This is a genomic window from Streptomyces olindensis, from assembly GCF_040645895.1.
Lineage (GTDB): Bacteria > Actinomycetota > Actinomycetes > Streptomycetales > Streptomycetaceae > Streptomyces > Streptomyces olindensis.
In genome coordinates this window covers 1-56,089 of the sequence record NZ_JBEYZD010000026.1, presented here as the reverse complement: position 1 = coordinate 56,089, position 56,089 = coordinate 1, and the positions used below count along the sequence as shown (strand labels likewise).

The window sequence follows — 56,089 nt, the reverse complement described above, 5'->3', positions numbered from 1 at the left end:
CCGTGCTCGCCGGGAACCGGGACGTGCGTGTTTCGACGAAGGTCGGCTTCTTCACCCCCGACACCGCGACAGCAGCCGGCGAAGCCGGAGTCCTCACACCGGCCGAAGCCGCTTCAGGCCACTGCCTCACTCACCGCTACGTCGCCTGGCAGAGTCGCCGCAACGCCACGGAGCTGGGCCGTGCGCCGGACCTTGTCTTCGTCCACAACCCCTAACGTGCCGTCCGCCCTCACGACGCCATCGCCAGCGCCTTCACCGCTCTCGAAGTCGAGGTCCGCGCCGGACGAATCGGTAGCTACGGTGTCGCGACCTGGACCGGCTTCGAAAGCGTCTTCAGCGTCGCTGATCTTCTCGACATCGCCGCCCGCTGCGGAGGTCCCGGGCATCACCTGGCCGCGGTCCAACTCCCCGTCTCACTGGTCACGCTCAAGCCGGTCGCGCATGCCCTGGGCGGCACGGGCCCTCTCGCCGAGGCAAGAGCGGCCGACCTGGACACGTTCATTTCCGCGCCTCTGCATGGTGGAGAACTCGCCGCCATGGTCACCGACGAACTCGCCCAACTCATCGCCCGAGGCGCCTCCCCAGCCGAAGCCGCACTGCGTGTCACCGCGTCCGCCCCAGGGGTGAACCACGTCATCCTGGGCTCCGGGCGCGCGCAACGCTGGGAAGCCGCCCAGCACGTCCTTACTCTGCCTCCACTCCCAGACAAGACCCTGCGCGAGGTGATCGATGTTCTCGGCGCCTGATGACGCCACTGCCCAGCGCATGCGTACCGCCAGGGCCTTCGCGTGCACCACGCTCGCTCTGACCGACCTCGCCGAGAAACCTGTCTGGGGCTACGCCGGCCGGACCCTTTCCGGCGCCGTAGCCACCAGTGCGCAGGGCACCGGCTGGCTCCGCGTCGTCGCCGAGCACCCCGACAAGGCGCACGGGAAACTCTGGGATGGGCCGAAGACGGCCCAGAGGCTGCTTCCCCCCGAGATCCCCCGTCCGGTACTCCACTACGTCCACGACTGGCAGGCCGCCGGCTGGGCGTACCGGGCGGAGCTGTACCAGCACATGGATGCGACAGTCATCTCCCGCTCACCGGTCCTCGCACGCGATCCGGCGCTCCCGGAGGCATGGTGGGGGAAGCTGCGGACCGCACTCGACTCCCTTGCCGAGACCCCCACCGAACGCACCGCCGTACGCGAGGAGTACATCCGCCGAGCCGTTCCCGAATACACAGGCTGCGATGTCGGCGAAATCGAATGGGCCACCGCCCATGGAGATTTTCACTGGTCGAATCTCGGCGGCCCCGACCTCACCGTCCTGGACTGGGAAGGCTGGGGACGAGCCCCGGTCGCTTTCGATGCTGCCCAGCTCTACCTCTATTCCCTCCACGTCCCCACCACGGCTGCCCGTGTCCGTCAGGCCCTCACTCACATCCTCGACACCCCAGCCGCACGCGTGGCAGAACTGACCATCTGCGCCCAGGTACTCCAGGCCGCCGATCGCACGCCGTTCTACAAGGAGTTGGCGGGTCCTGTCGAGGAGTACCTGCATGTGAAGTACGGGAGGACGGCGCCTGCGCCATTTCGACCTCGCTCGGATCTGATGATGCGTCAGATATGGCGCTAGGATGCTGGCCTCCAACGATGCGGAGGGGGCTGCCATGGGCAAGCTCGACGGACGGGTCGTCATCGTCACCGGCGCCGCCCGCGGCCAGGGCGAGCAGGAGGCCCGGCTGTTCACGGCCGAGGGGGCCCGGGTGGTCGTCGCCGACGTCCTCGACGAGCAGGGCGAGGCCCTCGCCAAGGAGATCGGCGCGACGTACGTCCACCTCGACGTCGGCCGGGAGGACGACTGGCAGGCCGCCGTCGCCGCGACCAAGGACGCCCACGGCCATGTCGACGGGCTCGTCAACAACGCCGGCATCCTGCGCTTCAACTCCCTCCTCGACACTCCCCTCGACGAGTTCATGCAGGTCGTCCGGGTCAACCAGGTGGGCTGCTTCCTGGGCATCCGCGCGGTCGCCCCGGAGATGGCCGACGGGGGCACGATCGTCAACACGGCCTCCTACACCGGCCTGACCGGGATGGCCGCCGTCGGTTCCTACGCGGCGACCAAGCACGCCGTGATCGGCCTGACCCGGGTCGCCGCCCTGGAGCTGGCCGGCCGGGGGATCCGCGTCAACGCCGTCTGCCCCGGGGCCGTCGACACGGCGATGTCCAACCCGGCGCGGCTCGACCCGGACGCCGACCTCCGGGAGACCGCGAAGGGCCTCGACCGGCTGTACCGCAAGCTCGTGCCGCTGGGGCGGGTCGGGCAGCCGGAGGAAGTGGCCAGGCTCGCGCTGTTCCTCACCTCGGACGACTCGTCGTACATCACGGGGCAGCCGTTCGTGATCGACGGGGGGTGGCTGGCGGGTGTCAGCGTCGTCTGAGCCCGCGCGACTGGCCGGCCTTCGCCGGCGAGCTGTAGCTGACGGACCGTCAGCTATTGACGCTCCCGGGAGCCGGTGGAACAGTCGGAGCCAGGAATCTGACGGGTCGTCAGAACTGACCGTGGGGCGGTGAACCTCCTTGGAATTCGGCATCTTCGTACAGGGATACGTCGGCAAACGGGCCGAGACCGACCCGCTCGCCGAGCACAAGGCGCTGATGGAGGAGACCGAGTACGTCATCCAGGCGGACAAGTCCGGCTTCAAGTACGCCTGGGCCTCCGAGCACCACTTCCTGGACGAGTACTCGCACCTCTCCGCCAACGACGTCTTCCTCGGCTACCTGGCGCACGCCACCGAGCGGATCCACCTCGGCTCGGGCATCTTCAACCCGCTGGCCCAGGTCAACCACCCCGTGAAGGTCGCCGAGAAGGTGGCCATGCTCGACCACCTCAGCGGCAACCGGTTCGAGTTCGGCAGCGGCCGGGGCGCCGGCTCGCACGAGATCCTCGGGTTCCTGCCGGGGATCACCGACATGAACCACACCAAGGAGATCTGGGAAGAGACCATCGCCGAGTTCCCCAGGATGTGGCTCCAGGACGAGTACGAGGGCTTCCAGGGCAAGCACTGGTCGCTGCCGCCGCGCAAGGTCCTGCCGAAGCCGTACGGTCCGGCGCACCCGGCCATGTGGTACGCGGCCGGGTCGCCGCCCTCGTACGCCATGGCCGCGCGCAAAGGGCTCGGGGTGCTGGGCTTCAGCGTGCAGAAGGTCTCCGACATGGAGTGGGTGCTGGAGCAGTACAAGACGGCGATCGTGGACGCGGAGCCGGTCGGGGCGTTCGTCAACGACAACGTCATGGTGACGACCACGGCGATCTGCGCGCCGACGCACGCGGAGGCCGTGCGGATCGCGGCCGACGGGGGGCTGCACTACCTGCCCTCGCTGGTGTTCCGCTACCACGACACGTTCCCGCGGCCCGAGGGGTTCCCGGTGTGGCCGCAGACGCTGCCGGAGTACACGGAGGAGCTCGTCGAGGCGCTGATCGAGGAGGAGTTGCTGATCTGCGGGGATCCGGACGAGGTGCTCCGGCAGTGCAAGCGGTGGGAGCAGGCCGGGGCGGACCAGCTGAGTTTCGGGCTGCCGGTGGGGGTGCCGAAGGAGGAGACGCTGCAGACGATCCGGCTGGTCGGGGAGTACGTGATTCCCAGGATCGATACGGATCCCGTGCATCGGACTTCGCGGTTCCGGGGGATCGGCTGAGCGTCGTCGGCGGGTCCGGGCGCGTCGTGGCCGATCGCGCAGTTCCCCGCGCCCCTTAGGTAGGACACCTCACCGGAGTTGAGAGGAAGCCCCATGCTCGATCACGTCATCATGGGCGCGACCGTCGTGGACGGGACGGGCGCACCGGCATACACCGCCGACGTCGGCGTACGAGACGGCCGGATCGCCGCCATCGGTCAGGTCACCCAGGAAGCCCGCACCACCGAGGACGCCACCGGGCTCGTCCTCACCCCCGGCTTCGTCGACCCCCACACCCACTACGACGCCCAGCTCTTCTGGGATCCCTACGCCACGCCCTCGCTCAACCACGGGGTCACCACCGTCGCCGGCGGGAACTGCGGGTTCACGCTCGCGCCGCTCAACCCGGAGCGGCCCGAGGACGCCGACTACACACGGCGGATGATGTCGAAGGTCGAGGGCATGGCGCTGGTGGCGCTGGAGGAGGGGGCGCCCTGGAACTGGCACTCCTTCGGGGAGTACCTGGACGCCCTGGAGGGGCGGATCGCCGTCAACGCCGGGTTCATGGTGGGGCACTGCGCGCTGCGGCGGTACGTGATGGGCCCGGAGGCCGTGGGCGGGCAGCCGGGTCGGGAGCAGCTCGCGGCGATGGTGCGGCTGCTGCGGGAGGCCATGGAGGCCGGGGCCTGGGGCCTGTCCACCACCCAGTCGAGGAGCCACTCGGACGGCGACGGGCAGCCCGTCGCCTCGCGGCACGCCCGGCCCGCCGAGCTGCTCGCGCTGTCGCGGGCCGTCGGGGAGCACGAGGGCACGCAGATCGAGGCGATCGTCGCCGGCTGCCTCGACCAGTTCAGCGACGCGGAGATCGACCTGTTCGCCGAGATGAGCGCGGCGGCGGGGCGCCCGCTGAACTGGAACGTGCTGACCATCGACGCGGCGGTGCCCGAGCGCGTGCCCCGGCAACTCCTGGCGAGCGAGCGGGCGAGGAAGGCGGGCGGCAGGGTCGTCGCCCTCACCATGCCGATCCTCACGCCCATGAACATGTCGCTGGGCACCTTCTGCGCGCTCAACCTCATCCCCGGCTGGGGGCCGGTCCTCGGGCTGCCCGTCCCCGAGCGGATCGAGAAGCTGCGCGACGCGGACGTACGGGCCGAGATGCTGCGGCGCGCGAACTCCAAGGAGGCGGGCGTCTTCCGGCGGCTCGCCGACTTCGGGCGGTACGTCATCGGCGACACCTACAGCGAGGCGAACGCCGGACTGACCGGGCGCGTGGTGCGGGACATCGCCGAGGAGCGCGGCCAGGAGCCGTTCGCGTGCCTGGTGGAGATCTGCGCCCACGACGGGCTGCGCACGGTGCTGTGGCCGATGCCGCCCGACAACGACCCGGCGTCCTGGGCGCTGCGGGCCCAGACCTGGCAGCACGAGGACGTGCTGCTCGGCGGGTCCGACGCGGGCGCCCATCTGGACCGCATGTGCGGGGCGCCGTACACCACGCGGTTCCTCGGGGACTGCCTGCGCGGGCGGAAGCTGGTCCGGCTGGAGCAGGCCGTGAAGATGCTGACCGACGACCCGGCCCGGCTCTTCGGGCTGCGGGAGCGGGGGCGGATCCGGGAGGGCTGGCACGCCGACCTCGTCCTGTTCGACCCGGAGCGGATCGACGCGGGCCCGGCCACCCTGGTGCACGACCTGCCGGGCGACAGCCCACGGCTGGACTCCCGGGCACTCGGCGTGCGGGCCGTGTGGGTCAACGGGGTCGAGACGATCCGGGACGACGTGGTGACGGGTGCGGTGCCGGGCCGGGTGCTGCGGTCCGGCCGGGACACGGAGACGGTGAGCACCAGGTGAACCAGGTGAACGGGGCGGCTGCTCGGCAGTCGCTGTTCGTCGGCGGTTCCTGGGTGGAGCCGGAGGGCGGGCACTACGAGGTGGTCGACCCGGCGACGGAACGGACCGTCGGGTGGGCGCCGGAGGCCTCGCGGGACCAGGTGCTCGCGGCGTGTGCCGCGGCCCGCGAGGCCTTCGGGCCGTGGTCGCGGACGTCTCCCGAGGAGCGGGCGACCCTCCTGGGCCGGGCGGCGGGCGTCATCCGGGAGAACCTGGTGGGGTACGCGGACCTGGCCCGGGCCGAGACCGGCGCGACCACGGGCACCGCACGCGGCCTGCAGGTCGGCGTCGCCGCCGCCCGCTTCCGGCGCTACGCGCGCGTGGAACCCGCCGAGTGGCCGATCCCGCCGCAGATCAACGAGGCCGGGCCCATGGGCAGGGCGGGCGTGATGGGCGCCCTGGCCGTCCGGCAGCCCGTCGGGGTCGTCACCTGCATCACCTCGTACAACAACCCCTGGGCCAACCCGGCCGGCAAGATCGCCCCCGCCCTGGCGATGGGCAACACGGTGGTCGTGAAACCCGCCCCGCAGGACCCGCTGTCGGTCTACCGGATGGCCGAGGCGCTGGAGGCCGCCGGGGTGCCGCCGGGCGTGGTGAACGTGGTGTCCGGCCGGTCGACCGGGGTCGGCGAGGCGGCCGTCGCGTCCCCGGACGTCGACATGGTCAGCTTCACCGGCTCCACGGCGGTCGGGCAGCGCATCGCCGAGGTGTGCGGGCGGGACATGAAACGGCAGCTGATGGAGCTGGGCGGCAAGGGCGCGGCGCTCGTCTTCGACGACGCGGACCTCGCCTCGGCCGTGGCCGGCATCGGCACCACGTTCTCCTTCTACAGCGGACAGATCTGCACGGCACCGACGCGGGTGCTGGCCCAGCGCGGGATCTACGACCGGCTGGTGGAACAACTGGCCGCCTACGCAAGCCGGTTGAAGGTGGGTGACCCGCGGGAGCCGGACACGGTGGTCGGGCCGGTGATCTCGGCGGCGCACCGGGACCGGGTGGAGTCGTACGTCGAACTGGCCCGCAGGGAAGGCGCGGCGGTGGTCACCGGCGGCGACCGCCCCGGCCTGCCGACCGGCTTCTACGTCGCCCCGGCTCTCCTCGCCGACTGCACCAACGACATGCGCGTCGCCCGCGAGGAGATCTTCGGGCCGGTGGTGGTCGTCATCCCCTTCGACGACGAGGAGGAGGGCGTCGCGCTCGCCAACGACACGGACTACGGCCTGATCGACTACGTCTGGTCGGGCGACGTGGCCCGCGCGTTCCGCGTGGCGCGGCGGCTGCGGGCCGGGGGCGTCGGCATCAACACCGTGGGACGCAACATGGAGGCACCCTTCGGCGGCTTCAAACAGAGCGGCGTCGGCCGCGACGTCGGCTCGTACGCGCTGCACGCGTACAGCGAGGTGCAGGCGATCGTCTGGCCGGGGTGACGAGCGGCTCGCGCTGCGGATCGGCATCGCCCTGTGTCAGCTCAGCAGCCCGGCCACCGTGGTGACCAGGACCGCGATCAAGGTGAGGGTGGCTCCGAAGGCGACGCCCGCGCGGATGAGAGCGCCGGCCGCCGTCGCGCCGTCCGCACGCGCGAGAAAGGCGGTCACCGCGCCGGTGAGTGCGGCGATGATCACGGCCGTCATCACGGCCAGGATCGTCAGGGTGGCCAGGAACGCGAGAGGCATCAGGATCTCCTTGGTCAGCTTGCTTCTGCCTGTGCCGCAGACTCTGGCGATTCCTGTGTTCGCCATGGTTCACCTGGACGAGAATGAACAACGCTGAACGGTGGGCGGACTGTCCGAGGCGGGGGAGCAGGGGTGGAAGGCGATCCGGCGCACTCCGGGAACATGGCGAAGGTGCGGGAGCGACTGAGGGACCTACGCGGGCGGGCCGGGTTCACGATCGACCAGCTGCGGGCACGTACCGGGCTGGGACGCACCACGATCAGCCAGGCCTTCAACGACGGCCCGAAAGACCCCACCTGGACCACGGTTGCCGTGCTCGCCCGAGACTTGGGAGCCGATCCCGCCGGTCTGGACGAGCTTCGCGCACTCTGGACAGGGGCCAAGCCTCCGGCGGCCTCCGGCGGACGGCGCGTGGATCAGGCGCGCGTGAGGACCGATGAGCCGTGCGTCGCCGACGTGGACCCGCAAGCTCTCGAAGTGCACCGTGCCGTGCTGGCGGCTCCCGACCCCGGCGGTTACCCCTTCCTCACTCCCTACATGCCCAGGGCTCACGATGCCGAACTGCGCACGTACCTCGCGCCGGCGCTGGCGGGCAGGGAGTCGGTGTTGCTGATGCTCACGGGCGATTCGGCCACCGGTAAGACACGTGCGTTGTTCGAGGCGCTCGGTGAGCTCGCTCCCCAGCACCGGCTCCTGCGCCCGTCAACCTCCGGTGAACTGCTGCGCCTTCTGCTGGCCGGGAACTTCGAGCCCAGGACGGTCCTCTGGCTCAACGAGGCCCAGCGATTCTTCTACGGTCACGATGCGGAGCAGGCGGCGGCCGAGCTGCGCCGGTTACTGGTCTCGACTCGCGGACTCACAGCCGTGGGCACCCTGTGGACCGATCCGTACTGGGAGGAACTGACGCGCCCCGGCCGTGCCGGAGATCCGCACGGCCAGGTCCGGGGACTGCTCGACTGCGCCGCATGCCGCCGGGTCATGGTGCCCGACCACTTCTCGGATGCCGAACTGCGGGAATGGCGCACCGTGGCACAAGCCGCCGAAGCCGGTGGGGACCGTCGGCCCGCCGACGCGCTGCGGGCGGGGGTGGAGGACGGACGAGTCGTGCAACACCTCAGCGGAGGCCCTGCCCTTCTCGCCGCTTACCGATGCGGACCCGGGAGCCACTTCAGCCACGTGGAACACGCCGTGCTGACAGCCGCCCTCGACGCACGGCACCTCGGTCACCGACGTCCCCTTCCTGCCGGACTCCTCGCGGACGCCGCCGACGGCGCGTTGCACCCGCGGCGCCGACCCAGTGGCGCGGCCTGGGCCGACGCGGTCCTGAAGGCCCTGAGCACGGGTGAACGGGATGACGGGCGGCGCACCGACATACGACACACCTTGACCGCGATGCACACACCCCTCACCCGGTCCGGCAGCGACGCCGTGTACGAACCGGCCGACTACCTCGTCCAGCACGTCCGCATCGAGCCCGCCGACCGGCCCGGGACGCCGTCCCTGTGGCGCGCCATGCTGGACCACACCACGGACGCGGACGATCTCCTGAGTCTCGGCTGGTCCGCCTTCCAGCGCGGGTACCTGACGCAGGCGGCCCGCCTGTGGCACAGGGCCGTTGTGGTCGGTCACCCGACGTGTGCCAGTTTCCTGGCCGACCTGCTGGACGACGACAACGACCCGCGAGGCACGGGCCGCCTGTGGGTCGCCCACCATGCCCCTTTGTACGACCCGGACGGTGTGCGGCTCCTCCTCGGCGCGCTCCATGAGGCACAGCAGTGTGCGGCGGTCGACGCGCTGATGCAGCGGGAGCCCGAGATCCACGTCGACTGCGATGACGCCGAGGCGGTCGCCTACTTGCTGGAGAGGCTGCGCGCAGCAGGACTGCAGGGTGCCGCCGTGCTGCTGGCCGCACGCGCCGTGGAGACGTCGGAGGCCACCGATACCGGTCCCTGCGCCGACCTGTTGGCGTCTCTGCGCACTCTGGGGCTCGACGATGCCTACCGCGTGCTCGCCGCTCGCGCCGCTCACGAAGCCGATGCGGCGGACATGGCCCTCCTGCCGGCTCTGCTGTGGGAACTGAGCACCCACAGCCCGGCACACGCCGCTGTTCTGGCCGCGCGGGTGGTGGCCGAGATCGACATCAGCGACACCCACAATGTCGCGACGCTTCTCGACACGTTGCGCGAGCAGGGCCTGCGCGACGCGATCACCGCACTGCTCGGCCGGGCTCCACAGAGGCATGCAGACCTCGACGACCCGGAAGCCGTGTGCTGGCTCATTCAGGCCCTTGAGCAACTCGGGCAGACGGAAGCCGTGCACGCTCTCCTCGCCCGAGACCCAGGCGCCTCCGCGGATTGCTCCGACCCGGATGCCGTCCCCTGGCTGGTGCATACCCTGCTGACCTACGACCGGTCCGAGGAGGCCGTCGCGGTGGCCGCTCGCGCGGCCGGTGAGACCGACATCCTCCACCCCTCGTCTGTCGCGGAGCTGCTGGAGTTGCTCCATGAACTCGGCATGCGGGCCGAGGTTGCCACGTTGCTGGACCGCGGGGTGGTGACGCATGCGGACGTCGACGACCCCGAGGGCATCGGGGAACTCCTCGTCGCCCTCGACCGTCTGGACGAGGGCGAGGCCTTGGCGTCGCTCGCGTGCCGGGCCGCCTCTGACATCGACGTCTCGGACCCGGAGGCGGTCGACGTGCTGCTGGAGTGTTTGGAGGAGGTCGGGCAGAAGGAGGCAGTCAGTAAATTGCTCAGCCGTGCCCCGGACCTCGAAGAGGACGACGAAGTGCCGCCGCCCGAGGAGCCGGCGCTTCCCTGGGGCATCGCTCTCGACGGCCGACCCGCCGGCCGCTGGACCTGGGACGACCTGGACCTGGCCTGAGGAAGAGGTTTCAGACGTCCGTCAGATCCACCCGCACCGTCAGCAGATCCGTCCCCAACGCCCGCACCCCCAGGCTGTTGACGCGGGGCAGCCGCCGCAGCCGTGCCACCGGGTCGTCGTCCGGCATCAGCCGCGCCGTTCCCTCGTGCCACCGGCCCCGGATGCGCACCCGGACGCGCGGGTCCGCCTTGATGTTGCGCACGTACTGGGAGCGTTCGCCGAACTCGGACACCAGCCAGAAGGAGTCGCCGACGCGGCGGCCGCCCACCGGTGTCCGGCGGGGCAGCCCGGAGACGCGGCCCCTGGTCTCCAGGACCGTCTGGAACGGCAGGCGCCGCAGCAGCGGGTTGACCCGGCGCTGGAAGGCCGTGGTGGCACGGAACCTCAGGTCGGTGCGGCGGGGCATCGGCGGGGGCACTCCTTCACACGGGGCTTCACACGGGGCTCTCACGGTTTCTGCAATGGTTCCTGCTTCAATGATGCTCGCCGATGCGGCGGGACGGGAGCGGGTGACCGGTGATGCGGATCGTGACCTGGAACCTGTGGTGGCGCTTCGGGCCCTGGCAGGCCCGGCAGAAGGCCATCCTCACGGCCCTGCGGGAGCTGCGCCCCGACGTCGTGGGACTGCAGGAGGTGTGGGCCGCCGACGGCGAGAACCTCGCCGAGTGGCTGGCCGGGGAGCTGGGCCTGCACTGCGCCTGGGCCGCCTCGCACGCCCCGGAGCGCTGGCGGCGGCGGATCGGGGACCCCACGGTCGACATAGGCAACGCCGTGCTCAGCCGGTGGCCGGTGGTCGACCGGGACGTGCTGCCGCTGCCCGCCCCGGCGGACACGGACGACGGCCGGCTGGCCCTCTACGCCCGCCTGGCCGCCCCCGGCCACGACATCCCCTTCTTCACCGCCCACTTGACCTCCGCGGTGCACGCCTCGGCGGTCCGCCGCGGCCAGGTCGCCGCACTCGCCGCGTTCATCGCCCGGCACCGGGGCGACACCCCGTTCCCTACCGTCGTCACCGGCGACCTCAACGCCTGGCCCGACTCCGACGAGGTCCGCCTCCTCGGCGGCTACAAGACCGCCCCCGCCGTGCCCGGCCAAGTGCTCCTGGACGCCTGGGAGTACGCCGACCCGGCCGCCCCCTCCGCCACCTGGGACGCGGCCAACCCGTACGTCGCGCCGGCCCACGAGCCCAGCGTGCGCATCGACTACATCCACGTGGGCCCACCCGGCCCCGACGGCCTCGGCCACGTCCGCTCCGTACGCCGCGCCTGCGACGGCCCAGTCGACGGAGTCTGGCCCTCCGACCACGCGGCGGTCGTCGCCGACCTGGCGGCCGCGGACGGTGACTGACTCCCGGGAGGGGTCCCGGCCGGGGCGGGGTTCCATGGCGGGCATGATGCGCAGAACGTCAGCCACCGCCGTCGCCCTCGTCGCCGCCGGCGTGTTCGCCGCTCTCACGTCGTGTTCCTCGGACTCATCGGACGGCCCCGCGGCCGAGGCCCGGCCCAACGTGTCCGGCTCCGGTTCACCGGCGACCGGCCCCACGCCGACTCCCACGAAGACGGCCCGGCCGTCGCCCTCGCCGACCGGGCCGTGCGCCGACGGGACGTGCGAGACCGAGGTCGCCGTGGGGGACGTCGTGACGGTGCCGGCCAGGTACGGCCTCGGGCCGATCGAGGTGACGGCGATCAGCGGCGACGAGGTCGAGCTGGCCGCGCCGCTGACGGGGACGGGCTACAGCATTTCGGGCTGTTCCGGTGGCGGCGGCGTGTCGTCGGCGGGCGGCGGCGGTGTTGAACTGCGCTGCGCCCCGGGAACCGTGGCGACCATCAACGACGCCATGAGCCTGAAGGTCGTCGAGATCCGCGACACCGTCGCCGTCCTCCGTATCGAACCCGCCGGGTGACGCACGGCCCGTCCTCACGCCGAGCCGCGCCCCAGGAAGACCGGGTTCGTGAACGCCGCCAACGCCCCCGGCACCGGGCCCGCTGCCGCCTCGTGGCGCAGTTCCGCCCGTACGTAGGCCGCGTACGCCGGGGTCGTCCGCCATTCGACGGTGCCCGAGCCGGAGACCGGCAGGGGGGCGCTGGTGTGGAGGACGCCCTGGTCGGTGACGAAGCGGACCGTGCAGCGGGGGGCGCCCGTGACCTCCAGGCGGACGGTGACCGGGGTGTCGGGGTCCACCCGCAGCCGCTCGCCGATGCCCGCGTGCTCGCCGCGCCCGCCGGACGCCCGGAACGACAGCCCGACCCTGGCCGACTCGGCGACGTACGACCGTCCCGCCCGGATGCCCTCCTGGATGGCCCGGCGGGTCAGGTCGTCGGCGAGGACGACGGTCTGCGGGCTGCCCACCTGGTCGGGCGAGCGGTGCGCGTCGCTGCTGCCCATCGCCGGGATCCAGTCGCGCCCGTCCCGCACGGACGCCACCAGCATGCTGTCCCAGTCGGCCAGGGCCACCTCGTCGTCGGGCGTGTAGGGGCCGTTCCACACCTCGACGGCGTCGGCCTCGCCGAAGCCGAACTTCCAGTTGCAGCCGATGCAGGTGGCGTGCGGGTGGGCCGGGACGACCAGGCCGCCGGCGCGGCGGATCTGCCGGGCGAACCGGCCGAAGCGGTTGTCGCGGGCCCGGTAGCGCCAGTCGACGAAGGTGCCCGGGTCGGTGCCGAGGGCGACCACATGGCCGTTGCGCGTGGTGACCTCCTCGCCCAGCATCACCAGCAGGTCGTCCCCGGCCACGTCGGCCCAGTGGGCGTGCGCCGAGTGCGTGTTGTGCTCGGAGGAGTTGATGAAGTCCAGTCCGGCGGCGCGAGCCAGCTCCCCGATCTCGGCGGGGGTGCGGCGGCCGTCGGAGTACCAGGAGTGCAGGTGGCAGTCGCCCCGGTACCAGGCGCGGCCCCGGCCCTTGGCCCGGTCCGGCGGGTACACGGGCTCGGCCGTCTCGCCCGGCTCGCCGTACGTCAGCGTGATCGTGATCTCGTACGTCAGGCCCTGCGGGGCGACCGTGTACGGGCCGAGCGCGATGTGCCAGGTGCCCTCGCGCACCGGGCCCGGGAGGTAGCCGGGCGTCGCGTCGTCGGCGCGCAGGAAGAACTCCGTGCGCGCCCCGCCCGACCAGCCCCGGAAGCCCCGGCCGCCCAGTTCGGTGCCGCGGTCGTCGAAGATGCCGATGTCGAGGGCGTTGCCCGTGGTGCCGGCCGGGACGGACGGTCGGTCGTAGGTGTAGGCGACCTTGATCTCCCGGACCCCGGCCGGGACCTCGACCGGCACGTACACGAAGTCGGGCGAGCCGGGCGGCAGGGTGCCGCGCACCGTCCTGGTCTCCTGGCCGCCGTCGCCCTGGTTCCGGCCGGCCGCTGAAGCGAAGCTCACGCTTCCCAAGGTAAGCGCGGCCGTCGCTCCGGTGACGAACAGCGCCCGCCGTCCGAGCCCGCCGTGGTGGTCCTCGCACATGCTGCTGCTCCCAAGGTGTCGTCCGCTGACATGGCATGGGTGGTGCGGGGGTGGTGCGTGCAACCCTCGTATTCAGCCGTGAACCGGCGTGCAAGGGAAGGGAACCCGGCGGCGGGCAGGAGCGGAACAGGCCACGCCAGGCGGTGTCAATGCCGACCAGTCGGTATGGACAGTGGGGTCCGCCTCGGGTACAGATGACCTATGCGCATCGCCGTGACGATCTTCCTCACCGACGAGACGATCACTCCGACCCGGCTCGCCCGCGAGCTGGAGGAGCGCGGTTTCGCCGGGCTCTACCTGCCGGAGCACACGCACATCCCCGTCGAGCGGACCACCCCGTACCCGGCGGGCGGCGAGCTGCCGCGCGAGTACGGCCGTACGCTCGACCCGTTCGTGGCGCTCGGCCAGGCCGCCGCCGTCACCGAGCGGCTGGGGCTCGGCACGGGCATCACGCTCGTCGCCCAGCACGACCCGATCGACCTGGCCAAGAAGGTCGCGACGCTGGACCACCTCTCCGGCGGCCGCTTCACCCTCGGGCTGGGCTTCGGCTGGAACGTCGAGGAGGCCGCCGACCACGGCGTCGAGTGGCGCACCCGGCGCGAGCTGGTCCGGGACCGGATGGGGCTGATGCGGGCCCTGTGGGCGGAGGAACCGACCCCGTACGAGGGCGAGTTCGGCGGTGTCCGCGCGAGCGAGGCGCACCCCAAGCCCGTGCAGGGGCCGCGTGGGCAGGTCGTCGGCCCGCGCACGCTGCTCGGCGGGGCCGCCGGGCCCAAGCTGTTCGCCCACATCTGCGAGTACACCGACGGCTGGCTGCCCATCGGCGGACGCGGCCTGGCCGAGTCCCTGCCGCGGCTGCGCACCGCCTGGACCGAGGCGGGCCGCGACCCCCGGGCCCTCCAGGTCGTCCCGTACGCCGTCCACCCGACCCCGGGCAAGCTCGCCCACTACGCCGACCTCGGCATCGAGGAGGTCGTGGCGCAGCTGCCGCCGGCAGGGGAGGCGGAGGTGCTGAAGGCGCTGGACGGGCTCGCGCGATATCTTCCAGGTACCTGACAACCCGGTCGGGGTGCATGGGGGGGGAGCAGCACAGCGTCATGAGGATCGCCTGGTTGGCGTGGCTCGGGCGGCATTTCGCCGAGTACGGCTACAGCCAAGGCCTGTTGCGCGGCGCGATCGGCACGCTCGCGGTCCTGGTGACCGCCCTGCTGGTCTGGTTCACCCTGCAGCGCCACAGGCCCCTCGCCGTGGTCCTCAGCGGTCTCGTCTCGGCCCTGGGCATCGGATGGCTGGCCTTCCACTGACAGGGCTCGACCCTGTTGATCAGCGCACTCGTATGCTCGAAGGATGACGACTTCCGCGACCTCCGGAACCGGCCCCACCGAGAACTCCCTGCGTCGCGCCCTGAAACGGGCCAGGGACGGCGTCTCCCTCGACGTCGCCGAGGCGGCGGTCCTGCTCCAGGCCCGGGGCGAGCAGCTGGAGGACCTGTCGGCCTCGGCCGCCCGGGTGCGGGACGCGGGCCTGGAGGCGGCCGGCCGGCCCGGTGTCATCACGTACTCGAAGAGCGTCTTCATCCCGCTGACGCGGCTGTGCCGGGACAAGTGCCACTACTGCACGTTCGTCACCGTCCCGGGCAAGCTCCGCCGGGAGGGCCACGGGATGTTCATGTCCCCGGACGAGGTCCTCGACATCGCCCGCAAGGGCGCGGCCCTCGGCTGCAAGGAAGCCCTCATCACCCTCGGCGACAAGCCGGAGGACCGCTGGCCCGAGGCGCGCGAGTGGCTCGACGCGCACGGCTACGACGACACCCTCGCCTACGTCCGCGCCATCTCCGTCCGCATCCTGGAAGAGACGGGCCTGCTGCCCCACCTCAACCCGGGTGTCATGAGCTGGACCGACTTCCAGCGGCTGAAGCCCGTCGCGCCCAGCATGGGCATGATGCTGGAGACCACGGCGACCCGCCTGTGGTCGGAGCCGGGCGGCCCGCATCACGGCTCGCCCGACAAGGAGCCCGCCGTCCGGCTGCGCGTCCTGGAGGACGCGGGCCGCTCCTCCGTCCCCTTCACCTCCGGGGTCCTCATAGGCATCGGCGAGACCTACGAGGAGCGCGCCGAGTCGCTGTTCGCGCTGCGGAAGGTGTCGCGGGCCTACCACGGCGTCCAGGAGCTGATCATCCAGAACTTCCGCGCCAAGCCGGACACCGCGATGCGCGGCATGCCCGACGCGGAACTGGACGAACTGGTCGCCACGGTCGCCGTCGCCCGCCTCCTGATGGGCCCGAGCGGCAACATCCAGGCCCCGCCCAACCTGGTCGACGACGAGTACGAGCGGCTGATCCGGGCCGGCATCGACGACTGGGGCGGCGTCTCCCCGCTCACCATCGACCACGTCAACCCCGAGCGGCCCTGGCCGCAGATCGAGCAGCTCGCCGAGAAGTCCCGCGCGGCCGGGTTCGAGCTGCGGGAACGGCTGTGCGTGTACCCGGAGTTCGTCCGGCGCGGCGAGCCCTGGCTGGACCCGCGGCTGCGCCCGCACGTGGCCGCGCTCGCCGACCCGGAGACCGGCCTGGCCCGCCCGGACGCCATGCCGCAGGGGCTGCCGTGGCAGGAGCCGGAGGAGGTCTTCACCGCCTCGGGCCGCACGGACCTGCACTCCTCGATCGACACCGAGGGCCGCAGCTCCGACCGCCGGGACGACTTCGACGAGGTGTACGGCGACTGGGGCGCCCTGCGCGAGGCCGCCGCCCCGGGCATGGCACCCGAGCGCATCGACACCGACGTGCGCGAGGCCCTGCGCACGGCCGCCGACGACCCGACGAAGCTCACCGACGACGAGGCGCTGGCCCTGCTGCACGCGGACGGCCCGGCGCTGGACGCCCTCGCGCGCGTCGCGGACGACGTACGCAAGTCGGCCGTCGGCGACGACGTCACCTACATCGTCACCCGCAACATCAACTTCACCAACGTCTGCTACACCGGCTGCCGCTTCTGCGCCTTCGCCCAGCGCCGCACCGACGCCGACGCCTACACCCTCTCCCTGGACCAGGTCGCCGACCGGGCCCAGCAGGCGTGGGACGTGGGCGCGGTGGAGGTCTGCATGCAGGGCGGCATCCACCCGGACCTGCCCGGCACGGCCTACTTCGACATCGCGCGGGCGGTGAAGGAACGCGTCCCCGGCATGCACGTGCACGCCTTCTCGCCGATGGAGGTCGTCAACGGCGCCGCCCGCACCGGCCTGTCGATCCGCGAGTGGCTGACCGCCGCGAAGGAGGCGGGCCTGGACACCATCCCGGGCACGGCCGCCGAGATCCTCGACGACGAGGTCCGCTGGATCCTCACCAAGGGCAAGCTGCCCGCGGCGGACTGGATCGAGGTCGTGACGACGGCCCACGAGCTGGGCATCCGGTCGTCCTCGACGATGATGTACGGGCACGTGGACCAGCCCCGCCACTGGCTCGGGCACCTGCGCACCCTGGCCGGCATTCAGCAGCGCACGGGCGGCTTCACGGAGTTCGTGACGCTGCCGTTCGTGCACACCAACGCGCCGGTGTACCTGGCGGGGATCGCCCGCCCGGGCCCGACCATGCGGGACAACCGCGCGGTCACGGCCATGGCCCGGCTGCTGTTGCACCCGCACATCCCCAACATCCAGACCAGCTGGGTGAAGCTGGGCACGGAGGGCGCGGCCGAGATGCTCCGGTCCGGCGCGAACGACCTCGGCGGCACGCTCATGGAGGAGACGATCTCCCGGATGGCGGGCTCGTCCTACGGCTCGTACAAGTCGGTCAAGGACCTGATCGCCGTGGCGGACGCGGCCGGGCGCCCCGCCAAGGCCCGGACCACCCTCTACGGCGAGGTCCCGGAGGAACGGCAGCGTGCGGCACAGGCGTCGGACGGGCACCTGCCGGAGCTGCTGCCGGTGCTGGACTGAGGCGGCGGCTACTGGCCCCCGGCGTCGGCCGGCTGATGTGCCGTCAAGGCACGGCCGGCCGGGGCGCCGGGGGGTGCCGGTCGCGGGGGAGGGGCGCCCCGGCCCAGCCAGAGCAGCAGCAGGCCGAGGGCGCAGGCGATCGCCGGCCAGTACAGGTAGCGGTAGTTCGTCGCGGGCATGATCGGCAGATAGCCGAGGATGTAGGCCGCCGAGCTGATGCCCAGGGCCCGGACGGGCATCGCGAAGGCGCCCCGGCCGGGCCGGACGGCGAGCACGAGCGCCACGGCGAGCCAGAACCAGCCGCGGAACAGCCACCGCACGTCCGTGACCATGCCGGTGACGTAGGTGTCGAGCATGTCCTCCAGCCGGGGGTGCGCCACCTCGATGCCCTGGTCGTTGCGGCTGACCCCCGGGTGGTAGGGGTAGCCGGTGTCGAACAGCAGGCTGGTGAACAGCCGCAGCCGGTACTGGACGTAGTGCGGCACGTGCCCGCTCATCTCGCGCAGCCACAGGGACGTGATCTCGCCGGAGTCCCCGCGCAGTCCGTCCGCCGGGCGTTCGTAGCAGGCCCAGTAGGCGTCCGACAGGGCCCCGACGCGTCGGCACTCCCGCGCGGCGGCCACGAGCCGGTCCCTGAGGCCGGGTGACACGTCCGCCGACCGCAGCTCGTCCACCCGCAGCACGTGCACCAGGTCGTCGATCATGATCTGTGCGCCCTGTCTGGTCTGCAGCGGCTGCGCGAACAGGGAGATGGCGGCGGCCGGCACGACGAGCGCGGCCACGAGCGCCGCCGTGCACGTCACCCACGTACGGCGGCCGGGAGCCCGCCACAGGGCGAGGACGAGCATCACGAAGACGGGGAGCGCGGCGACGAAGGCGTTCTTGCGCACGAGCATCGCGTAGGCGAGGAACAGCACGCCCAGCCAGAGCAGCCCCCACCGCACGGCGGGACGCGGCGGGGTGTCCCGCAGCCGCAGCCCGGTGAACGCGACCGCGCACGCGGCGAGCAGCGCGAACGCCGCGTGCACGTCCTTCCACACCACCCCGGCGAAGGTCAGCACGAACGGCGTCAGCCCGAGGCCGAGCACGGCGAGCGAACCGCCCCGGCTCCCGGTCAGCGCCCACACGCACCAGGCCAGGACCCAGAGCGCGCCCCAGAGGACGAGGGACTGCAGGACGAGCAGGGACGCGATCGAGCCGGTCACGGCGATCAGCGCCCGCCACACCAGGCTCAGCACCGGCGGATGCCAGTCGGTCAGCGGTGTCTTCCCCTCGGCCTGCCGGAGCTGGTCGAGGCTGTCGGGACTCAGGTACCCGGGGGCGAACACGAGGACCGTGGCCAGGCAGCAGCCCGCGGCGACGGCGGCCAGTCCCCAGATCCAGCGCTGCCGCACCCATCCTGTTTGTCCCATATGCCGGATGCTAGCCGCTCGTCGGGCGCCGACCGCTCAGGGAGCGACGAAGACGTAGCGCCTATAGGCGTAGAAGCGGAACAGCGTCGCCAGCGCCCAGCCGAGGATGCGGGCGGTGTTGTCGCTGAGCGCCGAGTCGAGCCCGAGCAGATGCCGGGAGGCGAAGACCGTCCCCGCGGTGATGGCGAGCCCGACCCCGTTCGCGACGAGGAACAGGGCGAGTTCGCGGCTCACCTGCTCGCGGTGCCGGTGGCGGTAGGTCCAGTAGCGGTTCCCGGCCCAGCTGAACAGGGCCGCCGCAGCGGTCGCGACGACCGACGCCCGGACGGGGGAGTCCCGCATCACCCCGCCCCCGGCGCCTCCGGGCAGCCCGAAGACGAGCAGGTTGTAGCCGCCGTTGTCGACGACGAACGCCAGGGCCCCGATGACGCCGAACTTGGCGGCCTCGCGCCAGATGCCCCTGAGGGTGTCGCGCACGCGCTGTGTCACAGATGCGAGGACCGGCACACGGCGAGCGTAACGACCCGGCGCGCCCTCACCGCCCAGGCGCGCTCATATCGCATGATTTCCTACCGAATGAGACATCGGTCCGAGTGAGGAGTGGTCGTGGAGCCGACGATCGCGTGTGTCGTGCCGTGTCACAACGAGGAGGCGGCCGTCGGCAAGGTCGTCCGCGACCTGCGGGCGGCCCTCCCCGAAGCCGACATCTACGTGTACGACAACGCCTCCACCGACCGCACGGTGGAGATCGCCCGGGAAGCGGGCGCGATCGTCCGGACGGAGCCCCGCAAGGGCAAGGGCAACGTCATCCGCCGCGCCTTCGCCGACGTCGACGCGGACGCCCTGCTCATCGTCGACGGCGACGACACCTACGACGCCTCCCGCGCCCGGGACCTCGTCGACCTGCTCTTCGAGGGGCCCTACGACCAGGTCGTCGGCGCCCGCCGGGTGACGGCCGACGGGGCCTACCGGGCCGGGCACGCGGCCGGCAACAAGCTGCTCACCGGGGCGGTGCGGTCGCTGTTCGGCAACGACGTGACCGACATGCTCAGCGGCTACCGGGTCTTCTCGCGGCGGTTCGTGAAGTCCTTCCCGGCCCTGGCCCGCGAGTTCGAGACCGAGACCGAGATGACCATCCACGCCCTGCACCTGCGGCTCCCCACGGCGGAGGTCGCCGTGGACTACCGCGTCCGGCCCGCGGGCGGCGAGAGCAAGCTGCGCACCTACCGGGACGGCTGGCGCATCCTGCGGGTCATCCTCGACCTGGCGCGCCGCGAGCGGCCCTCCCTCGTGCACACCCTGATCGCGGGCGTGCTGGCCCTGGTCTCGGTCATCCTCGGCGTCCCCGTCGTCACCGAGTTCGTGCGGACGGGCAGCGTGCCCCGCCTCCCGACGGCGGTCCTCGCCGCCGCCATCATGACCATCGCGGCGCTCGTCCTGCTCGTGGGCTACATCCTGGAGTCGCTCACGCACATGCGGCAGGAGCAGTCCCGGCTGGTGCACCTCGCCTACCCGGCGCCGGTGCGCTCCCCCCGCTACACCGCCCACGGCGCCGGCACCGGTCCCGTCCCGGTCCGCAAGCCCCTCGGGGGGCCCTGAGCCGCCAGGGGACCGGCACGCGCGCAGTACGATGATCGGAACCCCGGGTGTGCGGGGTCCCGTGACTGAGGAGATGCGTGCCGGTGCCTGCCCGACTTCCTTCGTGGGCCTGGGCGACCGGGCTGACCGTGGGAGCGATAGCCGCGGTGACGGTCCTGGCCGTGCAGGCGGACCGGGGCCCGCACCCCACCGCCACCTCGGCCAAGCCGAGCAGCGCGGCGTCGGCGGGCGCGCAGCCCACTCCCGCCGCTTCGGCCCCGGCGCGGGTGCCCGACGGCTCCGGCACCGGCCGGCGCATCGTCTACTCCCTGGGGGAGAAGCGGGTGTGGCTGGTCGACGCGAGCGAGGCGTCGCGCCGCACGTTCACGGTGTGGCCGGGCACGGTCTCCCCCGACCCCGGCACGTACACGGTGTCGTCCCGCAACGCGGCCACCACCGGCTCGGACGGCGTCCAGATCGAGCACATCGTCTACTTCGCCGCGAAGTCCGGCGTCTCCGTCGCCTTCTCCAACGCGGTCGACGGGGCCTCGCCGCCGCCCGCCGCGTCCGGCACGCAGACGGGCGGGGTCCGGATGCGGAAGGCGGACGGCTCGGCCCTGTGGGCGTTCGGCACGGTCGGCACGACCGTGACGGTGGTCAAGTAGCGGACGTCTCCGACCGCGGGGCCGACAGCTGGTTGACGATCAGCACGACCCCGCTGAACAGGAAGATCCGGGTCGCGGCGTCCAGCCCGTTCCAGCTCTTGGACTGCCACATCGAGAACCACTCACCGCCGATCGCGATGAACCCGGCCCCGAACAGCAGCATCACCATCAGCAGCCCGTACGTCGACATGCGCCGGGCACGCGCCGCATCGCGTCTGGCCCACAGCCAGCTGCCGTATATGAGGACGAGCGCGGCGACGGTCTCCCACGCGATGATCGCGACGTAGGCGGCGTCCTGGAGCCCCTGGCTGGTGATGGCCCGCCACATCAGGTCCTCGTCCTTGAACGTGGTGTCCATGGCCAGAACATGACGGACGAACTGCTGGTTGGTTCCGAAGTCGGTGATGTTCCCGAAGGCGACGAGCGCCATGTAGAGGGCGATGGTGGCGGTGAGCAGCAAGGCGGCGAGGGACAGCCCGCCGCGTGAGGTTGTGGAGGTGGCCATGTCGATCATTCTTCCCGGGAGCGGCCGCTGTTGTCCCCCCAACCGCTGGATCTGTCCTCGCCGGGTGAACGGCATGCGAATTACCTGTGTGCGGGCGTAATTCGACCGTGACGTAATGCGGGGGAGTGGGGTAATCTTCGAGCCAAGAGGCTTGTGGTCTGGTCGAGTTGTTTCCGGGAGGTGTGCGATGGTGCGGCGGCTGATCCCTGACGAACCCCACCGTTCGGCACCCTCACTCCCGGCTCCCAGCCACCCCCGGTCCTAGCCACCCCCGGTCCTAGCGCGTCCCCGCCGGACCGTTCCCCACCCCTGGGTTTTTTCTTCCAACACCCCTGCATTCAAGGAGGCATCGGTGTTCGACGAGCGCAAAGAAGCGGAAATGAGGCTGTACTCGGAAAGGCTGGCGCGGGAACTCGCCCTGAAGAAGCGGAGCGATGAGGACCCCGAGAACGCCGGGAACACCGAAAACGCCGAGAATTCGGAAACGACCTCCGTCGAAAACTGAGCCGGCCGGCTCGGGCACGGTCAGCCGCGCCCGAGCCGCCGTGCCGGCCCCGGCACCCAGAGCCAGGTACGCGCGCGAGTGCGGCCCACGATGTCGGCGCTGTGCGCCGCCGCCACCACCGCCATGACCGGCCAGGCCAGGAACGTCGTCCCGATCTGCGCGTACGCCCCGTCCGTGGCCATGCCGACGACCGCGAGTTCGCCGGGGAAGACCAGCAGCCCCAGCACCCCTCCCGCCAGGGCGAGTCCCCCTGCGCGCGTGAGGACGCGGGCAGCGAGGGCCAGCCCTCCCGCGAGGAGCGAGCCCATCAGCAGCCCGGCCAGCACGCTCCCTCCCAGCAGCAGCCCGCCGTAGCGCACGTCATGGGCGGCGAGCCGCGTGTCCCCTCCCCGCAGGAACTCCACCGCGGCCACCCCCAGGGCGAGAGCGGCCCACGGCAGGCCCGGGACGCAGGCCATCAGCAGGCCGACCCGCACACCGCGCCCCCACACGCCCCGCCTGTCCATACGCCCTCCGCTCTCCCACGTGCCGCTCTCGCACGTGCCGCATGAGGAGACCACGTGAGCGGCTTGGCCGTCACCCCCGGGGACGGAATGATCAGGGTCATGACCTCTCAGGACCTCGGGCCCTCGGAACCGTCGGCGATCCGGATCGGCGCCCTCGTGCCGCTGACCCCGCCCGGCTGGGTCGAGGCGGGCCGGCACCTGCTCGCCGGACTCGAACTGGCCGTCGACCACGTCAACGACACCGGCGGGATCGCCGGGAGGCCACTGGAGCTCGTGGTCCGGGACACCGCCGCCGACCCGCGGCAGGCCACCGCGGCCGTGGCGGAGCTGGCCCGCCTCGGTGTGGCCGCCCTGGCCGGGGAGTTCCACAGCGTCGTCGCGCGCGCCGCCGCCACCGAGGCCGACGCGCTCGGCGTGCCGTTCCTCTGCTCGTCAGGGGTCCTGGACGCGCTGACCGAGGAGCCGACGCAGTGGGTCGCGCGTCTCGCCCCGGCGCAGTCGCACGGCTGGCGCCGCTACGCGGACTTCCTCCTCGGCGCGGGCCACAGCCGTATCGCCGTGGCGACCGAACCCAGCGCGTACTGGGCGTCCGGGACCCGCATCCTCCGGGACCACCTCGCCCCACGCGGCGGCACCGTCACCGAACTCGACCTGCGCGCCCTCACCCCCACGGCCCTGTGCGACGCACTCGCCGACACCCGCGCGACCGCCCTGCTCCTCCTGGCCGGCTTCCCGGAACCGGCGGTGCCGGTCGTCCGGGCCGTCCGCCGCGACCAGCGCCTCACCCAGGTCATGATCGGTGCGCCGGCCGGGCAGCCGGAGTTCCCGGCGTGGTCGGCGCTGCTGGGCGACGACAGCGTCGCGGTCCCGTTCCTGCGCTACCTGCCCGAGCACCTCGGCCCACTCGGCACCCGCGTCGAAACGGCCCTGCGCGAGCGGCTGGCCGCGGCGCCCTCCTTCGTCGCGTTCGAGGGCTACGACACGATCGCGGTCCTCGCCGACCTCCTGCGCTCCCACGGCACGGACCGGGCACGCATCGCCGCGTCCTGGCCCCACGTCGCGGTCGAGGGCACCCGCGGCCGGATCAGCTTCTCCCGCACGCCCGGCATCGGCGTGTGGCAGTGGACGTGGGCACCGACCCAGGTGGCGGACCGGGACCCGTCCCACCCGGACCGCTTCCGGGTCCTCCGCACGGGCTGAGACCCACCGTCCCCGTTCGATTACAGTGCTGAGCTGTCGTACGTATGGACGGTGCCTGGGGAGGTCAAGGTGGGTGCGACTGCCGGTGCCGTCTGGGGCCGTACGGAGCAGCAGGACTTCCGGAGCCGGGTGCGGGGGACGCTGCTCGGCGCGGCCGTCGGGGACGCGCTGGGGGCGCCCGTCGACGGGATGACCATCGAGGGGATCCGGGAGGCGTACGGGGCGGAGGGCCTGGTGGACCTGGCCCCCGCCTACGGCAGACGCGGTGCCGTCACCCACCTCACGCAGCTCACCCTGTTCTCCGTCGACGGGCTGATCCGGGCCCAGGTCCGGCGGGACACCGGCGCCTGGCACCCGCCGACCGATCTGCACCGCGCCTACCTGCGCTGGGCCGCCACCCAGCGGGACTGGGGCCCCGACGAGCGCCGCAAGGACGACGGGTGGCTCGCGCGGGAGGAGTGGCTGTACGCGCGGCGGGATCCCAGTCGCGCCCTGCTGCTGGGGCTCGGCGACGACACCATGGGGACCCCGGACGCGCCCAAGAACCCCGGGGAGGCCGGGCCCGAGGCGGCTGCCCGGTCCGCCCCGTTCGGACTGCTCGTGGGGTGGGAGCCGCAGCTCGTCGCCCAGCTCGCGGTGGAGTGCGCGGCGCAGACCCACGGGCACCCCACGGCCTGCCTCGCGGCGGGCGCGTACGCCGTGATCGTGCACGCCCTGGCCCTCGGCGAGAGCCTCGACGGTGCCGTGCAGCGGGCCTTCGCGCTGCTCGCCGCCCGGCCCGGGCACCAGCCCGTGTCGGACGCGCTGCAGCACGCGCTGGGCGCCGTACGGCAGGGCATGCCCGGGCCCGAGCGCGTCGCCGAGCTGAGCGGGGCGGGCACCGCGGAGGGTCTCGTCGGCGCCGCCGTGTACTGCGCGCTGGTCGCCGCCGACGTCCGGCACGGGCTGTGCCTCGCCGTCAACCACGACGGCCCCTCCGCCGCCACCGCCGCCCTGACCGGCGGCCTCCTCGGCGCCCTGCACGGCGAGACGGCCCTGCCGCCGGCCTGGCTGGCCGAGCTGGAGGGCCGCCCCACGATCCTGGAACTGGCCGACGACTTCGCCATGGAGATGACCCAGGGCCCGGCCCTGCACGGCCCGGCCGGCTCGTCCCCGGGCTGGCTGGCGCGGTACCCGCGGGGCGCCTAAGGCCCCTTCACCTCCCTCGGCCGCTCCCATTGCTCATCGCCCTGGCATGGTCGCGTCACCGGGCGGAGGTCACGCCGTCACCTTCGGTCCTCAGGATCTGCACGGCCCGATCCCGGGATCACCCCCGGCGCTGCCCCACCGGGTCTCGTCCGTTCATCCCCCTTCGTGGAGGCACTGTGCGCAACCTGCGCGGGACACAGACGGCCGCGATCCTCGCGGCCCTGACGGCCGTGGCGGTCCTGCCCACCTCGGCCCAGGCGTACGACCCGGGGCTCCCGGAGGTGACCGCCACCAGCGAGACCCCGGCCCTGTACGGCGACGACGCCGGCGGCAACGCCGACGCCGACGACCCGGCGATCTGGCGCAACGCCGCCGACCCGGACGCCAGCCTGGTGATCGCCACCGCCAAGGAAGGCGGGCTGCGCGTGTACGACCTGGCCGGCAAGGAGGTGCAGTCCATTCCGGCGCCGCCCGCGCCCGCCCCCGACGACAAGCCGGGCCGCTTCAACAACGTGGACCTGATCTCCGGGTTCCCGCTGCCGACCGGCCGCGCCGACGTCGCCGTCGTCACCGACCGGGGCCGCGACCACCTGCGGATCTACCGCATCACCCCGGGCGCCGCGCGGCCGCTGACCGACATCACCGACCCGAACGCCCCGCTGGTCTTCTCCAGGAGCCAGGACGAGGTCAACGACCAGGCCACCCCCTACGGCCTGGCCACCTGGAAGGACAAGGCGACGGGCCGCTCCTACGCGGTGGTCAGTCAGCGCAGCCGTACCCGCCTCGCCCTGCTGGAGCTGACGACGACCCCCGGCGGAGCCGTCACCTACCGGCAGGTCCGCACCTACGACCTGCCCGCCTCCTTCACCCTGCCCGACGGCACGTCCTGGACCCCCTGCACCGACCCCGGCGACCTCCCGCAGGTCGAGGGCATGGTCGTGGACCCGGTGAACAAGGTGCTCTACGCCGGCCAGGAGGACGTCGGCATCTGGCGGCTGCCCGCCGGCCTCGGCGGCAGGCCGAAGCTGATCGACAAGGTGCGGGAGTACGGCGTCCCCGCCACCTACGACGAGGCGACCGAGGAGTGCGTCGCGGGCGCCGACCCCGGCTACGGCGGTACGCACCTGTCGGCCGACGTCGAGGGCCTCACCCTCCTCGACGAGGGCTCCGGCGACGGCTACCTGCTCGCCTCCAGCCAGGGCGACGACACCTTCGCCGCGTACGACCGCGAGGTGTCCGAGGACAACGAGTACGAGAGCGGCTTCCGGATCACCGCCGGCACCGTCGACGGCTCCGAGGAGTGCGACGGCGCCGCGGTGCTGAACGCGCCCCTGGGCTCCCGCTACCCGAACGGCCTGCTCGTGGTGCAGGACGGCCACAACACCCCGGACGAGACGGACGCGGACGGGGAGGTCCGCGACAACACCGACTTCAAGTTCGTCGACCTGGGCACGGTCACCGGCGCCCTGGACGAGGACGACTGAGCCGCGCGTACGCCTCCGCCCGGTCCGGCGGAGGCGTACGTCCCGGGATCAGAACGGCGCGAGGGCCGACCACAGCCCGCGTCCGTGCGTCCCCACCAGGAGCCGCCCGCCGTCGGGGGAGACGTCCAGGGAGACGACCCCGGCGTTGGGCAGGGCACCGGCCAGCCGGTACCAGGTGCACCCGCCCCTGCCGGTGGGCGCGGCGGCGAAGACTCCGACGTCCGTGCCGACGACGACGTGCCCGCGCCACAGGGCGAGCGCCCCGGTGGGTGCGTCGGGCAGGTCGCCGGTGCGGTCGGTCCAGGTGGTGCCGCCGTCGGTGCTCTCGAAGACGTGTCCCTCGCCCGCGCCCGAGACATAACTGCGGGTGAAGCCGCCGTACGTGGCCCAGACGTGGCGGGCGTCGTCAGGATCGACGGTGAGCGAGGTGACGTACCGGTTCGGCAGCGGTGCGGTGAGCCGGTGCCAGGTGCCGCCCGCGTCGGTGTCGATGCCGCTGGCGTACGCGGGGCCGCTCCAGTCCTCCCAGCCCGCGTACGTCACCGAGCCGTTCGCCGCGAGGGCGGTGACGGCGTGGTTCTCGCCGGTGTCGTGGACGTTCTTCCAGTCGCAGGAGGTGTCCGTGCAGCGGGTGTCCCAGCCCTTGCCGCCGTTGTCCCAGACGTACCGGCCGCCCGCGACCCAGTGGTTCAGGTCCCCCACGTCGGAGGTGTAAGGGGCGATGAACTCGGGCCCGGGGTCGCAGCCCTGAAGGTCCGGATTCCAGTCGCAGGCGGGGGAGATGTTCGTGAAGGAGGGCGTCGTGCCGTCGGAGCGGCCGCCGTCGGTGGTCAGCTGCAGGTCCAGGTCGACGTACTCGTTCACGGCGTGGTCGGCGTTCGCCGGGTCGGCGAGGACGAAGCCGCCGTCGCCGCCGGAGGGCTGGTACAGCTCGCGCGCGCCGGGCAGGCTCAGCACGTTGCCGTTGTCCTGGGTGCCGCCCCAGGTGGACAGGGCGCCGGTGGCCGGGTCGCGGGCGTAGGCGGCGTCGTAGTACTGGAGGGTGCGCAGGTCCTGGTTGAGGTTGGTCCAGCCCTCGGCGGGCAGCACGGGGTCGGGGCGCAGGGTGGCCGGGCGTTCGTAGACTCCGCCGTCGTTGCCGAAGTAGACGCGGTGGTCCGCGCCGAAGGCGATGGCGTGCTGGTCCGGGTGGGTGGTCATGGGGCAGCCGCCCGCGACCAGGCCCTGCGTGTAGCACTTCAGGCCGTAGTTCCAGTACGGGCCGACCGTCGCCCAGGTCCGGCCCGCGTCCCAGCTCTCGAAGACCTCGGAGAACGCCGCGTAGACGTGCCGCGGGTCGGCGGGGTCCACGGCGACGTACTGGTTGTACCAGGCGCTGCCGGCCGGGTCGCTGTTCTGCGCGCCCGCCGCCTTGAGGACGTCCTCGTCGGCGACGGTCGTCCAGGGCCCGGCCGGGTCGCCGTCGGCCGAGCGGTACACCGCGCCGTCGTCGCTGCCCTTCGCGCCGTCGGCGACGAGGGCGAACAGTTCGTGGCCGTCGGCGGAGTACGACAGGGTGGACCGGCCCGGGGTGACGCCCGTGAGGTCACCGGCCGGGGTGACCTTGTGCCAGGTGCCGGGTCTGCCGTGGTCGTCGGACTCGTAGATGCCGTTCGCGTCGCCCGCGGCGGTGAACTGACGTGCTGTCATCGCCACGACCTGGCGTCCACCCGTTCCGGGGCGTACGGCGACGTCGGTGGCCGCCGAGGAGAGGGCGGTGTCCGGGTCGCCGGGGGCCAGGGCGACCGTCCAGTCGGAGGTGATGTCGCCCGCGGAGCGGCGCAGGACACCCTCGTCGGTGGCCGCGTAGACGTGTCCCTGGCCGTCGAAGGAGATCCGGGGGACGACACTGCCGTCCATGCGCCTGCCGACCTGCTTCCAGGTGCGGCCCCGGTCGGTGGAGCGGTAGATGCCGAGTCCGGTGTAGGAGTCGCCGGAGTTGCTGGGCTCGCCGGTCCCGATCCACAGGCTGTGGTCGGCGGGGTTGACGGCCAGGGCGCCCATGGCGAGGGTCGGCTGATGGTCGGACAGGGGTCGCCAGTGCCGTCCGTCGTCGTCCGAGCGCCACAGACCGCCGTCGGCGGCGCCCATGTAGACCGTGTGCCCGTCCACGGCGAGGGAGGCGACGCGGCCGCTGTTCAGGCCCCAGCCGGCGCCGAAGTTCGAGGCGACGGGGTCGGCGTACCCCTTGTCCTCCTGCTGGAGCGGGACGCGCGTGACCTCAGACCACCAGGTCGGTACGGACGGCAGCCGTTCCGCCCGGGTACGGGCGTCGGCCAGCGCGCCCGGCGCGACCGTGCCGCCGGGGGCCGTCTTCGCGCGGGCCTGCTGGGCGAACCCGGCGGTCGGGTCGTCGCGATCGGTGCCGTCGTCGTCGCCGTCGTCGTCGGTCGCGATCAGCGCGTGTGCGGCGGTGGCCGTCGAGGGATCGACCGGGCCGGGTCTGAGGTGGGTGTGGGGGGTGGCGGGCGACGCCGCGTCGGCGCGGCCCGCCACCAGGAGCAGGGCGCAGGCGGCGATGAGGGCCGCCCGGGCCCCCTGTGGGGGGCGGATCGGTTTCATGTGCCTGATCCCACAGCGGTTGCTTGAACTTTTAAGACACGAGGGAGCAATCCTTCGGCAAATCTCATCTCTGCGGCTGGTCAAGCGAGTTGGGCGGGGCTGCCCGTCGACCTCAGTCCTTCACCGGCGTGCGGACCGCGTCCTCGACGCCGCCCGCCGGTGTCGGGATCGCCGCCGCCGCGGTCCCGTCGCCGTCCGTGTTGATCTTCTCGATGATGGCGAGCCGTTCCGGGGTGTCCTCCGGCTTCAGGAAGCCGATCAGGATGTAGAGGACCAGCGACACGGCGAGCGGGATCGACACCTGGTACTGGAGCGGGACGCCGCCCTCGACGTTCCAGTTGATCGGGTAGTTCACCAGCCAGAAGGCGAGCAGGCCCATCGACCAGCTGGTGAGGGCGGCCGTCGGGCCGGAGCGGCGGAAGGGCCGCAGCAGGCCGAGCATCATCGGGATGGCCATCGGGCCCATCAGGCCGGCCACCCACTTGATGACGACGGTGATGATGTCCTTGAACGTGGGGGAGTTGACCTGCGTCGCCGCCGCCATGGACAGGCCGAGGAAGACGACCGTGGCGATCCGGGCCACGCGCAGGCCCTGCCCCTCGCTCCACGCCCGCGCCCGGCGCCACACCACGGGCGCGCAGTCCCGGGTGAACACCGCCGCGATGGCGTTGGCGTCGGAGGAGCACATGGCCATGGTGTGTGAGAAGAAGCCGACGATGACCAGACCCAGCAGACCGTGGGGGAGGAGCTGTTCGGTCATCAGGGCGTAGGAGTCGGAGCCGTCCGGCTTCTGCGACTCGACCAGCAGCGGCGACATCCACATGGGGAAGAACAGCACCAGCGGCCAGACCAGCCAGAGGATCGCCGACAGCCGGGCCGACCGCTCGGCCTCCTTGGCGTTGGGCGTGGCCATGTAGCGCTGGGCCTGGTTGAGCATGCCGCCGTTGTACTCGAACAGCTTGATGAAGAGGAAGGCGAGCAGGAACACCGTGCCGTACGGGCCGACCAGCGGTTTCTCATGGCCCTGGAGTTCGGGCGAGTCCCAGACACCGAAGAAGCCGCCGTGGTCGTCGAGCCGTACGAAGACCGCGACGAACATGGCGATGCCGGCCAGCAACTGGATGACGAACTGGCCGAGTTCGGTCAGCGCGTCCGCCCAGAGGCCGCCGATCGTGCAGTAGATCGCCGTGATGCCGCCGGTGATGAGGATGCCCTGGTTCAGGGAGATGCCCGTGAAGACGGACAGCAGCGTGGCGATCGCCGCCCACTTCGCGCCCACGTCCACGATCTTCAGCAGCATGCCCGACCAGGCCAGCGCCTGCTGCGTCTTCAGGTCGTAGCGGTTCTTCAGGTACTCCAGCGGGGAGGCCACATGGAGCCGGGAGCGCAGCCGGTTGATGCGCGGGGCGAACAGCTTCGAGCCGATGGCGATGCCGAGGGCGATGGGGAAGGACCAGGTGACGAAGGATGTGACGCCGTAGGTGTAGGCGATGCCCGCGTACCCGGTGAACATCACCGCGCTGTAGCCCGACATGTGGTGCGAGATGCCGGAGAGCCACCACGGCATCTTGCCGCCGGCGGTGAAGAAGTCGCTGACGTTGTCCACGCGTTTGTGCGACCAGACGCCGATCGCGACCATCACGGCGAAATAGCCGATGAGCACGGCCCAGTCGAGACCGTTCATGTGCGCCCTCCCAGGGATCAGCCCGGCGCTCATCGTGGGCGCTACTGCGTGAACACGACAAGTGACTGTATGGTCAAAGGGAGGTAAAGATGTTCGGTGTGCTGGCCTCAGTTCAGCTATCTGAACTCAGCGCATCAGCTCCCCCGCGTTGACCAGCAACGACTGCCCGGTGATCGCCCGCGTCCGGTCCGACGCCAGGAACACCGCCGCGTCGGCCACGTCCGAGTCCGCGGCCAGTTCGGGCAGGGCCACCCGCTCGGTCAGCCGCTCCAGCACGGCCGCCTCGGGCACGCCCTCCGCCCGCGCGGTGAGCCGCACGTACGCCCGCACCGGCGGCCCCCACATCCAGCCGGGCAGCACGGTGTTGACCCGGATCCGGTGCGGGCCGAGCTCCCGGGCCAGCGAGTACATCGCACTCGTCAGCGCCCCCTTCGACGCCGCGTACGCCGCCTGCCGCACCTGCGACGGGGCCGCCACCGCCGACTGCGTCCCGATGAACACGACCGATCCGCCGCCCGTTTTCAGCGACGGCAGGCAGGCCCGGGTCATCCGCAGGGTGCCCAGCAGGTTCACCTCCAACACGGCACGCCAGGCCTCGAAGTCCGCGTCCTCCAGCCCGCCGAAGTGGCCGTCCAGCGCGGCCACGTGCACGACGGCGTCGATCCGCCCGAACCGCTCCACCGCCAGCCCGGCCAGCGCCGCGCACTGCGCCTCGTCGGAGATGTCGGTGGCCCGGTACGCCGTGCGCGCCCCGTCGGGGTCCAGCTCCTCGGCGGTCTTCGCCAGGTTCGCCGCCGTGCGGGCGCCGAGCACCACGCGCCCGCCGTCCCGCAGCACGGCCGCCGCGACCTGCCGCCCGAGCCCCGCCCCGACCCCCGACACGACGACGGTCTTCCCCGCGAGCAGCGACATGGCAGGACCTCCCGGACCTCTGGCGCATTATCTGACGGAGCGTCAGAGTATGGGCCAGCCACCAACGAAGGGGAAGGGAATGAGCGACGACACCCGCAGCGAGCTCTACGCCGAACTGGCCGCCGTCGGCCCCTACGGCACCCGCCCCGGCCACGCCCTGATCACCATGGTCGAGCCGCATCCGGGCCACGAGTACGCTTACAACCGCTGGTACGAGGACGACCACTACTACGCCGGCGCGATGGCCATGCCCTGGATGTACGCCGGCCGCCGCTGGGTGGCGACCCGGGACCTGCAACTCCTGCGCTACCCGGAGAAGTCGGCGATCGCGCGGCCGGTCACCGCCGGCTGCTACCTCTCCACCTACTGGATCACCGCCGGCCGCTACGACGACCACATGCGCTGGACGGTCGCCATCAACAGGCGCCTCAACCGCGACGGCCGCGTCTACCACGACCGCACCCACGTCCTCACGGCGTTCCAGGACCACGAGGCGACGGTGTACCGCGACGGCGCGGCCGGACCCCGGGACGTCCACGCCCTCGACCACCCCTACGCGGGCCTGGTCCTCCAGGTCGTCGAGTCCGACACCCCCGAGCAGCGCGCCGCCCTGCTGGAGTGGCTGCGCACCCGGCACCTCCCGAAGCGCCTCGCGGGCTCCCCGGCGGCACTGGTGACCGTCTTCCGTCCCACGCCCCTCCCGGGCGACCGCATGACCTACGTCAAGCAGGTCGAGGGCGTCGACACCCGACTGACCCTGCTGTGGTTCCTCCAGGCGGACCCGGGGGAGTGCTGGGAGCACTGCTTCACGGGCCTGGACACGGCCGTGGCGGAGTCCGGGCTGGGGAGGGTGGAACTGGTGGCACCGTTCGTCCCCACGGTGCCGGGCACCGACACGTATGTGGACCGGCTGCGCTGAGGGTCAGCGCAGTTCCTCCGGGCAGGGCGTTCCCCGGGGCAGTTGGTACGGCGCGGCCAGGCGGTACGTGCCCGCCTTCGGGGCCAGCAGCTCCGTCCAGCGGTCGCCGTGCGCGTCCTCCTCCGTCTCCGTCAGGCAGCCGTTGACGTTGACATACGTCTTCGGCTCGCCCTCGGGACGGTCCCGGGACTCCTCCGTCTCCTGGGGCGGCTTCAGGCTCTTGCCCTCGGCGTCGACGATGCTCAGCCATGGCGAGTACGGGATGCGGACCAGGATCCGTCCCGCCTTCCTCACCTGGAGGACCATCTCGCCCTGCTCGGCCCGGTCGACGACCGTGTTCGGCTCGGCCAGCGGCGTGGGGGCGGTCACCTTGAACAACTGCCAGTTGGCGTCGCCCCAGATCTGGTTCAGATAGGGCAGACCGCGCTGCACCAGCGCCCGTTCGCGCTCGCCGCCGTCGCCGTCCGGTTCGTCCTTCGGCAGCACGACGTAGTGGACCGCCCAGCGCTTCAGCCACTCGTGGTAGTTCGCCGAGTTGAGCGTGTCGTCGTAGAAGAGGGGGTTGCGTTCCATGTCGGCCTGGCGGTTCCAGCCGCGGGCCAGGTTGACGTACGGGGCGAGGGCGGAGGCCTCCCGGTGGGAGCGGGCGGGGACGACCTCGACGCGGCCCTTCTCGGCGCCGACCTCCTGCAACTCGTTCACCAGCGGCGCCAGCTCACGCGACCAGGACGCCGCCGGAGCCGTGTGGACGACGTCGTCGACCGACTTGAAGCCGATCCACGCCGTGAAACCGACGAAGGCGACCACGACCGCGTACCACTTGCGGCTGCGCGGCACGGTGAAGGGGAGTGCGGCGACCAGCGCGACACCCGCGAACAGCATCGCGAGCCGCGTGATGTTCGAACCGATCTGGGAGCTGATCAGCCACACCAGCACGACCCCCAGGCCGTACACGGCGGCCGTGAGCCGGACCGTCTTCCAGTCCCGCGGCACCAGCGCGAAGACCAGGATGGAGAACGCGAGCGGCAGGATGACCGAGGCGTAGGTCATCGGCTGCGTCCCGGAGAAGGGGAACAGCCAGGCCGACACCGCCACCACCGCGCTCGGCGCCAGGCCCAGCGCCCAGGCGCCCGGGCGGCGCTTCTGCAGGAACAGCGCCACGGCCACGAGCCCCACGAACAGGCCCGCCACCGGGGACGACATCGTGGCCAGCGCGGCCAGCGGCGCCGCGCACAGGGCCTTCGCCCAGCGCTTGTAACGCCACCGGTGGGGCCAGCAGAACACCACGGCGACCGCGCCGAGAGCGAACATCATGCCCAGGCCGAAGGTCACGCGGCCCGACACGGCGTTGCAGAACAGCCCGAACACCCCGGCCAGGGACGCCCAGAGGGGGTTGCGGACGGCGCGGCTGCGGAGCAGGAGCAGCGTGAGCAGCCCGGCCGAGACCGTCCCCGCGATCATCATCGTCGTCCGCACGCCCAGCACCGACATCAGGTACGGCGACACCACGCTGTACGACACCGGGTGCATGCCGCCGTACCAGGCGAGGTTGTACGCCGAGTCCGGGTGCCGGCCGACGAACTCGGCCCAGGCGTCCTGCGCGGCCAGATCGCCACCGCTGTTCGCGAACGTGAAGAACCAGACGACGTGGAGGACGCCGGCCAGCCCGGTGACGGACAGGACCGGATGCCGCAGCATGCGCTCACGCAGGGTCAGCAGGACGGGGTGCAGCCGGGACGCGACGTCACGGCCGGGTCCGCCGGTCTCCTCCCGCGAAGCGCCTGCCGGCCCAGCGGGCACGCGTATTCGCGGGCCGGATACCGGGCCCGGCTCGGCGTCGTCGGCGCGTGTCGGCTCCGCAGTGGCCACTCGAAGGCACTCCCCGTGTCCCGATCTTCTGTTCTCGGCTCGTTCTTCCTCCCGGCCGTGTTCCGTTCCCCCCGGTTCACGGCCGTGGCCGCCGCGAACGGCGACCTGTCCCGGTTCGGGACGCTAGCACGCACCCCGCCGGGCGGCGCCCGGACGGGCCGTTACCGGCGGGGTGCGGTCGTGCGGGTCCGCGTCCCGGTCAGCCGAGGCGCGTGAGCTTGGCCCCGAAGCCCGGCTCCACCAGGTCCTCCTGGAGGGCGACCGGGACCTTCACGGCGCCGGTCGTGCCGTCACCGACGGTGAGCGTGCCCACCTTGGTGCCGGCCTTCGCCGTGTGCGGCAGGTCGTCCGCGGCGAACGTCAGCTTGACGGACAGGCCCGCCCAGCCGACGGCCGTGACGTCCTCGGTGACGGCGACCGGTGTACGGCCGCCGAGTCCGTCGTCCGCGTACCCGACGACCGTGCCCTTCTTCAGGATCGTCGCCGACTCCAGCGCGCCCTGCGCGGCCCGGATCAGCTTGTCGCCCTCGTGGAGCGCGGCACCCAGGATGGTGTTGTCCGGTCCGCCGGCGGGCTGGCGCACCACGGCGCCGATGATCCGGCGGGTCTCGCCGTCGACGTCCTTCTTCGCCGAGAAGACGAGGTTGCCGAGCGCCGAGGTGGTGGTGCCGGTCTTGATGCCGGTGACGTCGTTGGAGCCGACCAGGCGGTTCCAGTTGTCGTGCTTGGTGCCCTTGTAGTCGACGTACGACATCATCGCCGCGACCTCGCGGAAGGCGGGCTGCTCCATGGCCGCCTTGGCGAGCTTCACCTGGTCCACGGCCGTGGAGACGGTGGTGTTGTTCAGGCCCGACGGGTCGGTGTACGTCGTGTTCTTCATGCCGAGGTCCTTGGCGGCGTCGTTCATCTTCTGCACGAACGACTTCTCGGACCCCGCGTCCCAGCGGGCCAGCAGCCGCGCCACGTTGTTCGCGGACGCGATCAGGATGCTCTCCAGGGCCTCCCGCTCGGTGATCTTGTCGCCCTTCGTCACGTCGACGGTGGACTCCTGGCCGGCGTCGGACTGGTCCTCGGCGGCCTGGTCGATCTCGATCTTCGGCCCCTCGTCGCCGCTCTCGAGCGGGTGGTCGCGCAGGATGACGTAGGCGGTCATGACCTTGGCGACACTGGCGATCGGCACGGGCTTCTGCTCGCCGGACGAGCCGAACGTACCGATGCCCTGCACGTCCAGCGCGGCCTGGCCCTTGGCGGGCCAGGGGATGTCGACGTTTCCGCCCTCGAAGGTGTAGCTGTCCTTCGCCGTGAGGTCGAGGGTGGGCGTCGGGAGCGGGCGCACGCTCTGCACGACCGCGAAGACGACCACCAGCAGCAGCACCAGCGGCGTCCAGATCTTCACCCGCCGCACGGCCGTGCGCAGCGGGGTGTCCGGGGGCGGCGGGGTGTTCGTCAGCTCGGCCAGCAGGTCCAGCGGCGGTTTCGGGGGCAGCGGCTGCTGCGTGGTCCGCTCCGGGCCGACGGTGGGCACGGGCGCGGTCGCGTCGGCGGGGGCGGCCTTGGGCGCCTGCGGGGCCTTCGGCGCCTGCGGGGCCTGGGTGGAGGCCGCCGGCTTCCGGGTCGACGGGTCGTCCAGGGGCTTGAGCGCGACGAACTTGCTCGTCCGCTCGGACTCCTTCTCGGGGACGTCCTTGGCGGTGCCGCCGAGCTTCAGCATGGTGGTGGGCTGGTCGACGGGCGGCCGCACGGCCTTGAAGACGGCGGTGGGCTGATCGACGGGTCCGCCACGAGCGGTCTCGCCGCGGCCGTCCGCCCCGGCCTCCTCGCCGGAGTCGCCGTCTGCGTCTGCCTCTGCGTCCGCGCCGGGCTTCGAAGCGGCGGCGGCGTCGCCGGAGACACGAGGATCGGCGGGCTTACCGCCCTTGCCGCCATCACGATCACCGCCCTCCGACTGCCCCTTGGCACCGGCCTCCGGCTGGACCTCCGCACCGGCCTTGGGTTCGGCTTCCGGTTCGGGTTTTGCGTCGGCCTTCGGCTGGGTCTTCGTGTCGGGCTTGGGTTCGGCTTCCGGTTCGGGCTTCGTGTCGGCCTTCGGCTGGGTCTTCGTGTCGGGCTTGGGTTCGGCTTCCGGCTCGGGCTTCGCGTCGGCCTTCGGCTCGGGGTTTCCGTCGGTCTCCGGCTCGGTCTCCCGGGCAGCCCTCGCCTCGGTCTTCGGCTCGGCCTTCCCGTCGGTCTCCGGCTCCGCCGCGGACGCGGCAGCGCCCGCCTCGCTGTCGGAGTCGGCCTTCGCCGCTCCCGCGTCACCGGCGGTGCCGGAACGGTCCGCCTCGGACGCACGAGGCCCGTCAGTGCCCTCCCCGGCCTTCTCGGACACCGCTCCCGCGGCTTCCCGGCCGTCCTCGGACTCGTCCTGGGCGCCGGCCGGCTCGTCGGCGTCTTCGGCGGCCTCCTGGCCGTCCTCCTGCGCATCGGTCGGCTCGTCCGCGCGCCCGGCCTCACGGCCGTCCTCGGCGCCTGTGACGGCCTCTGGGGCCCCGGCGGGCTCCCCGGCCTCCTGGGCGTCCTTCGTGGGCTCCTCCGCGCCACCAGCGCCCCGCTGGGCGTCCGCAGAGGCCCTGTCGGCGTCCTCGGCGGCCGCAGGTTCCTTGTCCTCGTCCGCCGAAGCGACCCACGCGGCCACGGCGTCCCGCAGCCGCCCGTCACCGGCGGCGGCGTCACCCTCCGGCTCGTCCTCGGCAGCCCCGGCGGAACCGGAGCCCGAACCGGAACCCGTACCCGAAGACCTCGCGGAGCCCTCCGCGGCCCCCTGCCCGGCGTCAGCCGCGTCCTCGCCGTCCGGGTCGCTCTCGCCCCGCCCGGCGTCCGCCGGCTGTTCCGGGGGCGTCCGGTCGTCCTCGGACGTGCGTGCGGACAGGACACGGGTCGCCGTGTCGACACCCCCGCGCCTGGAGGATCCCTCCGCGTCCCGGGCCACCGCGAGGCGGGGGTCGCGCGGTTCGCGCGTGTCCGCCGCCTCACTCCTGGCCTCGGGAACCGGACCCGCGCTCCCCGACGTCGGTTCTGCCGACGACTCGCGCTGCTTCGACCTGTCGGGGGACTCGCCCGCCACCGATGCCTCCTCCTCGCGCCGCACTCCCCGCGTGCGCGTACGAACCGTGAACCGCCGCCCTGACACCGCTCTCCGGCGCTGTCCGAACCATGTACCAGTGTCCTGTGCGCGGACCGGACCCATCCGGTAGACGAGAACGACATACCTACTGGTTCCACTACGAACCGGTCACGCACCCTCGACAGACCAATGTGAGAGGGGTCACCCTGTCATTCATCCACGCGGGGAGGCATGGATGGGCAGGAGCCGCAGAACACTTCCGGAGGAGCTTCTGTTGCTGGCACTGGACCCGACCACGGGTACCACTGCGCAGCCGCAGTCGCTCGACCTCGGTCTGGCCGGAGCACAGCTAGTAGAGCTGGCGCTGGCCGGACGGATAGCCCCAGACGGGGATCGTATCGCCGTGGTCGTACCACGGCCGACTGGAGATCCAACGTTGGACTGCGCGTTGGAGTTGCTGCGTAGGCGCGGCGCTCCCGTGCGGGCAGTGAACTGGATTGGCGGGCCGCGTCTCGGGCTCCGCCAGACCTACCTCTCGCATCTGGAGCGGTGCGGCATGGTGCATGCCGTGGCCGGCCAGATGTGCGGAGTGCTGCCGACGACTCGCTACCAGGCGACGGACAACGAGATCAGCCGGGAGATCAGGGCCCGGCTGGATTCGGCGATCCGCACCGGCGTACCGCCGGACCCGCGGACCGCGGCGCTCGCCGCCCTGGCCCACGCGGTCGGCCTCGGCAAGCACCTGTATCCGGGCAACGAGGGACGTTCGTCCCGCTCCCGGCTGCGGGACCTGATCAGGCACGACCCCATGGGCGGCCTCGTGGCGCACGCCGTGATGGACGTCCAGAACGGCGTGGCGGCACAGCCGCGCCGCAGCCCGGCCCCGCCCGGCCGTCAGGCCGCCGGCGGAACCCGGGCCGCAGCGGAACCCGCCCGCGGTGTTCCGATGCAGCCGCGCCGCGGCACCATGGCGCGCGCCGCGGCCCACTGAGCCGCGCCGCGCCGGCAGCACGGCAGCGCACCACCAGCACACGGCACCGCACCAGTACGACCCACGACCGGCACACGCAGCACGGGACCCCAGAACCCGGTCACCGGGAGCCGCTGTCCGAGCGGGGCGGAGAGAGCGCAGACTCTCGCCGCCCCGCTCGGCGTGCCGTGTCCGAACTGGCGTGTACCCGTCGCATATCCACCGTTTCCCAGCGGTAGGAAGCACCTTGGTGGCAGTCTGCTCAACAGCAGATACGCAAAGTAGAGGCACGCAGCCGGAGGTGCACGTCCCGTGGCGTCCAATGTCAATCCCACCGTCAGGCGGCGCCGGCTGGGCCAGGAGCTCCGCAGGCTCCGGGAGCTCAAGGGCATGACGGCGGAGGAAGTGGCCGAGCGGCTGCTGGTGTCGCAGTCGAAGATCAGCCGCCTGGAGAACGGGCGGCGCAGCATCAGCCAGCGCGACGTGCGCGACCTGTGCGGGGTCTACGAGGTCGAGGACCAGCGGATCGTCGACTCGCTGATGCAGATGGCCAAGGACTCCCGCCAGCAGGGCTGGTGGCACGCCTTCGGCGACATCCCCTACTCCGTCTACATCGGCCTGGAGACGGACGCCGAGTCGCTCCGGGTCTACGAACCCCAGATCATCACCGGACTGCTGCAGACGCGGGCGTACGCCGAGGCCATCATCCGGGGCGGTTCGCCCGAGGCGTCGGAGGCGGACAACGACAAGCGCGTCGAGGTCCGGCTGCGCCGGCAGGGCCGTATCACCGCGGAGACGGACCCGCTGCGGCTGTGGGTGGTGCTGGACGAGGCGTCCCTGCACCGGGTCGTGGGCAACAAGGAAGTCATGCGCGAGCAGCTGGAGCATCTGATCGAGATGTCGCAGCTGCCCCACATCACCGTGCAAGTGCTGCCGTTCGAGGTCGGCGCGCACGCCGGCATCAACGGCCAGTACTCGATCCTGGAGTTCGCCGACGCGGCCGACTCCAGCGTCGTGTACATCGAGGGCGTCACCAGCGACCTGTACCTGGAGAAGCCGCTCGACGTGCAGAAGTACACGGTGATGTACGAGCACCTGCGCGCGCAGTCGCTGAACGTGGACCAGTCGCGGCAGCTCATCGAGCGCCTCGCGAAGGACTACGCCCGCTGACCCGCCGTCGGGACGGGACCTTTCACCGGGCAAAGCGAGGGATGCTACACCCCTGACACGCCTGACTGGAAGTCTCCCCTGGAATATGCCATCCAGTCGAGTGAATGACTGCTCCGAACGAGGATGTGGGCGAGTAGCGTCGATCACGCCAACCACCAGCACGGGTTGGCGTAAACGCAACTGGCAACGGAGCGAACATGGCAATTCGTCTGGGCGCCACGGAAACGTGGACGACGTCCTCCTACACCAACAACAACGGCGCCTGCGTGATGGTCAGGTCGACCGTCGAAGAGGCCCTGGAGCTCGGGGACACCAAGATCCCCGAGGGCCCCAAGCTGGCGTTTCCCGCCGACGCGTGGAACGCCTTCGTGACCTCGGTCAAGGCCTGACCCCGGGACCGACACCCGCACCAGCAGCACCGGCAGAGCCCTCTCGACCAGCATCGCCGTCCTTGCCGAGAGGGCTCCGCTCGTGCCCAGGGCTGCCCACCGGGCGGGTCAGCCCACCGGGAACGCCACGTCACACACCGGGTCCTCGGCCCCGGCCGCCGCCCAGTCCGCGAAGTACAGCTCCCGGCCGGGCCCGGTCGCCGTCAGCCCCTGCGCCGCCATCCACTCCTCCACCGCCTCGAACGCGGCCAGGATCTGCGGGTACGCCACCTGCGCCTTGGTGATCCTGGTGTACGCCAGCCGCCCGGCCGGCTCCGCCCGCACGGCCGTCTCCCACGCCCGCCCCCGCCGCTCCGCCCAGGCCCGCGCCGCCGCCTCGTCCGCGACCGGCACGCACGCCTCCGCGGGCCCGTCGCTCTCCATCGACACGTCGGAGTAGTAGGCGACGTACGGCACCCCGGCCACCCCGCCGCACTCCCGTGCCGCCTCCTCCAGCCGGCCCAGCGCCGCCCCGATCCACGCCGGCAGCTCGTCCGCCAGCGTGTGCCGCTTCTCGGTGATCACCACCTGCGCGGGCGTCTCCACCGTCTCGACCGTGAACGTTCCGTACATCTCGGAGCTCCTCCCCGACAGCCGTCCACGGAGGTACGCGGCGAGCGTCCGCTGCCCCGCCACCCGCGCCTCGACATCCGCCCAGTACGCGCCGAGCAGTTCGGCCGCCGCGGGCCCGTCGCCGGCCGCGACCACCTCGGCGATCCGGGCGAGCGGCATGTCCAGCCGCCGCAGCATCGCCACCAGCCGGGCCCGTTCCACCTGGCCGGCGCGGTAGTAGCGGTAGCCGGTCGCCTCGTCGACGTGCGCCGGGGCCAGCAGCCCCAGCCGGTCGTAGAGCCGCAGGGCCTTGGCCGACAGCCGGGCGCGCGCGGCGAACGCCCCGATGGTGAGCAGGTCCCGGTCCGGTACGTCCACCACGGCATCCTCCGTCATCGGGCGGCTCATCCGCCCGACGACGGAGGACGCTCGGGCCTGCCCCAGGGGCAAGGTCAAGCGGTGGTGTCTCAGGCGAGCTGGGCCTCTATCGCCGCCACGACCTCCGCCGACTCCGGCTCGGTCTGCGGGGAGAAGCGGGCGACGACCGTGCCGTCCCGGCCGATCAGGAACTTCTCGAAGTTCCAGCGGATGTCCCCGCTGTGCCCCTCGGCGTCGGCGAAGCCGGTCAGGCGCTCGTACAGCGGGTGCCGGTGCTCGCCGTTGACCTCGACCTTCTCGGTCATCGGGAAGGTCACGCCGTAGGTCGCGGAGCAGAACTCGGCGATCTCCTCGGCGCTGCCCGGCTCCTGGCCGAGGAACTGGTTGCAGGGCACCCCGAGGACGGTGAAACCGCGCTCGGCGTACCGCTCGTGGAGCTTCTCCAGCCCGTTGTACTGCGGGGTCAGACCGCACTTGGAGGCCACGTTCACCACGAGCACCGCCTGGCCCGCGTACTGGGACAGCTCGGCGGAACCGCCCTGGAGCGCACCGATCTCGACGTCGAGGGGAGAGGAACCGTTGGTAGTCGTCATGAGCGGATGCTAGCCCCGGCGGGTGTCGGGCCGGTGCCGGGGTGCTGGGCCTCCACCAGCACCTGGCCCGCCGCCGTCCGCGCGTACAGCACCGACCTGCCGGCCCGCCGCCGCTGCACCAGCCCCGCGTCCAGCAGCACCCGCAGATGCCGCCCGACCGAGCCGAGGCCCTGGCCCGTCACGGCGACCAGCTGGGTCGTGCTGAGCGGGGAGTCGAGCAGGACGAGCACCGCGGCCCGCGCGGGCCCGAGCAGCGCGCCGAGGCTCGCGGGCGCCGCCCGGACCGCCGGGTCGGTGAGCGCGCCCGCGCACGGATAGACCAGGGCGTACCGGCCGGGCTCCTCCCAGGACACCCAGCCGCCCTTCGGGGTGACCGGCACGAACAGCAGCTCGGCGCCGGAGACCTCGCGCGGCGGATACTCGTGCAGGTTCACCTGCAGCCGGTTGCCGCCGAGCCACCGCGTGCGGCCCGGCCGCAGCGAGTCCACCACGGCCGCCCAGCCGCCCCGGCTCACCTGCGCGGTCCGGGCCACCACGTCGGCCTCCAGGACGCGCCGGCGCCGCTCCCAGTCCGGGCGCACGGCCCGCGCCCAGACGTACTCCAGCAGCGCGGCAGCCCGCTCGGGCAGGTCGTCGCGGTCCAGCACGGCGGGAAGGGGCCCGGCGAGGGAGACGGTCAGGTGAGCCCGGGCTCGGCGGGGGTCGGCCGCGCGCACCCGCGCGACGCCGTCCGCGAACGTCTCCCCGTGCCGGGGCGTCGGGGTGAGGAAGTCGGCGATCCAGTCCTTGCCGAGCCCCGCCCGCACCAGCCGCGCCGTCACCGGGTCGGCGGCCAGCCGGGCCCGGTAGTCCGGCAGATGGGCGTCCAGCCACCCGCGTTCACCGGGGTGGGCGGCGACGTTCGAGTGCAGCAGCTTCAGCGCGGCGAACGTCTCGGCGAGCGGGGAGAGGCAGAAGCGGCTCGCGGCGAGGGTGTCGGCGGTGATCTGCCACCAGCCCATGCCCGTCCCCCCCACCTTTCGCGCCCTCGCGAAACACTAACGGGGCACCGGCGCGCCTCCCAGACTCTGCGCATGCGCGGCTACCGACAGCTCCTCCGCACCCCGGAGTTCACCCCTCTCTTCCTCGCCTCCTCGGCCAACGTCATGGCCCAGACGATCGGCGGACTCGCCCTGGGCGTCCTGGTGTTCCGGGCGACGGACTCGCCGCTGCTGTCCGCGCTGAGCATGTTCGGGCAGTCGCTGCCCCAGGTGCTCGGGGCGACGTTCCTGCTGTCGGGCGCCGACCGCCTGCCCCCACGGGCCGCCCTGACCGGCGTCACCCTCGTCCTGGGCGCCGGCACGGCCGTACTGGCCCTGCCCGCGCTGCCCGTCTGGGCCGTCTTCGCCGTCCTCCTCGGCCAGGGCCTGGCCGCCTCGCTCGGCGGGGGAGTGCGCTGGGGACTGGTGAACGAGATCCTCTCCAAGGACGGCTACCTGCTGGGGCGTTCCGTCTTCAACATGATGTCCGGGGTCGTGCAGATCCTCGGATTCGCCACCGGAGGCGTCCTGGTGGCGCTCCTCTCACCACGGGTGTCCCTGCTGCTCGCGGCGGCGCTGTACGGCGTAGCGGCCGTCGTGATCCGGCTGTGCCTGACCCCGCGCCCGCCCCGCGCGACGGGCCGCCCCTCGGTCTCGGCGACCTGGCGCGCCAACGCGCTGCTCTGGTCGTCCCCGCCGCGCCGCCAGGTCTATCTGGCGCTCTGGATCCCCAACGGCCTGGTCGTCGGCTGCGAATCCCTCTTCGTCCCCTACGCGCCCGAGGCCGCCGGCACCCTGTTCGCCTGCGCCGCGCTGGGCATGCTGGCCGGGGACGTGCTGGTGGGCCGCCTGATGCCGCCCCGGCTGCGCCCCCGCCTGAGCTTCCCGCTGCTGCTGCTCCTGGCCGTCCCGTACGTGCCCCTCGTCCTGCGTCCGCCGCTGCCGCTCGCGGTGGCCGCCGTCACGCTGGCGTCCGTCGGCTTCGGCGCGAGCCTCGTGCAGCAGGAGCGGCTGGTGGCCCTGACCCCCGACGGCCTGACCGGCCACGCCCTGGGGCTGCACTCATCGGGGATGCTCACGATGCAGGGCGTCGCGGCGGCGCTCGCGGGATCGGTGGCCCAACTGACCTCCCCGGCCGTGGCGATGACGGCGATGGCGGTGGCGTCGGCCACGGTGACGCTGGCGCTGATGGCGGCGGGACGGCGGGAGCAGCGGGAGCGGCGGGCGACGGCCCCGGTGCCCGAGCAGTGAACCACCGCCCAAATCGCGCTACTTGGCGCCCAGGACGTCTCTTTCCGTCTCCACGAAGACCTCGGGAACCTCGTTGTCGGCCACGACCCGTGACAGCAGCACGGCCAGCCGGTCCCGTTCGGCGCCGCTGAGCCCGGACGGCAGCGCCTCCATCCGCCGGCAGGTCTCGGCGTAGAACTTCTCGGCGAGCGCGGCCCCTTCCTCGGTCAGCCCCACCCGCACGGCCCGTCCGTCCCGCGGATCGGCCTCCCGCCGGACCAGCCCTCGCTGCGCCGTACGGTCCACGAGCCCGGTCAGGCTCGACTTCGCCAGCCCCAGCGTCTCGCCGAGCTCACCCATCCCGTACGGCTGCGGCATCAGCACGCAGAGCAGCTGTCCCTGCTGGGGCGTCAGCCCGTACGACCGGCTGGCCTCCGCGTACACCCCGTCCACCAGGAACGCCGCCCGTACCAGCGCGGCCACGACTCCCACCCGCCCCCCTGCCCCTTTCCCCATCCGGCCAGGGTAGGTCACTCCTCTTCCGGGGCCCCGCCCTCGATGAGCCGTTCCGCGATGTCGTCGGCCCACTCCTGTGCCCAGCGGCGGAGCCCCGCGACGGCCCGGACGTCGAGGCCCTGGGCGGCGAACGCGCTGTCGTCGAGCCAGTCCGTGCCGGTCAGCCGGGCCTGGAGGTCGGTGAGGTCGAAGGTGTCGGGGGCGTGCCGGCGGCCCAGTTCCTCCAGTTCGGGGTGGCTCCAGCGGGCCGAGGCGGCGTGTACGTCGACCAGGTCGCGGGGGAGGCCGCGGTCGGCCAGGTCCCGCACGCGGGTGCCGACGAGGTCGTCGAGGGACAGGGCCGGCCCGAGCTCCGTGACCACGGGCGGGCGCCACAGCACCTCCTTGCGCAGCCCGACCTCGAACTCCTCACCGGTCGCCGCGTCCGTGACGAGGAACTGGGCGGCCAGCGGATCGGTCTCCAGGGTCCGCACGAGCCAGCCGCCTGCCACCAGCCCCGTCCGGACCGTGCCGGCGATGACGTCCATCCCGGCGGGGTCCTCGGTGGCGGCGTCCACGTCCCGCCCGGCCCGTGCCACGAGCCCGTGGGCCAGCACCGCGTACCCGCCGGCGAGGAGGAGGGAGTGGGCCTCACCCACCGTGATCAGATCACCGAGGAGCCGGCTGACCGGCTCGGGGACAGGGGGCGGGGCGGACATGTCCTGATTATCGCCGTGGGGCCGCGGAGGGCTCGGGTGACCGACCCGGACGGGTGAGGGCGGTGAGGCCCAGGGATGCTCACGCGCTCCCGGGGCCGTGGCCGGCCGCCCCCGGCGGCGCCGCACCGAAGCAGCACGGACCTACGGCTTCCGCCCGACACCGCAGTACGCGTCCACAGCGGCCGCCGCCCCGATCCCGTCGGAAGGCCCGGGCCGCCACTCCGGCACCCGCACGACCCCCGGCTCCACCAGCTCCAGCCCGTCGAAGAACCCGGCGATCTCGGCGACCGGCCGGACGTGGTACGGCACCGCGCCACTCGCGTTGTAGGCCTCGGACGCGGCGATCATGCCCTCGCTCGTCGCCGTGCTGTCACTGATCACCAGGTGGCTCCCGGCCGGCAGCCCGGCCATGAGCCGCCGCACCAGCTCGCGCGCCCGCTCGTACTCGGCGACGTGCCCCAGCGTGTTGAGGATCATCAGACCCACCGGCCGCGTGAGGTCGAGCGTGCCCGCGGCGGCCTTCAGGACGGCCTCGGGGTCGTACAGGTCGGCGTCCAGGTACGCCGTCCTGCCCTCGGGCGTACTGGTGAGGAGCGCGTTGGCGTGCGCCAGGACGATGGGGTCGTTGTCGACGTAGACGATCCGGGAGTCCGGCGCCACCCGCTGGGCGACCTCGTGCGTGTTGTCGGCGGTGGGCAGCCCGGTGCCCACGTCCAGGAACTGCCGCACGCCCTGCTCCCCGGCCAGGTACCGGACGGCGCGTCCCAGGAACCGACGGCTCGTGACCGCCACGTCGACCAGACCCGGGAAGATCGACTTGATCTGGTCGCCGATCTCCCGGTCGACCTCGTAGTTGTCCTTGCCGCCGACGAAGTAGTTCCAGAAGCGCGCCGAGTGCGGCTTGGAGGTGTCGATACGGGCACGCAGGCTGTCGTCGGGCACGGCAGGGCCTCCAGGGGGGTGGGGAAGGGGCACCGGCTCACCAACCTAGGTGAACTTCCCCAGGCAGTACGGATGTTGCCGCCCCCGACCTCGGCCCGCCGTGAGGTTTCGGCCACGGGGGCCGGCCCGCGCCCGCCGTCACACCCCGCTGGACGCGAACCCGCCCAGGTCCGAACCGCCGGACCGGCCCCGGTCCCCGCTGCGGTCGGTCAGCAGCCACACGCCCCAGGCCATGGCCCACAGCGTCAGCCCGGCGACGAACGGCGTACCGAAGATGATCAGCAGCCCGGCTCCGATGTTGGCTCCGACACCCCCCGCGGTGAGGATCCGCCAGCCCACACCGGCCATCAGCCCGACGACCACCAGCGGCCCGATCACCCCCCACCACCGCAGATCCAGCGCCCCGCGCCGCGCACCCCGCACGAGCACGGTCGCCCCGAGCCCCACCAGCACCACCGCGAGACCGCCGACGACGGCGGCGACACCGTCCCCGATGTCCCACGGCTGGAAGGCGTAGTCCAGCTCACTCGCCGGCAGCCCCTCGTAGTTCTGCTGCCCCATCAGTCCCCAAGCGGCAACGGGCACCCCAACGACGAGCGCGGCCCCGGCCGAGAGCATTCCCCGATTCCTCATAGGGCCAGGATCCGGGGCGGGGAGGGGGGAGTCATGAGCACGCGTACTCAGGTACGTCGCGTCCTTGCGCGAACACTGGAGGCACCATCGACGGTCGAACCTGCCGGAGCAGCGCGACGGCCCGGGGCGGCCGTCGCGCTGGGTGGGTGTGTGCTGGGGGTTTCGGCTCGGTGTGCTCAGCCGGGGGACACCGCGCGGCCCGTCTGGGGGGAGATCGTGCCGGGGCACAGGCCTCGGGAGGCCAGGGTCTGGGCGATGCGGGGGATCGCGGCGAGGGTGTTGGCGGACCAGTCGTGCATGAGGATGACCTGGCCGTTGGTGAGGCGGGCGGCGGACTGGACGATCGCGTCGGTGCTCGCGCCGTTCCAGTCCTGGGAGTCCACGTGCCAGATGATCTCGGTCAGGCCGTGGCGGGCCGCGACCGACCGCACCGTCGCGTTCGTCTCGCCGTACGGCGGGCGGAACAGTTTCGGGGTGCCGCCTCCCGCGTTGGCGATGGCCTGCTGCGTGCGGGAGATCTCCGAGTCGATCTGCGCCTGGCTCAGCCGGGTCAGGTGCGGGTGCGTGTAGCTGTGGTTGCCGACCCACATGCCGGCGGCCACCTGGGCCCGGACCAGCGACGGGTTGGCGGCGGCGTACTGGCCCTGGTTGAACATCGTGGCCCGCAGCCCGTTCCGCCGGAGCGCGTCGAGCAGTCTCGTCGTGTTGCCGGACGGGCCGTCGTCGAAGGTGAGTCCGACGTACCCGGTGCAGGCCGCGTCCGGTGCCGCGGTGGCGGGGGCGGCGGCGGTGAGGGTGGCGGCGCCGGCCGTCACGAGGACGGTCAGCGCCGTGAGCAGTGCGCGCGGGGAGCGTGAGCCGGTGCTCATCGTCACGGCCCCGTGTGCACGGTGATGTTGGAGCTGCCGCTGCTCCGGTACCCCTCGGTCGCCATGATCATGTAGTACTTGAAGCTGCCCATGGGCATGCCGGCGCGGGCCCACGCGTCGAAGTGGTTCCCGGCGGTGATGGTGCCGCCCGTCCGCTTCGACTGCCGGACGCTCCAGTACTGGTCGAAGGTGCGCGTGCCCTCCACGGACGGGGCGTTGTACCGCGTCGTCTTGTAGATGTCGTACGTGCCGCCGTCGCTGGTGACGGTGCCCTTGTACGTCCCCGTGGGCCGGTACGTGCCCCAGTTGTCGACGATGTAGTACTCGACGAGCGGGTTCGCCGTCCAGCCGTAGAGGGTCAGGTAGGCGTTGCCGGACGGGTTGAACGTGCCCGAGTAGCTCACCGTGCGGCGGGCGCCGGTGCTCCAGCCCTTCCCGGCGACGAAGTTGCCGGTGTTCCGCCAGGAGGTGCTGTAACTGCCGCCTCCGGACAGGTTCATGGACACCGTGCCCGGTGCGTCCGTCCAGAACGAGTAGTAGTAGCCGTTGTGGGTGCCGGTCTGGTTCCTGTTGACGACCGTGTCGGCGTGGGCGGTGCCCGGCAGCGCGAGGGCCGCCGCCGCGACGAGCAGCATGGTGCAGACGCTGCTGAAGAGCAGCCGCAGGCGGCCTGATGACTTCTTCATGGGGGTGCTTCCTCCTCGTCCTCGTGGGGTGGGTCGATGGGGGAGCTCTGTCATCGGGGAGTGTTGGCCTGGCCCTGTCAACTGTCAATGCTTTCGGCAGGAGTTGCGAAATGTTCGTAGCTCGACGGGACGCGAAGGTGAGTGATTTCCGCTGGTCACGCGATAGTTGGGGTGAGCGGTAGCTGTGTTCGTCGGAAGTTCCCTGCCCTTCCGGTCCGGAGGGCAGGGTTCCGGTACTCGAATGTTTCGGAAGGCTTCCGGATCGAATCAGTCGGGTCAGTCCTGGCGGACGACGTTCCTGCCCGGGCCGCCGGAGAGGGTGTCCGTGCCCCGGCCGCCGTACAGCTCGTCGTCGCCGCTGTTCCCGTAGATCGTGTCGGCGCCGTCCTCCCCGTGGAGGACGTCGTGGCCCTTCCCGCCGTAGAGGAAGTCGTCGCCGGCCCCGCCCCGGAGGGTGTCGTCGCCGTCGCCGCCGGACAGGTGCTGCCGGTCGGCCTCGCCGAGGAGGGTGTCATCGCCCGCGCCGCCGTCGGCGTGGCTGTCCTCGCCCGAGGAGCGGATCGTGTCGTCGCCGTCGCCGCCCTGCGCGATGGACCCGGCGCCGCCGCGGAGGGTGTCGTCGCCGGCGTTCCCCCACACCACGGTGACCGCGCCGACCGTGAGGCCGTCGTCTCCCGCCCCACCGGAGACGCCGTTGCCGCTGACGTCGCCGGTCTCGGTGTACGTGTCCCGGCCGGCACCGAGGTCGAGGGAGGCGAAGTAGTACGCCTGGCCGGTGGCGTTGTCGTAGGCGACGGCGTCGTCACCGTCGCCGAGGGACATCTTCAGAGTGGGGTACGGATCCTGGCTGTCCAGGGTGCCGACCGTGCAGGCGACCTTGGTGCGGTCGGTGTCGCTGGGGTACGTGCAGTCGGTGCCCGCGCCGATCGGGACGGAGTCGTCGATCAGGTAGGTGATCCGCGAGGAGTCCTCGGAGATCGTCGCGGTGACGGTCACGTCGTTGGCCTGCCCGGCGGCGGCGGTGTAGACGATCGCCCGCCCGTCGGACGCGGCGGCGGCCGTCGGCGTCGCCGCGGCGGCGTGACCGCTCAGCAGGAGCGGGACGGCCATGCCCGCGCCGAGCAGCAGCGTCAGCGCCGGCGAGACAGCTAAGGAACGGCGGCCGGCCTGGGAAGAGGACATTGCAAAACCTCCGTCAGATGGAATGGTTCTTGCAATGTGGTGTGACGGCGGGGAATGGGGTTTGGTTGTGTGGCGGAATCCCGATGTGTTGATGGTTCATTCTCTGTCGATCCTGATTAACCCTCAATTCATGTGATGGACCGGCGATTTGCGGGGTGGACCGGCGATTCATGCGGTGGGCCGTCAATTCCTGCGGTGGGCCGGTGATTCCGAGTCACGGCGAGGCCGCGCCGTGGTCGGCATGGTCGTCCTGGTCGGCCAGGACCTCCTCGATGACCCGGCGGTGGACCGCCGCCTGCTCGGCGTCCGTGTCGATGTCCTGTGCCAGGCAGATCAGGGCCTTCCACAGCGCCCACCCGCGCGCCCGCGCCCAGGCCGCGCTGTCCTGGCCCACGGCACGGCGGAACGCCTCGCGGCTCTCGCCGGTGAACATCGTCCAGGCGATCACCAGGTCACAGGCCGGATCACCGACGCCACAGGTGCCGAAGTCGATGACGGCGGCCAGCTCACCGTCCCTGACCAGGAGATTGTTGGCGGCGATATCGCCGTGGAACCAGACCGGCCGCCCCCGCCACGTCGCCCCCACCGCCGCGTCCCACACCGCGGCGGCCCGTTCGGTGTCGATGCGTCCGGCGAGCGCCGCCAGGGCGCGGCGCGTCTCGTCGTCGTAGTGGACCGGCGGCGCGCCCCGGTAGAAGCTGTGCGCTCCGGCGGGTGGTCCGCCCGTGGGGTCGACGGCCCACAGGGCCCGCAGGAAACCGGCCACCGACTCCGCGAACCTCGGCAGGTCGGCGATGCGTTCGGGGCGGGCCACGTCGCCGTCCAGCCAGCCGCGGACCGACCAGTCGTAGGGGTAGCCCTCACCCGGGCGGCCGCGCGCCACGATCGGCGGAACGGGGAGCGGCAGCGACGGCGCGAGCACCGGCAGCCAGCGGTTTTCCTTGGCGACCGCGGGGACGTAGTGCTCGGCGGTGGGCAGCCGGACGGTCATCGTGTCGCCGAGCCGGTACGTCCGGTTGTCCCAGCCGTCGACCTCGACCGGGGTCACACTCAGCCGGCTCCACTGCGGGAACTGCGCGGCGATCAGCCGCCGCACCAACGCCGCGTCGATGCCGGCCCGGCCGTCGGAGGGGGAACTGGTCGTCATACCGGAATGGTGTCGAGCACCCTCCGGCCCGGGCAACGGAATTTCCCGCGCCCCGAAAGGACTTGTCCTGCCCGTCCCCGTACCAGGAAGATCGTCGACCGTGCGCCTCGACGAACTGAATGCTCCTGAACGGCGGTTGTGGGACGCCCTCCCCCAAGGGCACACGGTGGCCGTGGGGCACGGCTATAGGCGGGGGCAGGACTTCGAACCCGGGCAGGTTCCGGGGCCCGAGGAACCGTCGTCCGAGGAAGCGGTCGTGGTCCGGGCCGACGTCGTCGCCGCGCTGCTGCTGGGCGCGGGCGGTGACCCCGCCCCGGGCGACCGGCCCGCCCTGCGTCTGACCGGCGCACGGATCACGGGCCGCCTGGATCTCCGCTTCACCGAGATCCTCATGCCCGTCGTCCTGACCGACTGCCGCTTCGACGAGGCCCCGCTGCTGCGGGGGGCCCGCACCCGCGAGGTCGTCATGAGCGGCTGCGACCTGCCCGGCCTGGTCGCCGACACCGTCCAGATCGACGCCCGGCTGGTGCTCTCCCGCTGCCGGACGACCGGCCCTCTCGTGCTCAACCGCGCCCAGATCAACGGCGATCTGGACCTGAGGGACGCCGTGCTCACCTCCCCCGGCGGCGATGCGATATCCGCCGTCCACGCCCGGGTCGGCGGCGACCTGCTCTGCACCAACCTGGCCGTCCAGGGGCGGTTCCGGCTGTCCGGGGCGTTCGTCGACGGCGAGTTCGACCTGGAGGGCGCGTCCCTGCGCAACCCGGGCGGCCACGCCCTGGACGCCTACCACGTGCAGGTCACCGAGGACTTCACCTTCCACCCGGGGTTCGGCGCCGAGGGGCGGATCATCCTCTCCGGCGCCACGGTGGGGGCGGCCGTCGGTTTCTGCGGCGCCCGGCTGAGCAACGCCGGCGACATCGCCCTGGAGGCCGTCGATGTCACCGTCGGCCGCAACCTCGACCTCGGTCGCGGCCTCACCGTCGAGGGCGGCATCACCCTCGACGGCACGCACGTCGGCACCGAACTCAGCCTCCGGGACGCCCACGTGTCCCGCACCGGCGGCACCGCCCTGTCCCTGCGCGCCGTCCAGGCCCGGGAGACCGACCTGCGCACCCGGCGGCCGATCGACGGCGTGGTGGACGCCCGCAACGCGCGGCTGGGGACGCTGTACGACGACCCGGACACCTGGCCCGCCGACCTCCGGCTGGCCGAGACGACCTACAACGCCCTCGCCGTCCCCCTCACGGCCCCCGAGCGGGTCCGGTGGATACGGCGCACCGGCGGCGGCTACCTCCCGCAGCCCTACGAGCAGCTCGCGGCGGCCTACCGCAGGCTCGGGCACGAGGACGAAGCCCGCACGGTGCTGCTGGCCAAGCAGCGCCACCGCCGCACCACGCTCTCCGCGCACACCCGTGCCTGGGGCCACGTCCAGGACGTGGCCGTCGGCTACGGATACCGCCCCCTCCGCGCCGGCCTGTGGCTCCTGGCCCTGCTGGCCTGCGGCGCGCTCTTCTTCCACCTGCACACCCCGCCGCCCCTCGAAGCCGGCAAGGCGCCCGATTTCAACGCCGTCTTCTACACGCTCGACCTGCTGGTCCCGATCATCACCTTCGGCCAGGAACCCGCCTTCGCACCCCACGGCACCGGCCAGTGGCTGGCCTACGGTCTGATCGCGGCGGGCTGGATCCTGGCGACGACGGTGACGGCCGGGGTGTCGCGCGCGGTCAGCCGCCAGTGACCTAGGCCCACTCGGACCCTCGGCCGACCCCGCCACGCGCGCTGCTCAGGACAGCACGCGGTAGCGCACGTGAGTGACCTGTGTCGCCGGCCGCGACGTCACCTGCTCCAGATTCAGCGGGGGTACGCCCTCGAACAGCCGCGTGCCGGCGCCGAGCGTGAACGGCACGATGTGCAGCCGCAGCTCGTCGACCAGACCGGCGGCGAGGTACTGGTTGATGGTGGTCGCGCCGCCGAGGACCAGGACGTCGCCGCCACCGGCCGCCGCACGCGCCCTCTCCAGCGCCGACGCGATCCCGTCGGTGACGAAGTGGTACGTCGTGCCGCTGTCCATCGGCTCCGGCTCGCGCGGGTGATGGGTGAGCACGAACACCGGCGCGTGGAACGGCGGATCGTCACCCCACCAGCCGTTCCACCGCCGGTCCCACGCACCCCGCACGGGGCCGAACATGTTCCGCCCCATGACGAACGCACCGGCGGCGGTCATCGCCTCGACCTCGGCCCGGTTCTCGTCGGGAGTCTCGAACATCCAGGCGTGCAGCCTCTCCCCGGACCCGTCACCGCCGTCGTCACCGAACGGCCGTTCCTCGCTCTGGCCGAGCCCCGCCGCATACCCGTCGAGCGAGACAGTGATGTCGCAGATGACCCTGCTCATGGCTCTCTCCTCCTGGTGACGAGGGATCTTGCAGGTCTTCCGGCGGCGGGGGAGGGGCGCTCCCCGAGTGCGAAGGCACGCCGGATGCCCGCGCCGCGCCCGTCAGATCTCGTCGGCGGTGACGGGCTCACCCCGGCCGGGGCGGTCCTCGGCAGGCGCGTCCGCGTCGGTGCGGCTGTGCTGCCGCGTCTTGGCGGCCGTGTCGGTGCTGCCGTGTTCCGGCGTCTTGGCGGCTGTGTCGGTGCTGCCGTGTTCCGGCGTCTTGGTGGCTGTGCCGGTGCTGCCGTGTTCCGGCGTCTTGGCGGCTGAGCCGGTGCTGCCGCGTTCCGGCTGACCGGCGTCCGTGTCGGTGCGGCCGTGTTCCGGCGTCCTGGCGTCCGCGTCGGTGCCGCCGTGCTCCTGCACCCCGGCCTCGGCATCCGCGTCGCCGTGCTCCGGCGCTCCGGCGTCCGGGACCCGGTGCGGCAGCTTCACCGCGACGGCGATCGTCAGCAGGGCGAGGGCGGCCGCGACGCCGAAGGCCAGCTTCATGCCGCTCACCTGCGCGGGCACCGCGGCGACGCCGTCGGCGGCGAGGCGGCTGGTGCGCGCGGACATCACGGTCACCACCAGCGCGGTCCCGAACGCCGCGGCGACCTGCTGCAACGTCCCGAGCATCGAGCTGCCGTGCGAGTACAGGTGCGGGGGCAGCGCACCCATGCCGAGCGTGAAGACCGGGGTGAACGTCGCCGCCAGGCTGACCATCAGCAGCGCGTGCAGCCCCAGCACCTGCCAGTACGGCATCGTCATCGAGACCTGGGTGAACCCGGCGAGGGCGAGCACCATGCCGATCGAGCCGGGCAGCACCAGCGGACGACTGCCGTACTTGTCGAACACCTTCCCGACGGTCGGCCCCAGCAGGCCCATGACCAGACCGCCCGGCATGAGCAGCAGGCCGGTCTCCAGCGGGCTGAGCCCGCGCAGGTTCTGCAGGTACAGCGGGAGCAGGATCATCGACCCGAGCATCGCCAGGAACCCGATGGACATCAGGGCCAGGGACAGGCCGTAGGTGCGGTGCCCGAGGGTGCGCAGGTCCATCAGCGGCACGCCGGCGCGCTGCAGCTTGAGCTGGCGGAGCACGAACACCGCGATGGCCGCGGCCCCGGCGACGGCGATGCCGAGAGCGAGTCCGACGCTGCTGTCGCTGTCGCCGAAGAGGCTCAGGCCGTACACCAGCCCGCCGAAGCCGAGCGCGGCCACGCCGACACTGAACCAGTCGATGGAGCTGACCTGCGGCTCGCCTATGTTCTCCACCTTGCGCAGCCCGAACAGGGTCACCAGCGCCGCGATCGGCAGGACGACCACGAACAGCAGCCGCCAGGACCCGACCTGGAGGATCAGCCCCGACACGGCGGGCCCGAGCGCCGGCGCCACCGAGATCGCCAGGGTGACGTTGCCCATCACCCGGCCCCGGTCGTGCTCGGGCACCACGATCATCAGCGTGGTCATCAGCAGGGGCATCATCACGGCCGTGCCCGCGGCCTGCACGATCCGGCCCAGCAGCAGCACCTCGAAGGTCGGCGCGACGGCCGACAGGGCGGTGCCCGCGAGGAAGACGCCCATCGCGATGGCGTAGGCCTGGCGGGTGGTGACCCGCTGCAGGAACCAGCCTGTGACCGGGATGACGGCGGCCATGGTCAGCATGAAGGCGGTGGACACCCACTGCGCCGACTGCTCGGTGATGTGCAACGACTCCATCAGCCGCGGGATCGCGTTGATCATGATGGTCTCGTTGAGGATCACCACGAAGGTGGCCAGCACGAGCAGCCGCACCACCGTCGGTGTGCGGCCCGCCCGCACGGCCGGACGTTCTCGGGTCACAGCTGACATGACAGCACCTCGCTGGGGTTCCTGGTCGCAGTCGCCTCGCAGCCAAGGGCCGCCGGCCGGAAGTTGATCGATGACACCGATGAAGACCGGCCCAGCCGGCAGAACTCATCGGTCAGCCCCCGAGTCTCCCGCACCTTCGTGCGGATCTCCCACGGTTTTCCGCGCCGAGGCGCCGAAACAACTCGTTGGTGAACCCTTGGCCAACGGATTAGTCTCCCCTTCGACCAATCAAGAACTTCATAGAACTTCATGGGGGGACATGCATGCGCGCAACCACGCGCCTTGCCCTGCTCGGCACCAGCGTCGCCCTGGTGGCCACCGCCATCGGCAGCACCACCGCCCAGGCGGAGGACGGCGGCTCGGGTGACATCACGATCGACAAGGTCGTCGTCAACGGCGGCAAGCCGGTCGTGGTCGGTACCACCAAGGCGGTGACCGCCAAGGTCACCGTGACCGCCACGGACGACTCGGGCATCAAGGAGACGACGTACATCAGCGCCTCCGGCCCGAAGCCGAACTACGCGCAGATCTGGTACGAGGACGGCGAGATCACGTGCACCGAGGTGAGCGCCACCACGTCCACCTGCACGGGCACGCTGACCTTCGACCCGCAGGCGGCGACCGGCTTCGTCGACAACAAGGCGGCGGCCACCTGGAACCTCAGGACGCTGGTCTCCGCCCATGACTTCGACTACATCCACCGGGACGCGGCCACCACGTTCAAGGTGCAGCGCCACTCGAAGCTGACGGTCGACGCCTCGCCCGAGCCGGTGAAGAAGGGCAAGACCATCACGGTCACCGGCAAGCTCTCCCGGGCCAACTGGGAGGACAACCTGTACCACGGCTACACGAACCAGCCGGTGAAGCTGCAGTTCCGCAAGAAGGGCAGCGACACCTACACCACGGTGAAGACGATCAAGTCCAACTCGACGGGCAACCTCAAGACGACCGTCACCGCCTCCACCGACGGCTACTTCCGCTACAGCTTCGCGGGCACGGCGACGACTCCGGCGGTCAACGCGACCGGCGACTTCGTCGACGTCCGATAGCCACGAGCCGCCCGACGCGGGCTGCCCGAACGATCGAATAGCAGCACGAAGGGCCGGCCCGGGAGGAGACCCCTCCCGCGGACAGCCGACCGGGAGGAGAGCGCCGCGGCCGCCGGCAGCACGTTCGTCTTCCGCCGCCCGGCGGGCGAG

51 protein-coding genes (1 of these 51 cut by a window edge) are annotated in these 56,089 nt (G+C 72.1%); 26 read left to right on the top strand and 25 right to left on the bottom strand.

What is annotated here, in order from left to right:
• The 7 genes from ABZ948_RS18830 to ABZ948_RS18800 all read left to right on the top strand — a co-directional run.
• Nucleotides 1–215 carry the 3' portion of an aldo/keto reductase gene (locus ABZ948_RS18830; RefSeq protein ID WP_359760887.1) on the top strand. 139 nt of this gene lie to the left of the window's left edge, so 215 of the gene's 354 nt are visible here — the last part of the coding sequence; its start codon lies beyond the left edge, outside the window; its stop codon occupies nt 213–215.
• Between the two features lie 321 nt (nt 216–536).
• Complete coding sequence (locus tag ABZ948_RS18825; RefSeq protein WP_359760886.1) at nt 537–746, top strand: hypothetical protein; 210 nt, start codon at nt 537–539, stop codon at nt 744–746.
• Nucleotides 730–1,620, top strand: coding sequence for a hypothetical protein (locus ABZ948_RS18820; RefSeq protein ID WP_359760885.1), 891 nt, complete (start codon nt 730–732; stop codon nt 1,618–1,620). The genes ABZ948_RS18825 and ABZ948_RS18820 overlap by 17 nt, the downstream gene beginning before the upstream one ends.
• Nucleotides 1,621–1,654: 34 nt before the next feature.
• Nucleotides 1,655–2,425 carry an SDR family NAD(P)-dependent oxidoreductase gene (locus ABZ948_RS18815; protein ID WP_359760883.1) on the top strand — a complete coding sequence of 257 codons (771 nt, stop codon included), beginning with the start codon at nt 1,655–1,657 and terminating at the stop codon, nt 2,423–2,425.
• A 139-nt stretch (nt 2,426–2,564) separates the two neighbouring features.
• Complete coding sequence (locus ABZ948_RS18810) at nt 2,565–3,683, top strand: LLM class flavin-dependent oxidoreductase (protein WP_359760881.1); 1,119 nt, start codon at nt 2,565–2,567, stop codon at nt 3,681–3,683.
• Nucleotides 3,684–3,776: 93 nt separating this feature from the next.
• Nucleotides 3,777–5,507, top strand: coding sequence for an N-acyl-D-amino-acid deacylase family protein (locus tag ABZ948_RS18805; protein ID WP_359760879.1), 1,731 nt, complete (start codon nt 3,777–3,779; stop codon nt 5,505–5,507).
• Nucleotides 5,508–5,512: 5 nt separating this feature from the next.
• On the top strand, nt 5,513–6,973 hold the full coding sequence (locus ABZ948_RS18800) for an aldehyde dehydrogenase family protein (RefSeq protein WP_435857530.1): 1,461 nt from the start codon (nt 5,513–5,515) through the stop codon (nt 6,971–6,973).
• Between the two features lie 36 nt (nt 6,974–7,009).
• On the opposite strand, the gene ABZ948_RS18795 is transcribed toward ABZ948_RS18800, so the two are convergent.
• Nucleotides 7,010–7,219 (bottom strand): hypothetical protein, encoded by a 210-nt coding sequence (locus ABZ948_RS18795; RefSeq protein ID WP_359760875.1) that lies wholly within the window; start codon nt 7,217–7,219, stop codon nt 7,010–7,012.
• A 132-nt stretch (nt 7,220–7,351) separates the two neighbouring features.
• Between ABZ948_RS18795 and ABZ948_RS18790 the strand changes: the two genes are divergently transcribed.
• Nucleotides 7,352–10,102, top strand: a complete 2,751-nt coding sequence (locus tag ABZ948_RS18790; protein WP_359760873.1) for a helix-turn-helix domain-containing protein — start codon at nt 7,352–7,354, stop codon at nt 10,100–10,102.
• 10 nt (nt 10,103–10,112) lie between these two features.
• Here ABZ948_RS18790 and ABZ948_RS18785 read toward each other — a convergent pair whose 3' ends face one another.
• Nucleotides 10,113–10,508 carry a nitroreductase/quinone reductase family protein gene (locus tag ABZ948_RS18785; RefSeq protein WP_359760871.1) on the bottom strand — a complete coding sequence of 132 codons (396 nt, stop codon included), beginning with the start codon at nt 10,506–10,508 and terminating at the stop codon, nt 10,113–10,115.
• Nucleotides 10,509–10,621: 113 nt separating this feature from the next.
• On the opposite strand from ABZ948_RS18785, the gene ABZ948_RS18780 reads away from it, so the two are divergent.
• Nucleotides 10,622–11,449: an endonuclease/exonuclease/phosphatase family protein gene (locus ABZ948_RS18780; RefSeq protein ID WP_359760869.1), complete on the top strand. Its 828-nt coding sequence runs from the start codon at nt 10,622–10,624 to the stop codon at nt 11,447–11,449.
• A gap of 43 nt (nt 11,450–11,492) precedes the next feature.
• Nucleotides 11,493–12,005: a hypothetical protein gene (locus tag ABZ948_RS18775; protein WP_359760867.1), complete on the top strand. Its 513-nt coding sequence runs from the start codon at nt 11,493–11,495 to the stop codon at nt 12,003–12,005.
• A 14-nt stretch (nt 12,006–12,019) separates the two neighbouring features.
• Here ABZ948_RS18775 and ABZ948_RS18770 read toward each other — a convergent pair whose 3' ends face one another.
• Entirely contained in the window at nt 12,020–13,549 is a 1,530-nt protein-coding gene (locus ABZ948_RS18770) for a CehA/McbA family metallohydrolase (RefSeq protein ID WP_359760865.1), read from the bottom strand.
• A 201-nt stretch (nt 13,550–13,750) separates the two neighbouring features.
• On the opposite strand from ABZ948_RS18770, the gene ABZ948_RS18765 reads away from it, so the two are divergent.
• The 3 genes from ABZ948_RS18765 to ABZ948_RS18755 are packed head-to-tail and all read left to right on the top strand — an operon-like array spanning nt 13,751 to nt 17,482.
• Nucleotides 13,751–14,605, top strand: a complete 855-nt coding sequence (locus ABZ948_RS18765) for an LLM class F420-dependent oxidoreductase (protein ID WP_359760863.1) — start codon at nt 13,751–13,753, stop codon at nt 14,603–14,605.
• 41 nt (nt 14,606–14,646) lie between these two features.
• On the top strand, nt 14,647–14,853 hold the full coding sequence (locus ABZ948_RS18760) for a hypothetical protein (RefSeq protein ID WP_114253654.1): 207 nt from the start codon (nt 14,647–14,649) through the stop codon (nt 14,851–14,853).
• Between the two features lie 43 nt (nt 14,854–14,896).
• Nucleotides 14,897–17,482 carry a bifunctional FO biosynthesis protein CofGH gene (locus ABZ948_RS18755; protein ID WP_359760861.1) on the top strand — a complete coding sequence of 862 codons (2,586 nt, stop codon included), beginning with the start codon at nt 14,897–14,899 and terminating at the stop codon, nt 17,480–17,482.
• Nucleotides 17,483–17,490: 8 nt separating this feature from the next.
• On the opposite strand, the gene ABZ948_RS18750 is transcribed toward ABZ948_RS18755, so the two are convergent.
• Entirely contained in the window at nt 17,491–18,894 is a 1,404-nt protein-coding gene (locus tag ABZ948_RS18750; protein ID WP_359760859.1) for a hypothetical protein, read from the bottom strand.
• Nucleotides 18,895–18,930: 36 nt separating this feature from the next.
• A complete protein-coding gene (locus tag ABZ948_RS18745; RefSeq protein ID WP_359760857.1) occupies nt 18,931–19,401 on the bottom strand; it encodes a GtrA family protein in 471 nt (156 codons plus the stop codon).
• 93 nt (nt 19,402–19,494) lie between these two features.
• On the opposite strand from ABZ948_RS18745, the gene ABZ948_RS18740 reads away from it, so the two are divergent.
• Nucleotides 19,495–20,493: a glycosyltransferase family 2 protein gene (locus ABZ948_RS18740; RefSeq protein ID WP_359760855.1), complete on the top strand. Its 999-nt coding sequence runs from the start codon at nt 19,495–19,497 to the stop codon at nt 20,491–20,493.
• A gap of 83 nt (nt 20,494–20,576) precedes the next feature.
• Nucleotides 20,577–21,137, top strand: coding sequence for a hypothetical protein (locus tag ABZ948_RS18735; RefSeq protein WP_359760853.1), 561 nt, complete (start codon nt 20,577–20,579; stop codon nt 21,135–21,137).
• On the opposite strand, the gene ABZ948_RS18730 is transcribed toward ABZ948_RS18735, so the two are convergent.
• Nucleotides 21,130–21,642 carry a DUF2165 domain-containing protein gene (locus ABZ948_RS18730; RefSeq protein WP_359760851.1) on the bottom strand — a complete coding sequence of 171 codons (513 nt, stop codon included), beginning with the start codon at nt 21,640–21,642 and terminating at the stop codon, nt 21,130–21,132. The two genes, ABZ948_RS18735 and ABZ948_RS18730, sit on opposite strands and share 8 nt — an antisense overlap.
• A gap of 352 nt (nt 21,643–21,994) precedes the next feature.
• On the opposite strand from ABZ948_RS18730, the gene ABZ948_RS18725 reads away from it, so the two are divergent.
• Nucleotides 21,995–22,147: a hypothetical protein gene (locus ABZ948_RS18725; RefSeq protein ID WP_359760849.1), complete on the top strand. Its 153-nt coding sequence runs from the start codon at nt 21,995–21,997 to the stop codon at nt 22,145–22,147.
• A gap of 20 nt (nt 22,148–22,167) precedes the next feature.
• On the opposite strand, the gene ABZ948_RS18720 is transcribed toward ABZ948_RS18725, so the two are convergent.
• Nucleotides 22,168–22,653: a hypothetical protein gene (locus tag ABZ948_RS18720; protein WP_359760847.1), complete on the bottom strand. Its 486-nt coding sequence runs from the start codon at nt 22,651–22,653 to the stop codon at nt 22,168–22,170.
• A gap of 99 nt (nt 22,654–22,752) precedes the next feature.
• Here ABZ948_RS18720 and ABZ948_RS18715 point away from each other — a divergent pair, with 99 nt between their 5' ends.
• The 3 genes from ABZ948_RS18715 to ABZ948_RS18705 all read left to right on the top strand — a co-directional run bounded on the left by ABZ948_RS18715 (nt 22,753) and on the right by ABZ948_RS18705 (nt 26,525).
• Nucleotides 22,753–23,853: an ABC transporter substrate-binding protein gene (locus ABZ948_RS18715; protein WP_359760845.1), complete on the top strand. Its 1,101-nt coding sequence runs from the start codon at nt 22,753–22,755 to the stop codon at nt 23,851–23,853.
• 69 nt (nt 23,854–23,922) lie between these two features.
• Nucleotides 23,923–25,041 (top strand): ADP-ribosylglycohydrolase family protein, encoded by a 1,119-nt coding sequence (locus ABZ948_RS18710; RefSeq protein ID WP_359760843.1) that lies wholly within the window; start codon nt 23,923–23,925, stop codon nt 25,039–25,041.
• A gap of 176 nt (nt 25,042–25,217) precedes the next feature.
• Complete coding sequence (locus ABZ948_RS18705) at nt 25,218–26,525, top strand: phytase (protein WP_359760841.1); 1,308 nt, start codon at nt 25,218–25,220, stop codon at nt 26,523–26,525.
• A gap of 48 nt (nt 26,526–26,573) precedes the next feature.
• On the opposite strand, the gene ABZ948_RS18700 is transcribed toward ABZ948_RS18705, so the two are convergent.
• The 3 genes from ABZ948_RS18700 to ABZ948_RS18690 form a co-directional block, all read right to left on the bottom strand.
• Complete coding sequence (locus tag ABZ948_RS18700) at nt 26,574–29,126, bottom strand: hypothetical protein (protein ID WP_359760839.1); 2,553 nt, start codon at nt 29,124–29,126, stop codon at nt 26,574–26,576.
• Between the two features lie 112 nt (nt 29,127–29,238).
• Nucleotides 29,239–30,810, bottom strand: coding sequence for a sodium:solute symporter family protein (locus ABZ948_RS18695; protein WP_359760837.1), 1,572 nt, complete (start codon nt 30,808–30,810; stop codon nt 29,239–29,241).
• 126 nt (nt 30,811–30,936) lie between these two features.
• Complete coding sequence (locus ABZ948_RS18690) at nt 30,937–31,722, bottom strand: SDR family oxidoreductase (protein WP_359760836.1); 786 nt, start codon at nt 31,720–31,722, stop codon at nt 30,937–30,939.
• Nucleotides 31,723–31,801: 79 nt separating this feature from the next.
• Between ABZ948_RS18690 and ABZ948_RS18685 the strand changes: the two genes are divergently transcribed.
• Nucleotides 31,802–32,641 (top strand): hypothetical protein, encoded by an 840-nt coding sequence (locus ABZ948_RS18685; protein ID WP_359760834.1) that lies wholly within the window; start codon nt 31,802–31,804, stop codon nt 32,639–32,641.
• Between the two features lie 3 nt (nt 32,642–32,644).
• On the opposite strand, the gene ABZ948_RS18680 is transcribed toward ABZ948_RS18685, so the two are convergent.
• Both ABZ948_RS18680 and ABZ948_RS18675 read right to left on the bottom strand, forming a co-directional pair.
• Nucleotides 32,645–34,510, bottom strand: a complete 1,866-nt coding sequence (locus ABZ948_RS18680; RefSeq protein WP_359760833.1) for a DUF8823 domain-containing protein — start codon at nt 34,508–34,510, stop codon at nt 32,645–32,647.
• Nucleotides 34,511–34,709: 199 nt separating this feature from the next.
• On the bottom strand, nt 34,710–37,613 hold the full coding sequence (locus ABZ948_RS18675; RefSeq protein ID WP_359760831.1) for a D-alanyl-D-alanine carboxypeptidase: 2,904 nt from the start codon (nt 37,611–37,613) through the stop codon (nt 34,710–34,712).
• A gap of 235 nt (nt 37,614–37,848) precedes the next feature.
• On the opposite strand from ABZ948_RS18675, the gene ABZ948_RS18670 reads away from it, so the two are divergent.
• The 3 genes from ABZ948_RS18670 (at nt 37,849) to ABZ948_RS18660 (ending at nt 40,142) form a co-directional block, all read left to right on the top strand.
• Entirely contained in the window at nt 37,849–38,604 is a 756-nt protein-coding gene (locus tag ABZ948_RS18670; protein ID WP_359760829.1) for a GOLPH3/VPS74 family protein, read from the top strand.
• Nucleotides 38,605–38,895: 291 nt separating this feature from the next.
• A complete protein-coding gene (locus ABZ948_RS18665) occupies nt 38,896–39,753 on the top strand; it encodes a helix-turn-helix domain-containing protein (protein ID WP_311681551.1) in 858 nt (285 codons plus the stop codon).
• A 197-nt stretch (nt 39,754–39,950) separates the two neighbouring features.
• Nucleotides 39,951–40,142, top strand: coding sequence for a DUF397 domain-containing protein (locus ABZ948_RS18660; RefSeq protein ID WP_359760827.1), 192 nt, complete (start codon nt 39,951–39,953; stop codon nt 40,140–40,142).
• Between the two features lie 108 nt (nt 40,143–40,250).
• Here the strand turns inward: ABZ948_RS18660 and ABZ948_RS18655 are convergent, their stop codons facing one another.
• The 3 genes from ABZ948_RS18655 to ABZ948_RS18645 all read right to left on the bottom strand — a co-directional run bounded on the left by ABZ948_RS18655 (nt 40,251) and on the right by ABZ948_RS18645 (nt 42,705).
• Nucleotides 40,251–41,129, bottom strand: coding sequence for a MerR family transcriptional regulator (locus ABZ948_RS18655; RefSeq protein ID WP_359760825.1), 879 nt, complete (start codon nt 41,127–41,129; stop codon nt 40,251–40,253).
• A 71-nt stretch (nt 41,130–41,200) separates the two neighbouring features.
• Nucleotides 41,201–41,704 (bottom strand): glutathione peroxidase, encoded by a 504-nt coding sequence (locus tag ABZ948_RS18650; protein ID WP_359760823.1) that lies wholly within the window; start codon nt 41,702–41,704, stop codon nt 41,201–41,203.
• The gene (locus ABZ948_RS18645) at nt 41,701–42,705 is read right to left on the bottom strand and encodes an ArsR/SmtB family transcription factor (protein ID WP_359760821.1); all 1,005 of its coding nucleotides are present in this window, start codon (nt 42,703–42,705) and stop codon (nt 41,701–41,703) included. The genes ABZ948_RS18650 and ABZ948_RS18645 overlap by 4 nt, the downstream gene beginning before the upstream one ends.
• Before the next feature lie 72 nt (nt 42,706–42,777).
• On the opposite strand from ABZ948_RS18645, the gene ABZ948_RS18640 reads away from it, so the two are divergent.
• Nucleotides 42,778–43,974 carry an MFS transporter gene (locus ABZ948_RS18640; protein WP_359760819.1) on the top strand — a complete coding sequence of 399 codons (1,197 nt, stop codon included), beginning with the start codon at nt 42,778–42,780 and terminating at the stop codon, nt 43,972–43,974.
• A gap of 18 nt (nt 43,975–43,992) precedes the next feature.
• Here ABZ948_RS18640 and ABZ948_RS18635 read toward each other — a convergent pair whose 3' ends face one another.
• From ABZ948_RS18635 to ABZ948_RS18600, 8 genes are all read right to left on the bottom strand, one after another.
• Entirely contained in the window at nt 43,993–44,469 is a 477-nt protein-coding gene (locus ABZ948_RS18635; RefSeq protein ID WP_359760817.1) for a MarR family winged helix-turn-helix transcriptional regulator, read from the bottom strand.
• A 14-nt stretch (nt 44,470–44,483) separates the two neighbouring features.
• Nucleotides 44,484–45,167, bottom strand: coding sequence for a hypothetical protein (locus tag ABZ948_RS18630; RefSeq protein ID WP_359760816.1), 684 nt, complete (start codon nt 45,165–45,167; stop codon nt 44,484–44,486).
• Between the two features lie 141 nt (nt 45,168–45,308).
• Nucleotides 45,309–46,109 (bottom strand): SAM-dependent methyltransferase, encoded by an 801-nt coding sequence (locus ABZ948_RS18625; RefSeq protein ID WP_359760814.1) that lies wholly within the window; start codon nt 46,107–46,109, stop codon nt 45,309–45,311.
• Nucleotides 46,110–46,247: 138 nt separating this feature from the next.
• Nucleotides 46,248–46,670 (bottom strand): hypothetical protein, encoded by a 423-nt coding sequence (locus ABZ948_RS18620; protein WP_359760812.1) that lies wholly within the window; start codon nt 46,668–46,670, stop codon nt 46,248–46,250.
• Between the two features lie 248 nt (nt 46,671–46,918).
• Nucleotides 46,919–47,611, bottom strand: a complete 693-nt coding sequence (locus tag ABZ948_RS18615; protein ID WP_359760810.1) for a polysaccharide deacetylase family protein — start codon at nt 47,609–47,611, stop codon at nt 46,919–46,921.
• 2 nt (nt 47,612–47,613) lie between these two features.
• The gene (locus ABZ948_RS18610) at nt 47,614–48,297 is read right to left on the bottom strand and encodes an endo-1,4-beta-xylanase XynA (RefSeq protein ID WP_359760808.1); all 684 of its coding nucleotides are present in this window, start codon (nt 48,295–48,297) and stop codon (nt 47,614–47,616) included.
• Nucleotides 48,298–48,573: 276 nt separating this feature from the next.
• Nucleotides 48,574–49,479 (bottom strand): calcium-binding protein, encoded by a 906-nt coding sequence (locus ABZ948_RS18605; protein ID WP_359760807.1) that lies wholly within the window; start codon nt 49,477–49,479, stop codon nt 48,574–48,576.
• 214 nt (nt 49,480–49,693) lie between these two features.
• A complete protein-coding gene (locus ABZ948_RS18600) occupies nt 49,694–50,626 on the bottom strand; it encodes an aminoglycoside phosphotransferase family protein (RefSeq protein ID WP_359760805.1) in 933 nt (310 codons plus the stop codon).
• 100 nt (nt 50,627–50,726) lie between these two features.
• On the opposite strand from ABZ948_RS18600, the gene ABZ948_RS18595 reads away from it, so the two are divergent.
• Nucleotides 50,727–52,367 (top strand): oxidoreductase, encoded by a 1,641-nt coding sequence (locus tag ABZ948_RS18595; RefSeq protein ID WP_359760803.1) that lies wholly within the window; start codon nt 50,727–50,729, stop codon nt 52,365–52,367.
• Between the two features lie 45 nt (nt 52,368–52,412).
• Here ABZ948_RS18595 and ABZ948_RS18590 read toward each other — a convergent pair whose 3' ends face one another.
• Together ABZ948_RS18590 and ABZ948_RS18585 are read right to left on the bottom strand one after the other, a co-directional pair.
• Nucleotides 52,413–53,021 (bottom strand): dihydrofolate reductase family protein, encoded by a 609-nt coding sequence (locus ABZ948_RS18590; RefSeq protein ID WP_359760801.1) that lies wholly within the window; start codon nt 53,019–53,021, stop codon nt 52,413–52,415.
• Between the two features lie 102 nt (nt 53,022–53,123).
• Nucleotides 53,124–54,890: a DHA2 family efflux MFS transporter permease subunit gene (locus ABZ948_RS18585; protein WP_359760799.1), complete on the bottom strand. Its 1,767-nt coding sequence runs from the start codon at nt 54,888–54,890 to the stop codon at nt 53,124–53,126.
• A 263-nt stretch (nt 54,891–55,153) separates the two neighbouring features.
• Here ABZ948_RS18585 and ABZ948_RS18580 point away from each other — a divergent pair, with 263 nt between their 5' ends.
• On the top strand, nt 55,154–55,939 hold the full coding sequence (locus ABZ948_RS18580; protein WP_359760797.1) for a calcium-binding protein: 786 nt from the start codon (nt 55,154–55,156) through the stop codon (nt 55,937–55,939).
• The last annotated feature ends 150 nt before the right edge of the window (nt 55,940–56,089 follow it).

Excerpts from the sequence above, each read along its gene's own strand:
- ABZ948_RS18590 (WP_359760801.1), bottom strand. The coding sequence starts at position 53,021 with ATGAGCAGGGTCATCTGCGACATCACTGTCTCGCTCGACGGGTATGCG.
- ABZ948_RS18660 (WP_359760827.1), top strand. The coding sequence starts at position 39,951 with ATGGCAATTCGTCTGGGCGCCACGGAAACGTGGACGACGTCCTCCTAC.
- ABZ948_RS18645 (WP_359760821.1), bottom strand. The coding sequence starts at position 42,705 with ATGGGCTGGTGGCAGATCACCGCCGACACCCTCGCCGCGAGCCGCTTC.
- ABZ948_RS18640 (WP_359760819.1), top strand. The coding sequence starts at position 42,778 with ATGCGCGGCTACCGACAGCTCCTCCGCACCCCGGAGTTCACCCCTCTC.
- ABZ948_RS18700 (WP_359760839.1), bottom strand. The coding sequence starts at position 29,126 with ATGAAACCGATCCGCCCCCCACAGGGGGCCCGGGCGGCCCTCATCGCC.
- ABZ948_RS18820 (WP_359760885.1), top strand. The coding sequence starts at position 730 with ATGTTCTCGGCGCCTGATGACGCCACTGCCCAGCGCATGCGTACCGCC.
- ABZ948_RS18670 (WP_359760829.1), top strand. The coding sequence starts at position 37,849 with ATGGGCAGGAGCCGCAGAACACTTCCGGAGGAGCTTCTGTTGCTGGCA.
- ABZ948_RS18825 (WP_359760886.1), top strand. The coding sequence starts at position 537 with ATGGTCACCGACGAACTCGCCCAACTCATCGCCCGAGGCGCCTCCCCA.
- ABZ948_RS18605 (WP_359760807.1), bottom strand. The coding sequence starts at position 49,479 with ATGTCCTCTTCCCAGGCCGGCCGCCGTTCCTTAGCTGTCTCGCCGGCG.
- ABZ948_RS18690 (WP_359760836.1), bottom strand. The coding sequence starts at position 31,722 with ATGTCGCTGCTCGCGGGGAAGACCGTCGTCGTGTCGGGGGTCGGGGCG.
- ABZ948_RS18770 (WP_359760865.1), bottom strand. The coding sequence starts at position 13,549 with ATGTGCGAGGACCACCACGGCGGGCTCGGACGGCGGGCGCTGTTCGTC.
- ABZ948_RS18795 (WP_359760875.1), bottom strand. The coding sequence starts at position 7,219 with ATGCCTCTCGCGTTCCTGGCCACCCTGACGATCCTGGCCGTGATGACG.
- ABZ948_RS18620 (WP_359760812.1), bottom strand. The coding sequence starts at position 46,670 with ATGGGGCAGCAGAACTACGAGGGGCTGCCGGCGAGTGAGCTGGACTAC.
- ABZ948_RS18815 (WP_359760883.1), top strand. The coding sequence starts at position 1,655 with ATGGGCAAGCTCGACGGACGGGTCGTCATCGTCACCGGCGCCGCCCGC.
- ABZ948_RS18730 (WP_359760851.1), bottom strand. The coding sequence starts at position 21,642 with ATGGCCACCTCCACAACCTCACGCGGCGGGCTGTCCCTCGCCGCCTTG.
- ABZ948_RS18600 (WP_359760805.1), bottom strand. The coding sequence starts at position 50,626 with ATGACGACCAGTTCCCCCTCCGACGGCCGGGCCGGCATCGACGCGGCG.
- ABZ948_RS18805 (WP_359760879.1), top strand. The coding sequence starts at position 3,777 with ATGCTCGATCACGTCATCATGGGCGCGACCGTCGTGGACGGGACGGGC.
- ABZ948_RS18750 (WP_359760859.1), bottom strand. The coding sequence starts at position 18,894 with ATGGGACAAACAGGATGGGTGCGGCAGCGCTGGATCTGGGGACTGGCC.
- ABZ948_RS18765 (WP_359760863.1), top strand. The coding sequence starts at position 13,751 with ATGCGCATCGCCGTGACGATCTTCCTCACCGACGAGACGATCACTCCG.
- ABZ948_RS18615 (WP_359760810.1), bottom strand. The coding sequence starts at position 47,611 with ATGAGCACCGGCTCACGCTCCCCGCGCGCACTGCTCACGGCGCTGACC.
- ABZ948_RS18630 (WP_359760816.1), bottom strand. The coding sequence starts at position 45,167 with ATGTCCGCCCCGCCCCCTGTCCCCGAGCCGGTCAGCCGGCTCCTCGGT.
- ABZ948_RS18760 (WP_114253654.1), top strand. The coding sequence starts at position 14,647 with ATGAGGATCGCCTGGTTGGCGTGGCTCGGGCGGCATTTCGCCGAGTAC.
- ABZ948_RS18720 (WP_359760847.1), bottom strand. The coding sequence starts at position 22,653 with ATGGACAGGCGGGGCGTGTGGGGGCGCGGTGTGCGGGTCGGCCTGCTG.
- ABZ948_RS18685 (WP_359760834.1), top strand. The coding sequence starts at position 31,802 with ATGAGCGACGACACCCGCAGCGAGCTCTACGCCGAACTGGCCGCCGTC.
- ABZ948_RS18755 (WP_359760861.1), top strand. The coding sequence starts at position 14,897 with ATGACGACTTCCGCGACCTCCGGAACCGGCCCCACCGAGAACTCCCTG.
- ABZ948_RS18785 (WP_359760871.1), bottom strand. The coding sequence starts at position 10,508 with ATGCCCCGCCGCACCGACCTGAGGTTCCGTGCCACCACGGCCTTCCAG.
- ABZ948_RS18655 (WP_359760825.1), bottom strand. The coding sequence starts at position 41,129 with ATGACGGAGGATGCCGTGGTGGACGTACCGGACCGGGACCTGCTCACC.
- ABZ948_RS18695 (WP_359760837.1), bottom strand. The coding sequence starts at position 30,810 with ATGAACGGTCTCGACTGGGCCGTGCTCATCGGCTATTTCGCCGTGATG.
- ABZ948_RS18715 (WP_359760845.1), top strand. The coding sequence starts at position 22,753 with ATGACCTCTCAGGACCTCGGGCCCTCGGAACCGTCGGCGATCCGGATC.
- ABZ948_RS18775 (WP_359760867.1), top strand. The coding sequence starts at position 11,493 with ATGATGCGCAGAACGTCAGCCACCGCCGTCGCCCTCGTCGCCGCCGGC.
- ABZ948_RS18610 (WP_359760808.1), bottom strand. The coding sequence starts at position 48,297 with ATGAAGAAGTCATCAGGCCGCCTGCGGCTGCTCTTCAGCAGCGTCTGC.
- ABZ948_RS18580 (WP_359760797.1), top strand. The coding sequence starts at position 55,154 with ATGCGCGCAACCACGCGCCTTGCCCTGCTCGGCACCAGCGTCGCCCTG.
- ABZ948_RS18635 (WP_359760817.1), bottom strand. The coding sequence starts at position 44,469 with ATGGGGAAAGGGGCAGGGGGGCGGGTGGGAGTCGTGGCCGCGCTGGTA.
- ABZ948_RS18650 (WP_359760823.1), bottom strand. The coding sequence starts at position 41,704 with ATGACGACTACCAACGGTTCCTCTCCCCTCGACGTCGAGATCGGTGCG.
- ABZ948_RS18585 (WP_359760799.1), bottom strand. The coding sequence starts at position 54,890 with ATGTCAGCTGTGACCCGAGAACGTCCGGCCGTGCGGGCGGGCCGCACA.
- ABZ948_RS18780 (WP_359760869.1), top strand. The coding sequence starts at position 10,622 with ATGCGGATCGTGACCTGGAACCTGTGGTGGCGCTTCGGGCCCTGGCAG.